This window comes from Pontibacter ruber (assembly GCF_023630205.1).
Classification (GTDB): domain Bacteria; phylum Bacteroidota; class Bacteroidia; order Cytophagales; family Hymenobacteraceae; genus Pontibacter; species Pontibacter ruber.
Window position 1 is genome coordinate 519,044 of sequence record NZ_JALPRR010000003.1, and the last position, 57,671, is coordinate 576,714.

Sequence of the window (57,671 nt, forward strand, 5' to 3'; positions counted from 1 at the left end):
GGGAGATTGGAAAAAAGTACAGCCTGTTTATGCAGGCTCCGGTGGCGGTTTGCATTGTAACCGGCCCTGAGCATATTGTTGAGCTCGCTAATGAGGAAATACTCAGCATATTAGGCAGAACATCAGAGATTATCGGTAAACCTTTGTTTGAGTCACTGCCCGAAATCAAAACGCAGGGTTTTCCGGAACTACTGGACCAGGTGCGCACAACTGGCCATCCTTTTTACGCGACCGAATACCCCATCATGCTGGTGAAGGATGGGAAAGAAACGCATTGCTACTACAACTTTGTATTCCAGCCTTATTATGCAAACGCAGGCGACACGGTAGCTGCCGGTGTGTTCAGCGTGGCGCATGACGTAACGGAGCAGGTGCTGGCACGCCGAAAGGTCGAGGAAAGCGAGCAGCAGTTGCGGTCTTTTATAGAGAGTTCGCACCACCCCATTGGCGTATACTTTGGCAGTGAGATGCGGATACAGTTTGGCAACCAGGCGCTTAAAGATGGCCTGGGCAAAGGCAACGACATTGTGGGCAAGCTGTACAAAGACGTACTGCCTGAGTTAGAGAACCAGCAGGTGTTCGAGCAGCTCGAAACAGTTTATAACACAGGTGTACCTTTCCAGGCCAAAAATCACAAGCTAGACCTCCTGGTCGGTGGAGAGCTGCGGGCGCATTATTTCGATTTTAGCTTTACGCCCCTTTTTAATACAGCAGGAGAGGTGTACGGTGTCATCAACACAGGAGCCGATGTTACAGAGCTGAACCTGGCGCAAAAGCGCCTAGAGGAAAGCGAGGCGCACTTCCGGAACATGATCAAACAGGCACCCGTCGCGATAGCCTTTACGTGGGGCAGCGAGATGGTGGTTGAGAACGTGAATGCGCCCATGCTGCACATCATGGGCAGAGAATCCGCAGACGAAGTGAACGGCAAGAAACTGGTAGATGCGCTGCCAGAGGTGGAGGGCCAGGCCGTACTGGAGGTAGTACGCCAGGTGCTGCATACCGGAAAAGCGATCTCGGCAAACGAACAGCTGGTGCATTTGCTGAAAAACGGCAAAGTGGAGCCGCATTATTTAAACCTGTCTTATACCCCGCTCATGGAGGAAGGTGAAGTAAGTGGGGTGATCCATGTGGCCCAGGATGTAACAGAGCAGGTGCAGGCAAGGAAGAAAATCGAACAAAGTGCCCGCGACCTGATGAACCTGGCTGACGCCATGCCACAGATCGTGTGGATGGCCAAACCGGATGGGACTGTTACCTACTATAACAAACGTGTAGCTGAGTTTTCGGGGGCCAGACAGCAGCCTGACGGCGGTTGGCATTGGGAAAGCATGATAATTGAAGAAGACGAGCAACGGACAATAGATGCCTGGAATGAGGCGGTGCAGGCGGTTACACCCTACGAAATTGTGCATAGGCTGCGGATGTCTGATGGCAGCTACCGCTGGCACCTGAGTCGCGCACTACCGCAGTTCGACAGCAACGGCAGGGTGACCGGCTGGTTCGGAACGGCTACTGATGTGCACGAACGGAAAGAGCAGCAGGAGGCATTGGAAGATAAGAACAGGCACCTGGTGAGCATCAACAACGATCTGGACAATTTCATCTATACCGCCTCCCACGACCTGAAAGCACCTATCCTCAACATCGATGGCCTGCTGGCCCTCTTGTTTGACGAACACACTGCTGTAGATCTCAGTAGCACGGAAACACAGGCCATCCTGCAAAGGATGAAGAGCTCCGTTGAACGCTTCAAGAAAACCATCGACAGTCTGACTGAAGTGGCCAAGCTGCAGCAGGAAAATGTGTTCAATGCCGAGCAGGTGCATGTAGCGGAGGTAATTGAAGAGGTGATGCTGGACCTGGCGCACTTGTTAAAATCTTCTGAGGCTGTGGTGGACGTACATGTGGCGCCTGAGACGGCTATTCGCTTCTCGAGCAAGAATTTGCGGAGTGTGGTTTACAACCTGCTCTCTAACGCAATTAAATACCGCGCTACCAACCGGACTCCGCACGTTCATATCAGTTGCCAGCTGGTAGGCAAATACCATGTCCTGACCTTCGCCGATAACGGGCTTGGCATGACACCAAGCCAGAGGGAAGGCCTTTTTACCATGTTTAAGCGTTTCCACGACCATGTGGAAGGCACTGGCATCGGGCTTTATATGGTGAAGAAGGTGGTGGAGAACGCAGACGGGAAGATTGAAGTGGAAAGTAAGGTAAATGTGGGCACGACCTTCCGGATTTACTTACCAGTATAGGCTGATGTGGTCCTGAACGGCACCATTACTTATTACCACTATTTCGACGCCTTCTCCCCGCTGGCGCGGGCTTGTGAGGTAACATCCAGTTGGTTGGCTTTTGCTATGGTGATAATGTCGCCATTGGGATAGGCAAAATGGAAAGTACCCAGCAACATGACCTGCGCCTGGCCCTCCCAGCCACCTTCCTTTTTAAACTGTGTCAGCGCAGGCATAAGGCAACTGCCAGCCAGCAGCGCTACAGCGAGTAATAGTTTTTTCATAGTTCGGTAGAGTTTGTTTCTGCAACAGATGGAATGGAGGTTGCCTGGGAGGTATGATTTTATGGAGGCTGGATAGTTACTCCTTCAGCGTGAAGACGTTTATCAGATATACTACCTCAATGCTGATAATACATAACCTCGTCTTGTTATGAAATTTATTCTTCCGCTTCATGAGAAAAATAGCTGAGCGAAAAAGAAAATATACGAGCAACAAACTCGCGCCAGTGGGGGAGGTCTGAAAACATATTGATTGATAGCTGCGAAAAATGAAGCTACAGCATGAGCGGCATAAATCCTATACCTGAAAATTGCAGATCATAGCAAAGCCCGCCAGGTACGAAATCTGACGGGCTTTGTGCTATAGCTCCAAGGAGCTGTCTTCTATTTATTCAGCCCTTTTTTAAGCTCGGATGCGGCTAGCTGCTGTGCTTGCTTAGCCTCCGGCAACACAGTGGCCATGCCAAAGAACTCGTGGGTAACGCCGTCATAGTTCTGGTACGTGACCGGCACACCGTCTGCTTCCAGTTTGTCTGCCAACGCTCTGCCTTCACTCATGAGCGGGTCAATTTCGGCCGTGATGATGGTGGTCGGCGGCATTCCTTTCAGGTTCGCCTGCACCAGCGAAATCATCGGGTCTTTGCCATCCGCCGGTCTGCGGAGGTACTTGTCGAAGAACCAGGCCATGAGCGGTTTGCTGAGTGGCTTAGCATTGGCATTCTTCTGGTACGATTCAGTGTTCATGTCATAGCCGGCAATCGGATACACCAGCAGCTGGTGCATTGGCAATTGTGCCTTCTTATCGCGCGCCATCATGCTCACAGAAGCGGCCAGGTTGCCACCGGCACTTTCACCTGCTACCGCAACACGTTTCGGATCCCCTTTGATGGAACCTGCATTTTTCAACACCCACTCATAAGCCGCATAGGCATCGTTGTGCGCAGTAGGGAATTTATTTTCAGGCGCCTGGCGGTAGGCCACAGACACTACGACTGCACCCGTCTGCTCGGCAAGCGCCTGGGCAGAGGCGTTGTATGTATCCAGGTCGGCGATCACCCAGCCGCCGCCATGGTAGTACACAATTACCGGGAAGGGGGCGTTGCCATTTTTAGGAGTGTACACACGCCCGTGAATGTTGCGACCGCCACTGACTGGTATCTGAACGCCAGAAGTGTCTACCTGTGCAGGAGGCATCGGAATGTTGTTTTCCTTCATCAGGGCCATCACGGCATCAGTTGGGGTAGGAGCCTGGCGGGCAGCCTTCGCATCCATATCCACCAGTTTTTTACCGCCGCTCAGGCTATCCAGCTTTTCCAATACGGCCTGCATAGGCGGTGTGATAGAGGCTGGTGCCCAGTCAGGTTTGGGGCCCTTTGGTTGAATTTCGTTCTGAGCAGTGCCGGCAGTCGTATCGGCAGCGGCAGTGTCGGTGTCTGTGGCCGTTGTGGTTTCGCTGTCTGTGTTCTGGCCGCAAGCCGCCATGCTTAGCAAGCCGGCAATGGCGCAAGTGTAGCCTAGTTTTTTGAACAGCCAGGCCGGTTGCATTCTGTTGTTTTTCATAGTTGATAGTATAAGATGTATAATGTTAAACGAGTGGGAAGTATTTACGTACTAGCCCATTAAATTAGATTTGTGCTAAGCTAATTTAATATAAACCGAAGTGGGTGGGTTTTGTTTGTTGGAGCCGGTTTAATATCAGAAAGCAATTTCTGAACGGGCTTTGTAGCGATCCGGATGGTTAAGCTCTTATCTGTATAAATCTGTAAAGTATCATTTTATAGTCCTGGTTGCGTCCAGGCAGCTTTAAATTTTCAGTACAACAAAATACCCCCTCGGCTTCTGCAAAGAGTTTAAGTGGGGATGTAAACCATATATGTCAGGAATAGATTTTCAGGGTGAAACAGAACAGAGCCTGGTTGCCGCTCTCAGGCAGGGCAGGCAGGAAATGCTTGGAAAGTTGTATGACGCCTACGCTCCCTTGCTGCTGGGGGTGATCTCCCGGATTGTGCCTGATACGGAAGTGGCTGAACAAGTACTACAGGAAACTTTTGTTGCCATCTGGACGCGAATAGGGGTATACGACGCCTCCAAAGAGCGCCTGCTCACCTGGGGACTTGCCATTGCCAGGGGAATTGCCCTGGAAGCTGTGAAGACAGGCCGCTACAGCTCCTCTGTAAATCCTGCAAATGAAACTAACCTGCAGCAAAATAAAATTTTACCTTTGCAGCAGGGACATGTAAGCAAAGAGAATCTTTGTTCGCTTGCCCCACTGGAGAAAAGAGCGCTGGAATTGTTATACCTGAAAGGACGCACCTATGCCGAAGCCGCAGGCGAACTGAGCATGACCGAAGCAGCCTTGAAAGAGGTGTTGAAAAGCGCATTCACTCATTTAAAGGCAGATAAGTCAGCATGAACACGGTTGCAGAATTTATTGAATCCGGTATACTGGAGCTGTATGTGATGGGAGCTGCCAGTGAGGAAGACGTGCTTGCCGTAGAAAAAATGGCGGCTGCTCATCCCGAAGTAAAACAGGAGATTGAGCAGATCAGCCTGGCCATGGAGCATTACGCGCAGACCTGTGCCACAAAGCCCCGTTCCACCGTGAAAACAATGGTGATGGCTACCGTCGATTACCTGGAGCGAATGAAACAGGGGGAACTCCCGGAATCTCCGCCAGTACTCACGCCCGGCTCCTGCATCAGCGACTACGGGAAATGGCTCGATAACCCCAAGGCCACACTGCCCGCTGATGCCGAGCAGGTTTATGCCCGCATCATCGGCTATACTCCCACTGCCACCACCGCTATTGTGTGGGTGCGTGAGCAAAGCGAGGAGGAAGTGCATCACGATGAATACGAGCGCTTCCTGGTCGTGGAAGGCACCTGCCTGATGCGTGCAGGGGAGGAGACCTACAACCTGGCCGCCGGCGATTATTTTGCTGTTCCGCTCAACACGCCCCACCAGCTCACCGTAACCTCCACGTCACCCTGCAAAGCCATTTTGCAGCGTTTGAGTGTGGAGTAAGATACTAAAATGGCAGCTGTGTGTGCAGGTACCTTTCCTTTCCCCCATGTATTTTTTAACTGATAAGCTTCCAGCTCCAGCGCTTGCCGGAGCAGCTGTTACGCATGCTGAAGGTATAGCTGCGTGGAAAAGAAAAGGCACTAGCTGCAAGCTCGCGACAGCGGGGGAGGTTTATTTCAGAATAATGCCTGTTGTATCTGCATTTTTTAAGCTGGAATCGTTTAAGAAGCGGACGTTTCTCAGGTCAGCGCCCCGTAGCCTGGCATTTTTAAGCCTTGCACCTCGTAAGTTTGCACCTCTTAGATCGGCACTATCCAAAATAGCGTCTTCTAAAAAAGTTTCCTTTAAAAATGCGTTTTGCAGATCGGCACCCCTCAGATCGGCTCTGGTAAGATCGGCGCCTTCTAAAATGGCATGCGTTAATTTTGCGCCCCTTAAGTCAGCATTGTATAGTTTAACGCCGCGCATATCAGTCAGAGACAGATCAGCACCCCTGAGTCTGGCCGCATTCAAATCAGCACTATCCAGTTTCGCGAACTGCAGGAAAGCAGCAGTCAAATCAGCCGAATGGAAATAAGCCTGACTTAACCTGGCCTCGCTCAGGTCGGCTTTCACCAGGCTGGCACCAATAAAGAAAGCGCCTTTTGCATTTGTGAAAGACAGATCAGCGTTGTCGAGCCTGGCACCTTGTAGCCTGGCGCTTCTTATAAACGAACCGCTTAAATTGGCGCCTCTCAGATCGGCGCTATCTAATACCGCATTGTTCAGTTCAGAGTTTGTAAAGACGGTATTACTCAGATTAGCTTTGGCCAGTTTTGCATTCGAGAGGTCGGCCCCATACAGGTTAGCGCCATGCAGGTCAATCCCTTCAAAAAAACCATACTCTCCGTTCAAACCCCGAAGATCAACTCCTTCCTGGTGCAGAAATTTTAAAGCGTCCATGCGTCCGCCTCCTTTCTCTAAAAGTATAGACCAGTTCTCGCGGATGACCTCACGCCTGCGCCTTGGTCCTTCTAAAAACCAGGAAATAACGGCTATAAGTATGATCAGTTTGCCAAGATACTTTATAAGTACAAAAATAGCCAGGTGGCTTAACCAGTAAGCGATCCATTCAAATGTCCAGTTAAGCCAGCGAAACGGGGCTACCCATGCAGAGCCGTTTTCAGGTTTAACAGGCCTTTTTTTCTCTTTCTTACTCATTTCATAATGCTGGCTTATACTTAAGCTATACTTGCTAGCATAGGCACAGTTGCATGCAGATTCTGTGCGTGCCATCCAACGTATAACTGGTGCTGCGCCAAATTAAAATTCAGAAATCAGAAATTATGAATACAGGGTAATCCTGCGCTTCCCTGATTTTATAAGTCTAACATGTTTCTAAAAACCAAACTGGAGAAGCACTAGTCCTGACACGTTTATCATTTTACCTTTTGGCAAGGTACTCAGGCTTAGTGTTCATCGCAGATCCGCGCCAGAAAGAAGAGAATGAAACAGCCCTATCCTCAAGGGGATAATCGGTAGCTGCGCCTGGCAAACTGCGATGTAAATGAGGCAAAACCAGAAAAGATATGGATCAGGATAAGGCTATAAGTTTACACCTGTAGCTTCTATTTTAGAGCGTTAGATATAAATAAATAAAAAATAATTAACGCAACCGATTAATTGCGCGTATATTAGCAAACAAACGGTTGCATATTTTAATCCAGAAATGAGAAGAGACGTTTTCCAGGCGATAGCAGACCCTACCCGAAGAGCCATTATTGGTTTGATTGCCCTGCAGGCCATGACGCCGAATGCTATAGCCGAACATTTTGACACCAGCCGGCAAGCTATTTCGAAGCACCTGCAGATCCTGACCGAGTGCCAGCTTGTAAAACAGGAGCAGCAGGGGCGGGAAATATACTATCAGCTGGAAATAGCTAAAATGAAAGAAATAGACAAATGGCTGGACCAGTTCCGAAAGATCTGGGAAGACCGTTTCAGCGAACTTGACAATGTATTATCAAACCTAAAACATAATAAGCCATGAAACACGACCTGGAATTCGAGTTCACAGTGAACAAGGAAAACAAAACGATCACTGTTAAAAGAGCGTTTGCAGCAGAGCTCCCGCTAGTGTGGGATGCTTACACCAAAAGCGAGATACTGGACCAATGGTGGGCGCCTAAACCCTGGAAAGCCCGCACCAAAACCATGGATTTCAGAGAAGGTGGCTACTGGCACTATGCCATGGTTGGCCCCGAAGGTGAGGAGCACTGGGCATTGGCCAATTACAAGACCATCGACCCTAAAAAGCGCTTTACCGCGCTGGATGGTTTTGCCGATGCCGAAGGAGTGGTAAATAAAGAAATGCCGCAATCGAAGTGGGAGGTAAGCTTTACACCCAAAGAGGAAGTTACCTTAGTAGAGAACCTGATCACATTTGATGACCTGGCACAACTCGAAACTACCATCCAGATGGGCTTTAAAGAAGGCCTGACCATGGCAATGGAAAACCTTGATACCTTACTGGCTGCCCAGAAACAGGAGGCGTAAGGAATGTAAGCTGCAGAACAGCTATCAATTTTAATTGCATACATAAAAGCGGGGCTGCTACATAACGTTAGCGCCCCGCTTTTATAGTTTATAGAGCTAGTTCATTGTCTTTTGTGCGAGCTTGTACTTACCGCTGTATCACCGCTGGCGCGAGCTTGCAGTTCGTGCCTCCACTAGTCAGGCAACGTCAATCTCCAGCACCCCTTTGCCGCCACTAAAGTCAATCGCGCTGCTATACTTCCAATGCTCCGGCTCCGACACAAAGCCTGCCTCCACGGGGTTGTTATGGATGTAGTCGATTTTCTGATCTATTACAGCTGCGCTCCACAGCTCGATGGGTTGGTTGTGTTGCTGCCAGAAAGCCGGTGGGCACATTCTTGTTCTTCAGGCCGGCCCGATCCATCAGCCAGAGCATCCATTCTTTCCGGCTCTCATGGTTGTGCTCGGCTATACTTAGTCCCCCTTTGAAGGGGGTAGGGGGATGTTCTGTTTGGAAGTATACGTTTTCAGCTCCTTCAGCAGCACGCTTGGGTTGTTGACCGGAAGATCAGGTGCACGTGACTGGGCATGATGCACCAAGCATAGATCTCCATGCCTTTGTTCTTGCGGCTTAGTCCAAGCTTTATGTAAGTATGGCAAAGTACTCTTCCCGCGTAAACACGTCTATCCAGTACACCACCGAAAACTTACAAAGTATAGCCCCTCCTTGTTATGAAATTTATACTTCCGGCTTATGTTCCTGCTTATACTTATAACAGCTGCGTCCGGATTTTGGGTTAGGAAAGTATTACGCTAGTGAGAACTAATGCTAGTGCGAGCTTGTAGCTCGTACTGTTACTTGTGCTGAAGGTATAGCTTTGTGGAAAAAAAAAGGCACGAGCTGCAAGCTCGCGCCAGCGGAGAGATAACCTAAGTAATTGAATATTAGAAAGAACTAAATTATTTGGTTTTTTACTAATATTATTGGGTTACCAATTTAACAATGCAGTATAAATACTAATAATTATGAACAGCGTATGGGCTGTCAGAATGGCTGTCATAGTTATACTGTCTCTTCTGTCTTGACTGCTACTATGTCAGTTTTAAAGGAAGAATTGCTGTCAAATCGATATATTTTAATATCTTATTGGTTTGGCACGAAAGATGTACAGCCTGAAAGAATAAAACTAGCTTATCTATGGTAACACAGATTGCTGGTTTGAATAGGGTCAGAATCTTGCAGGATTCTGTTGTGTGTTTGATACTACTAGTTGAATTGTAACGCAAAGGTAACATATTTGTTACAAATTGCAATACCTATCGAAATCTTCACAAGGTCTAGCCAACCCGCCCTCCCGGCTACTTTAATTCTAATAGGTCATGGTGTAACCTTGGACACCATAGGTAATTTGTCTGCACCTGTACAAAGTCAGACAAGAGTTCTCATTTAATGAATATGTAGCAGAAGGAACAGGTTAAATTTTCGGAAAACAAGTTCTATGGCAGATCTTATCTGCTATAGTGGATGGATAGGTTGATATATTAACCGAGGCTATTTCCTTTCCTAAAATGTAGGATTCGGAATTCAGCGTTGGAGGACATATTATTCTTATCATTGGATTTTCATGAGCGGTGTATGCTGTACAGCACTTACTAGGCTACTCTATAGCTATGGTAAGAGTATGCACTAGTGGCTGGCTGTATGAAGTGAAGTATAATAATATAACGATTAACCATATAAAACATGGCAACATTATTACAGTGTATAAAAAAATTTATAGATAAAATATCTGTTACTGACAGACAAGAAGAGAGCATTAATGGCTCGATTTCCAACATAAAAGATCATTTGCTAGATGATGATAATGATTTAAGTGTCGAAAGAATTTTTACAAATGGGTCCTATGAGCGAGATACTATTTTGAGACCACTTGATGATATAGACATATTTGCTGTACTGAAAAGAGAAGATTATACTAATGAATATGGTCAATTGTGCAGTCCGCAGAGTGTCTTAACTAAGCTAAAGAACTATCTGAACTCTTCGGCTGATTATGCCGGTAAAGTAAAACAAGATAGGCCTTGTGTTACGATATCTCTAAGCGATAAAAACTTTGATATTCTACCCAGTTTTGAAGAGGAAACCGGAGGTTATTTAATACCAAACTATGACCTTAAGTCATGGACGTACTCTTACCCAGTAAAACTAACTAAAGACCTTGCTGATGTGCATAGGATCCGAAATTATAGTGTAAAGCAAGTTGTCAAGGTAGCAAAGTATAGAAATAGAGATTTGGATAAACTAATGCCATCCTACCATATTGAAGAAGTTGCTATACGAATTTTTACGGTAAATGCCTTTGCCAATTACGAGGAAGGTATAAGGCTGTGGTTTAATCAAGCGGAGTATTACGCCGAACAGGGTAAATTTACCTCTTATAAAGCCTATGAACAGGCTATAATATTAATTAAAGAGGCTAAAATTAAGCTCAATGAAGCTCATGAGTATAAAAAGAGTGGTAATGAGGCTGAAGCCATCAAAATCTGGAAAGGGCTTTTTGGCAGAGATTTTCCTACTGTAGATACTGAGGAAGCAAAGAATTACTCTAGGGCTTTGTCCGAAGGTACATTAAAGGTTGCATCTACAGGTGCCATCTCTACTTCTTCAGGAAAATCAGTATTAGCATCAAAAGGGTATTTTGGCGATGTTTCACAATAGGAGATATTATAACACAAATATTCAAATCTATGCTATGAAGAGTGCTTATCCTCAATTTAAGCACAAAAAGAAAGATAATGGGAGCATAGAGTTTGTCGGTAATCTAACTGTTAGGCCAGAATTACCCACTTATACTGTTTCACTTGAATATAGAGGCAGCAAGAGTCCTATCGTTAGAGTATTAAACCCGACGTTAGTGGAGAACCCACCACACTTTTACTCAGACAGCCAGTCATTGTGTTTATACCACCCTGACAACTATAAGTGGAAAAGGGAGAATCTTGTTGCCAAAGAGATAGTAGCATGGACTTCAGGCTGGATTTATTTCTATGAAGTATGGCTACAAACAGGCATCTGGTATGGGCCAGATGCCCATTCAAATAAACTTATAAAAAAGAAAGATAACATATGATAAGATTAGTACCTCTAGATGTTGATTATAAATATTTAAATCGCATTGACTCCTATTTAAACAAACTGCTATGGTTTTCTGCAGGTTTGTCTTTGTTAGTGTTCGCAATTGATTTTTTTCATCTTTTGCCAACCTATAATGAATTTTTGCAAACTACGCTTAACTCAATAATATCTATACTTGCTCTTGGGTATTTCGTACTTGACTTAGTTTTTAACTACTCCTTCCAAGAGTCTGAAAGAAAACGGAGAAAGGATTTTATTGATAACAGTCTTGGTACAACGTTAGCAGAGGAGAATTCTGTAGGCTATTTTTCGAATGACAGAACATCAGTTGGTGTCATAAAAATGGGAGTAAACTGTTTTGAAAACTCACTCTTTACAAAAACTGTATCTTCTAAAATGCTTACACCGATGTTTATAAAAATGTGTGCTGTTATATTGGTTTTTTTATGTTTAGCTCTATTTACAAATAATAAGACGTTAACTACGGTACTACAGTTAGCTTTGCCACTTACTATTATTCAACAGGCATTTAAATTGTACTTTTTCAAAAAGAAGATTGATAAAATATTTGAAGACTTCAATCTAATATTCTCTGCTACCTCTGGAAACAATCGTGATAATTTAATCATTGATAATGTGATAAACTATGAGTCTACTCTAGCTTGGGGTACTGTGTTACTTGATAGTAAATATTTTAATGAAGTAAATCCTGCATTAAGTCAAAAGTGGGAATCGATGAAACTTCGCTTAAATTTATAATAGTGTAAGATCTTATTAACTTTACAGGCAGGTGTTATTACCTGCCTGTAAAGTATAAATACTTCCCCTTGCCCTTCAACCCATTTACCATAGACTTACCCGTTCGGGAAATCATACCTGCTGTTAGGGAGCACCTGGCGGCGCAGAACACGCTGATCGTAAACGCGCCTCCCGGAGCCGGTAAAAGCACCTTGCTGCCGCTGGCTTTGCTGGACGAGGCCTGGCTCGAGGGCCAGAAGATCGTGATGCTGGAGCCCCGGCGCCTGGCGGCCAAAACCATTGCCGAGCGCCTGGCGCAGCTGCTGGGCGAGGAGGTAGGCCAGACCGTCGGCTACCGCATTCGTTTCGAGAACCGCACCTCCGCCGCTACCCGCATCGAGGTCGTAACCGAAGGCATCCTCACCCGCATGATCCACAGCAGTTGGTTGTAATCTTTTTCTGTCATCACTTACTATTAAGTTTTTAATATATTTAGACTTTTAAATAGTGAGCATGTGGCTATCTTTCCTACTCCAGAAGTACATCTTTTTATTCCTGTTTATTACAATCCCGGTACTGCATGGTGTTGCCCAGAGCAACAAGGCTAACCATTGGTATTTTGATAATTTCGCGGGAGTTAATTTCAACACACAGCCTCCTGTGCCAGATTTAAATGGAAAGGTAGAGGCTTATGCCAGCGGGTCGTCTGTATTGAGCGATGAAGAAGGGAACCTGTTGTTTTATACGGATGGCAATCTTGTATGGAACAGGAAGCATGAGCTAATGCCCAATGGTACGGACTTAACTATTGGCGCTGTAGGGTCGCTGGATAAGACTACTGTTATTGTGCCGAAGCCGGGCTCCTCTGGTGTACACTACATATTCACTGCAAATCCTTACAATGGCCCTGTTGATTATGGTTTGTTTTATGCGACCGTAGATTTATCCCGCGATAATGGTTATGGAGATGTCACGCAGAAACACCGCGCTTTACACAACCCGGTTACGAGGACGCTAACTGCAGTGCAACATGCCAATGGCGTTGACTTTTGGGTAATTGCACATGAGTTTAACACCGCCAATTACCTGGCCTATAAAGTCACGAGTGCTGGCGTAAGTAGTAGCCCTGTTGTCAGCACAACAGCTCTTAGCCACGAATGGTCAGCCGAACAGATGAAAGTAGCACCGGATGGAAGCAGAATTGCAGCTACAGTTGGGCGATATGTTGAACTCTCTGACTTTAATACAGCAACTGGAAAACTTAGTAATACACAGTTACTGCAGGGTACCCTCAGCTATGATGTTTTAAGAGGTGTTGAGTTTTCACCTAATTCTTCAGTAGTCTATGCTGCCAGTATATATGAAGGCATTTACCAGTTCGATTTGAGTAAAAATTCTCCTGCCGAAATTGCTACCTCCTTATATAAGATCAGGGCAGGGCAAACAAACATCATTGAGGATTTGCAGTTAGCTCCTGATGGGAAAATTTATACAGCAAAAGGTGGTGGGCAAGGTAGTGGTGCAGCCTATTTGGGTGTTATAAACAACCCTAACACGTTGGGCGGAGGAGCTGGTTTTAATGAAGCAGGCTTCTTCCTGGGTGGTGCTTATGTAGGCCTCAGGCTACCTACTTTTATAACTTCTTATTTTGCTGATCCAGCCACCCTTAGCTATACCAACCATTGCTTCGGGGAGGTGACAGTTTTTAAAGCAACTGGCATCGGCAGCAGAGATGCGGTTGAATGGAATTTTGGAGATCCGGCTTCAGGGGCTAACAATATCTCTTCAAACCTGACATCCCAGCATACTTATAGTGCACCAGGCACCTACACAGTATCTTTAAAAGTAACTTTGGGGACTCAGGTGAAGACTTTTGAGCAGCAGGTAGTAATCCATGACAAACCAAATGTCAGCCTTGGAGCAGATATACGCTCTTGTTCAGGCGAAATAATAATACTGGATGCTGGACTCGAAGGAAAATATCTTTGGTCGACAGGAGAAAACACCCGAAGTATAAAAGTAAGCACCACTGGAAATTATTGGGTTGAAGTAAGTAACGGTTACTGTACTTCCAGGGATGACATCCATGTGGAAGTTGTAACGCAGCCTGCTGTGAACCTGGGCCCTGACCAATTGCTTTGCGGCAGTGCTCCTGTAACACTATCGGTTGGTGAGGCTAATAGAGCTTATAAAGTGTTATGGTCTACGGGCGAGACAACCCCAACGATTAGCGTGAATAAAACCGGAGCATACTGGGTAGAGGTTACAAATAATATATGTACGGTTCGGGATGAGGTGGCAATCCAGTATAATGGTCTTAAAGATCTTTCGATCGTGGCCTCAAACGACACACTTTCTTATAGTGAAGTGTTGACTCTGAAAGCCACTGGAGAGAACTTAGTGTCATGGAGTTGGGATTTTGGTGACAGTTTTGCTTCTGACGGCAGGAACCCCTCACACACCTACGAAACTGCTGGAACATATACTATCACGCTTAATGCTACAAATCAGTACGGCTGTCAGGCTACTACATCAATGCCTGTGGTGGTAGCACCCTATCTGTTTATACCGAATATTTTCACACCGAACAATGATGGCAGAAATGATAATTTTCAGATCATCTACAATGGGAGAGGCCTGTTTGAATTGCGCATATACAACAGGTGGGGCAAAGAAGTATACCAGGCAAACCACAAAGATTCCAAATGGTCAGGAGCAGCTGACGGTGTATACTTTTACCTACTCCGAACAGAAACCGGCACCTATCGGGGTGCCGTAACATTGGTGAAGTAAAAATTAATTAATTCTCTTAAAGATTTCCCTTGCCCTTCTACCCATTTACCATAGACCTGCCCGTTCGGGAAATCATACCTGCCGTCAGAGAACACCTTTCGGCGCAGAACACGCTGATCTACTCCCGGAGCCGGTAGTCTACAAAAAGAAACCCTTCCATATTACTGGAAGGGTTTTGTAAGGATGAGGCTAATGCCAGATAGCCTATGTTAAGATTCTCATGTTTAGAAAAGCTTTCTAATAATTCTTGACTGCTTTACCTCTTTGTAAAGAGATAAAGCAGGATTAGCCATAATATCAAGAATTGCCTGATAGGAGTGGTCTTTCATTTTCTGCGATCTGACATAAGAAAGTTTAAAAGCAGATACATTCTTGCCCTCCAGCGTCTTACTTTTTAGACCTTCTAAAAAGGCTTTTGGTTTAAAACTGGATTTTTCCGGTGAGCTGTATACGTTCCATCTCGCATCAAAGCTGGCATCGGTTGCGGCCCAATACATGTTATAGATGCTGGGCTTATCATCAGTAAATGTTACCGTAAAATCTTCAAAACCGGATGTAGAAACAGAGAAATCCGATGTTGGTGCGAAATCAATTTCTGTAGGGATTTGGTTGCCATAATATTTGTAAGAGTGCAAATAGCTGCCGGCATCGGTGTAAGTTACTTCAAGGTCATATACTTCGATGCCTGTTGGTGGGAAATGCAGGTCATATTCATTACTAAGGCTTATAAGTGACGAATATAGATTTTGTTTAGTCTTTTCATCTTCCTTGGTATAACCATAAAGATATGTTCTAAAGTTAGTAATACCGGCAGGCTTGGTATATTTACGTTTGCCAGTGTTACCCGCTTCTGTAAAATCAACAGTGGTTTTATTTGATGTTAGTTCGGTGAACATATACTTACCGTAGTTTGGCAGTATAATGTAAGCCAGATCTGTCGGAAGGGATCGGGTATAATTAGCAAACTTCAGGGTTCCTGCGTTCCATGTAGCCATATATCCGGTAGACCCTTTACTCCAGAAGTACATATCCTTGTCGTTAGGAATGTTGGTATAGGTTACTTCTGCCTTCTCCCTTTCGATTGGTGACGTATTAGACGTCATTGAGTAGCGAAGGTGCCATTTATCGGGGTTAACCTGCACATAAGTTTCCACCCAGTAACTGTTGTTAGGAGCATTGAAAAGTACGGTAGTAAGGTCATACTTAGTGTCTCCGGATTTTATGCGCAGCTTATGATCTGTGTTAAACGCAATCAGCGTATCCAATACGACTTTCCCATCTTCCTGCGATAAAATAAGCTCAAAGTCTTTTGCACCTTCCATATGGGTGTCGTACCTGAAGCTAAAATCGAAGGTTTTGATTGGTGCTGGCTCAGGTGCCGGTGCCGGTGCCGGTGCTGTATCCTTTTCTGAATCACAACTTAGTAGGGTGCCGATAAAAAGAAGACCTGTGAGTAATTTTGTTCTCATAAATGAAGAGTAAAATTCTAGATGCTAAATATAGTGTAAATTATATTCTATAGCATATCATATGTTAAAACATAAAGCCAATTATCCGTTGATACTATCTTGTTCAGTCCAAAGCTTTGTCTGCTGTAGAAAATTAAAAGTTGATCGTAAAAGCATTTGACTTTCTGTTTTTTGCACACTGAAAAATATTTTTATTTATCATCAATATCTTCCCTTGCCCTTTAACCCAGTTACCATAGACTTACCCGTTCGGGAAATTATACCTGCAGTTAGAGAGCATTTGGCGGCGCAGAACACGCTGATGGGTTACAGGAGACGGTAAAAGCACTTTGCTGCCACTGGCTCTGCAGATAACCGGTTTACCTAATGTTATAGGCTGGTTCTCATGAAATTCTAGAAAGTTTTCTCGATCAAGCGGGTTTGTTTCATTTCCTTCTTTCGAAGTGCTTCAGGATTAGCCAAGTAATCCCTTAAAGTTTGATGAGTATAGCCTCTAGCTTTCTCTGTCTGAACAGAATATAATTTAAAGGTGGATAAGTTTTTGCCAGCCAGAGATTTTGCTTTAAGATTTTCTAAGAAGTCTTTTGGTATAATGTTTTTCTCGTCCGGTGATGAATACGTGTACCATTGCGCTTGAGTAGTCACATCTTTAGCTACCCAGAATACTAAATAAGAGCTGGGTTTATCTTCCCCGAACTTTATTTCAAAGTCGTTGAATCCTTGCTTAGCAACTATAAAATCTGATTCAGCAGCAAAGTTCATAACAGAAGGTAATAGTGTGCTGATATTTCTATAAGAATGGCGATAGCCTTTGGCATCCGTGTAAATCAGGTTAAACTCAAACTCTTCTATTGTAGTGGAGGGATATAGAAAATCGTATTCGTCAGACGGTTGCCTGTCAGAATTATAGAGAAGCATTCGATTAGCATAGTCGCCAGCTTTAGTATACCCAAATAAAAAGGATCTAAAGTCGGTAGCACCGGCAGGTCTGTCATATTTTTTTCTTAAAGCTGTATTGGCACCAGAAAAGTCTATATCCATCTTCGTTGATGATACTTCTGTAAACAAGTATTTCTCATAATTTACCAAGAGTATATACGCTAAGTCAGTTGGCAGTAATCTGGCAAAATTTAAGAACAAGATATTATCAGTAGTATTTGGCCATGATGAGGCTGTTCCTTCAGCTTGTTTTGATGAAAAGATGTGTGTTCGGTCATAAGGAATGTTGTAGTAGCGTAGCTCGCTCCTTTCTGTTGTCCGTGATCCGAAAGTGCTGAAACCTTCGTCAATATGCCACTTGTCCGGATTGACATTCACATAAGTTTTCAAAATATGGTTGGTTGTTTCAGGTATTTTAATAATGGTTGTAACATCGAATTTAGTCTCATTGGATTTTACCTTCAGTGCATGATGAGAGCCTGCTGTTACCAAAGTATCTAGCAAGATAGAACCATCCTTTTGGGAAACAATCAACTCATAATCCTTTATGGTTCTAGGCACCGGATCATACCTGAAGCTAAAACCAAAGGTTTTTATTGGTTCAGGAGCAGGTGCCGGTGCTGTATCCTTTTCTGAATCACAACTTAGTAGTGTACTTATAAAAAGGAGGCTTGCAAGTAGTTTTGTTCTCATAAATGAAGAGTAAAATTCTGAATGTTGAATATAGTATATATTTATATTCTATAGCACAGAACTAAAACAATTATCCATTGATATTATTTTGGTTTGCCAGATCAGCGGCCTTGCCACACTGTATATGTTTCTGGCAATGTATAACCAGATAAAAAAGCCCGGGCAGTTAGCTGCCCGGGCTTTTTAAGTATAATCTAAGACTACAAAGAGTTGCTACAGCTTCACCACTTTACGGGTGTAGACGTTGCCCTTGTGGTAAACCCTCACGTGGTATACGCCCTTAGCGTGGGCCGAAAGGTCCAGCACATACTGCTGTGCCCCGGGTTCAGCACGCAGCAGCAGCCTGCCTAATGGGTCGTATACTTCAATGCGCTCCATTACATCGGGGTGCGAGAAGTATACTTTGTCCTGTGTCGGGTTCGGGTGTACTTTTAGTTTTCGGTCTTCCTCATCGGTTATGCCGGTTGGTGCGGCAGTTGCGAAGGTGGCCTTTTCGCTGTAAAGCTCCGTGCCACTTACCGTGCCTTTAATCCGGAAATAGTATACCGAGCCGGCTGCCAGGTCTTTTACCTCTGCCTGCACAATGCCTGTGCCGGCAGACAGAAAGCCCGGTGTTGCAGCTATCGTTTTACCTAAGGCTTCGGTCTCGCCATACTCGATCTGAATGTTGCTGACCATACTACCCTGTGGGGCAACATAGCCGGTAAGAATGGCGCTGGTGCCGGTTACCTGCTCCGCCTTGTCGGCCTCTATCAGCACGCCTCCGCCGGCCCGGAACATGTGCATGGTGCTGTAGATCTCTTTGTCGCCCTGCAGGGCCTTTACCCTGTAATAGTATACTGCCTGTGGCTCTAAACCTGTAAGGCTAGCCTGCACATTACGCCAGGTATTGTTTGGTACCACATCAGGAGTAGCAACTGCTTCAGAGCCGAATTCACGGGTCTTGCCGTACTGGAACACAATTTTAGTGATATCGCCGTTGTACGTTTCAACCCTCGCTCCCCACTTTACTTCTGTATTGGAGACAATGGGTGGCTGCATCTGAATCAAATAATCCGGCCTGGTGGCAAAGCTGAAAGTGGCGCCGTAATATTGTTTTGCTTTATAAGTAAGTTTTATACGGCCGTAATACTGGGTGCCGGGCTTCAGATTCTGCGCCGATGCTACAACGCTGGCCGTAGCCTTTCCTGCTACGGTACCCGGAGAGGCAGCTATGCTCGATGGATTAGTGAAATTAACATTGGTGGCGTATTCAAACTGTATGTTGGTAATTTCCTGGTCGTTAGATGTTACATACCCGGACAGATCAGCGCTGTTGGTTTTAACATTGTAAGCCATTCCGTAACTTATCGAGAAGGCAGGGAGCGTTACAAATTCTATGAACTGGCTCGTCCGCTGTATACCCTTGTAGGTGGCCCTGATCCTGAAAAAATAAGTTGTACCAGGCTCCAGGTCCTCTAATGTAACCTTATACTTCTCGGCAGAATTAGCCTGCAATTGGGCAGGTGTAAGCTCTATGCTTTTGTCGAAGAACATGCCTTTGCCATACTCCAGCCGTATGTTGGACAAGGCCTCGCCGTTGGTAGCCACTACAGCCGTAAGTACAGCTCCCCCGGCAGTAACATCGCTTGCCGGCAGGGCCTTCAGGGAGTACTCATCATAGTTTAGGGTACTTTTTACTATTTTTCCGAAAGTTCCGGAACCAAAGATGTCTTTATCTTTTGTAATGACCATTTTGGTGATCAGGTAGGGCATGCTGATCGATTCCCAGGTGTACCCGCCATCTGATGTACGGAAGTTTTTTCCATACTCACCTGTTACATATCCTACGTTCTCGCTGGAGAAGGCAATTGCCTTTAAATGATCATATTCTGTTCTAAGCTCTTCCCAGGTAGCACCACCATCTTTGGTTTTCAGCACCGTGCCGTATTCTGCCGAGATATAGCCAACATTATCATTCACAAAACTGATGCCGGTGAAGTATCCGTACACCTCACGTAATTTTATCCAGTTAACGCCGCCATCCGTTGTCCTGTAAAGGTCTCCGTAGCGGGTAGCAATTCCATGGTTTTCATCGACAAAATGCATCCTGGTTGCGCCAGTGAAGTTGGAAATCTTCTGCCAGGTCTTGCCTCCGTCAACAGTTTTTAAGAAACCATTCCCGGCGTATGAGTCAGTACAGACATAGCCGAACCTGTTATTAAAAAAATACATAGAACTGATTCTGATCCCATAAGAATCCAGGGTTAGCTTCGTCCAGGTGTTTCCTCCATCGTTTGTCTTTAACAATTGGTCGATACTGTTGCTGTATAAACCTTCATGCGTAACTACGTATCCTGTGTCTGCTGAAAAGAATTTTGCGAACCTGTAGTAATGGGTACTCTCATCTAAGCCTGTGTTAACAGTAGCCCAGTTTTTACCCTTGTCCGTTGTTTTGTACAGCTCGCTCCCAAGGGCATATCCTGTCGTAGTGGTTGGGAACTGCAAATCATTAATGTTATTATAGGTAAAAGCGTAGTCGCTCCAGGTCTTGCCTCCATCTGTTGTTTTTACTATTCTTCCCCGCATGCCTGCAGCATATCCGGTATTCTCATCAGTAAAGTGAATGCCGAACATACTTGTTCCATCATATAAAGCCTTCTGGAATCCTATCGACTCCCACGTGCCTCCACTATTTGTGGTTTTATAAATCACGCCATACTCACCCGTTCCAAAACCGATATTTTCGCTGAGGAAAAAGAAAGAATAGATAGCGTGATTAGGGTCAGATATCACGTACCAGGTTTCGCCACCATCTGTTGTCTTCAGGATACTATTATGTTCTTTGGAAGCAAAGCCAATCTGGCTGTTTACAAAGTGGATGGTGAAGAAATTAGAAGGAATCGTGTTGGTGCTTTCTGTAACTTTCCAGGTTACCCCTCCATCTGTTGTTTTCAGAATATAGCCGTTGTTGCAGGCAACATGCCCCACTTTGGAATTGATAAAGGCTGATTTATTAATAGTGAGGTTGTATTGATCGTAGCTATTCTGGCTAGAAGGCTTGATAGGCACTTTGCTCCAGCTGTTGCCCCCATCAGTTGACTTAAAAAGGCTTTTGTTACTGGTTGTATAAATAGTATCGGTGTGCAGGACGTGAACCGAGTTCAGGCTTTCAGTGATGCCTGTCGTCAACTTTTGCCAGGATTCGCCAGCGTTGGTTGATTTGTACACCGTTCCGAAGTCACCGACAATAAAGCCAAGATTATCCTTAAATCTGATCTCATTACCCGAACTGATGCTTTGCTGTATTTGCCAGGTAGCTCCTGCATCATTTGTTTGTATCAGGTTGGAGCCATCCACAATAAAACCAGACTGCGCAGTTACAAACGTGATGCTCTTGCCTGTATTACCAGACGGCTGTGGGTTAAGCCAGGTCCATTGCGCAAATGCGTTCGTTAAAGTAAGCGTAAAGAGGAAAAGTAAAGGGAGTAGTTTTGTTCTCATGCAATTGAATTAAGTATGGACTGCTAAAATATAACAAATATTATATATTAGTAAACTTATTTCTGTTGCGGCTAACAAATTGGTTCTGAAGCAAAATTTAAATCTGCTGCCAGGAGTACACACTGCCAGCCAGGTTAAAACTTTCTATTCCCTGAGTTTCTGATTTTCTAACTGATCCACCTCTTTCACAAACTTCACCAGCCCTTAGTTTGCCCCAGGTATCGATGGCATACACACGCGGGTGCCCCAGCTGTTTGGCTATGGCTCAAAAGACCTCTTGGCGTCTGAAGGTCCCGCGAGCGTCTGATTTACAGGGGAGGTAAATTTTGGAGGAGTGGGTGAGTGAATACTTAATTAAAACAAATATAGGCTATAAAAAAATATTGCTTGAATATAGCCGGTATCAAATAATATTGTATGCTTTACGTAGATCAAAGCAGAACTTTACCCATTACATAAAACTATATGTTATAATTGGCTGAAAGTAGTTAGGCTTGCCTCATTTAGTAATTTAAACTACCAAATGTAGCGGGCAATATATTTTCATATATAATATCTTATCCCCCTTGCCCTTCAACCCATTTACCATAGACTTACCCGTTCGGGAAATCATACCTGCCGTTAGGGAGCACCTGGCGGCACAGCACACGCTGATCGACTCCCGGAACCGGTAAAAGCAAATTGCTGCCGCTTGGGCACCACTCAGAATAACCAGGGGATGAAAAAAACCACTGCCTTGCTAGTCCAGCAAAGCAGTGGGTTCATGTTTTGTTAACATTGACTCTCTCGACCCTTAAAAGGCCTTGTTGATCCATCTGGATTTCTTTACCGCATTGTATATATACAAACCAGGGTTAGCTTTCAGATCAAGGTACTCTTGATAGGTGTAGCCTTCGAATTTACTAGAGGTTACGGTTTTGAGTTCTAAAGCAGAAAAATCTACGCCAGTTAACTTCTTGCTTTTTAAGCCTTCTAAAAAAGATTTTGGCTGATAACTGCTCTTATCAGGTGAACTGTATATGTTCCATGATAAGTCAAGGCCGGTTTCATACACTGACCAATACGTTTTATACATACTCGGTTTATCATCCGTAAATGTTATGGCAAAATCCTCGAACCCTTGTTTGGTAACAGAGAAATCTGAAGTAGGGGCAAAATCAATTTCTGTAGGTACGCTTTTACCTACTTGTTGATATTGATGATAATAACCGCCGGCATCGGTATACGATGCTGTAACGTTAAAATCTTCAAAACCATTAGGACTAGGAGGATACTGCAGGTCATATTCTTGATAAGGGATACGTGATGAAGAATATAGGCTTATCCTGCTTGTATAATCACCAGCTTTGGTAAAGCCATCAAGAACTGTACTGAAATTAGTGATGTTAGCAGGCTTGCTGTATTTGAGTTTCTCGGTATTGCCCGCCTTTGTAAAATCAACAGTGGTTTGACTTGATGTTATTTCGGTGAATAAATACTTGCCGTGGCTTGGCAGCATAATGTAAGCCTGATCTCTCAGAAGTAGCCTGTTAAAGCTAAGTTCAAGAGTGTTTGAAGACAAGGAGCCAGCATAACCACCGTTCAGTCTTGAACTGAAGTGAAAATCCCTGTCAAAGGGAATGTTGGTATAAGTTATTTCCGCCTTCTCAAATTCAACCGGGTTCCTCGAACCATCATACCTGTATTGGAGGTGCCATTTATGAGGGTTAACCTGAACAAAGGTTTCCATCCAATACCTGTTATTAGTTGGGTCTATGAGTATGGTAGTGAGGTTGTGCTTAGTGTCCGCTGATTTAATGCGCAGGTTATGGTTGGCGTTGAAGGCAATCAGCGTATCCAACAAAACTTTTCCTTCTTTATCTGATAAAATAAGCTCATAGTCTTTTGCCCCTTCCAGAGAGGTATCGTACCTGAAACTAAAGTCAAATGTCTTTACAGGTTCAGGTGCCGGTGCTGTATCTTTATCTGAATCACAGCTAAGAAAGGTACAGACAAAAAAGAAGCTTGCCAGTAGTTTTATTCTCATAAATGAAATGGAGTTAATGATAATATATATTTCGGATAAGTTATGTTATAAACTACAATATTAAACTCTTTTAATATTTTTTTGATTTAAATTTTCAGATCGAAGCCTTTACTGCAACAGAGAGAAATGCCTTAGAACTTCCGTAACTTGCACTCAGAAATTTTGTCATTGTATATCATCAATACTTACCTCCTTGCCCTTCAACCCCTTCACCATAGACTTACCCGTTCGGGAAATTATACCTGCTGTTAGGGAGCACCTGGCGGCGCAAAACACGCTGATCGTAAACGCACCTCCCGGAGCCGGTAAAAGCACCTTGCTGCCGCTGGCTTTGCTGGACGAGGCCTGGCTCGAGGGCCAGAAGATCGTCATGCTGGAGCCCCGGCGCCTGGCGGCCAAAACCATTGCCGAGCGCCTGGCGCAGCTGCTGGGCGAGGAGGTAGGCCAGACCGTCGGGTACCGCATCCGTTTCGAGAACCGCACCTCCGCTGCTACCCGCATCGAGGTCGTGACCGAAGGCATCCTCACCCGCATGATCCACAGCGACCGCTCGCTGACAGGCATCGGCATCGTGATCTTCGACGAATTTCATGAGCGCAGCATTCACGCCGATGTAGCCATGGCCCTGAGCCGGGAGGCGCAGCACACGCTTCGCCCGGACCTGCGCATCATGGTGATGTCGGCCACCCTGGACATGCCCCAGCTAACGAGCCTGCTCAAGGCCCCGGTGGCGCAAAGCATGGGGCGGCAATACCCCATCAACACCATTTATACCGGCGACGCCGACGACCGCATGCTGCCCGAAATGACGGCCAAAGTGGTGCAGCAGGCAGCGCAGGAGCAGGAAGGCGATATCCTTGTGTTCCTGCCCGGCGAAAACGACATCCGGAAAGTAGAAATTATACTTCGCAAGCAGCTGCGCGGCGTGCAGATACACCCGTTGTTTGGTATGCTACCCTTCGGCAAGCAGTACGCCGCCATCATGCCCGACCGCCAGGGCAGGCGCAAAGTGGTGCTGGCCACAAGTATAGCCGAGACCAGTTTGACCATAGAAGGCATTTCGGTAGTGGTGGATACGGGCTTCGGCAAAACCTCCCGCTTCGATCCGAAGTCGGGTTTGTCGCGCCTCGAAACAGTGCGCATCTCCAAAGACGCCGCCGACCAGCGTGCCGGTCGCGCCGGTCGGCTGGGCCCGGGCACCGCCTACCGCATGTGGAGCAAAACCACGCAAGAGCGCATGGCCCCGCACCGCACCCCCGAGATCATGGAAGCCGACCTGTCGAACCTGGTGCTGGATATGGCGCAGTGGGGCGTGACCGATATCCGGGGCCTTACCTGGCTGAACCCGCCGCCGCGCGCTGCCCTGGCTTCGGCCACCGATATGCTGCACCAACTGCAGGCCCTGGAGCATGGCCGCATTACGGAGCACGGCAAGCGCATGCACACGCTGCCCTGCCACCCACGCATCGCGCACATGCTGCTCAAAGCCGAGGAAACGGACCAGGTGCCGCTGGCCTCCGATATTGCCGCCGTACTGGAAGAGCGCGACCCGCTTGACCGCAACGCCGGCATCGACATTAACTTAAGAGTGGAAGCCCTGCGGAGGTATAGAAAGGAGCAGGGGCAGGGCAAGCATTTCGGCAAGATAGAGAAGATAGCCCGCTCGTACCGCCAGCTGTTTGAGGTGGAGCCCGATAACGGTACTTTTGACGAGTATGAAACCGGTGTGCTGCTGGCGCACTGCTACCCCGAGCGCATCGCCTACGCCCGTCCCGGCAACAACGCACAGTTCCAGCTGGCCAGCGGGCAGTATGCCTCCGCCGGTCATAGAGATGACCTGGCGCACGAGCCCTGGCTGGCCATCGCGCACCTGCACGCCGGCACCGGTGACAATCCGGGCCGCATTTTCCTGGCCTCGCCGCTCAACCCCCGCGACCTGGCCCCGCTGTTAAAGCAGCAGGAAGTATACCACTGGGACGTAAACGACGGCGAACTCACGGCCTCGCTGGACACGAGAATAGGAAGTATAGTTTTGCAAAGCAAGCCGCTGCCCCCGCCCGACGAGAAGCACCGTGTACCCGCCATGTCCGAAGCCATTAAAGCAGAAGGCGAGCACCTGCTGGATTTTAACGAGGAAGTAACGCAATGGCAGAACCGCGTGATGAGCCTCCGCAAATGGCGCCCCTCAGAGTTCTGGCCCGACGTAAGCACCAGCACCCTGCTCATGACAAATGCAGAGTGGCTAAAACCCTACCTCTACGACATCGAGCACCCCGACGAGTTGATGGAACTGGAGCTCCTGCCGATACTGGAAAAGAAGTATCTGAACGATGAGCAACGGGCAAGGCTGGACGTGCTGGCTCCTGCAAGTATAATTTTGCCGGATGGATCAAGTATAGAGCTGGAGTATAAACCCGATGGCGCACAGCCGAGGCTAGAGATACGATTGCAGGATGTGCTGGCCTGGGAAGAAAGCCCGACAGTTGACGAAGGCGAGATGACGGTGGAGTTGGCTTTGCTTACTCCGGAGCTGAAAACTATCACTAGTGTTTCTGATCTGGGTAGTTTCTGGAAAGGTAACTATAGAGTTATAAAACGACAGCTGGAGGTGGTGTTTCCGGAGGTAGAGTGGGAGAGGTGACCTCCCTCTTTTACCTCCCCCCAACCCCCTCCTAAGAACAGGAGGGGGAGCTTTATGATATTGGGGAGTTAGCATAGCAGCTTTGACTGTCATCCCGAGCGCAGCCGAGGGATCTTATACAGCAGTATAATGAATTGAAGCTTTGGGTTGAGCAATCTTCTACATCCAAAGAATGTTGAAAAGAATCTTTCATTTCCGTTAGTGGACACATAAGATCCCTCGGCTGCGCTCGGGATGACTGTTTTGGCAGGTCTTGGTGTCTTTTACCTGTAGCATACCAGAAAGAGACTGCTACAATCGTTTTTAGCTTTCTCGGCTGCGCTCGGATGACGTTTGAATAGTATAGTTCTTTTGCTGATAGTGGGAAAGGAACTACAGCAGTTTCCTTGAGGTTCTTGTTGCTCAAAGTAAATTCTTATGTTCAACAGCAATTACTTCGTATACATAACATCGAATACAACCCGCTCTACTTACTATGTTGGTGTGACAAACGATCTGGCTCGCCGCCTGCATGAGCATTTTCAGAACAGTGGAGATAAGAAGACATTTGCTGGCCGCTACTACTGCTATACTTTGATTTATTATGAGCCCTTCACGTCTCCGGATGATGCTATCGCCCGTGAGAAACAGCTGAAAGGCTGGAGCAGGAGTAAAAAGGAGATTCTTATCAGAAAGCAAAACCCATTGCTTAAATCATTGAACTCCCTTGTATCAGGAGAAGAATAGTAAGTAAAATAAGCTCCCCTCCTTAGACAAGCGAGAACGCGAGTTCGAAGCTTGCGACCATAGGTCTCGAGAACGCGAGTTCGAAGCTTGCGACCATAGGTCTCGAGAACGCGAGTTAGAAGCTAGCGAGCGTAGCTCTGAGGGGTTAGGGGTGGTTGGATCATGTAGGTCGCGATAAGCAGTTGGTTTGGCAGGATCAAACCGACGAAGAGATTGAATAGCCCCTTTAAAAATAATTTCTAAAACAACAGTTACACTGGTTTCAGAAACCAGAATATTTAGTTAAACTTATATAGTCTAACTAAAACCAATTCTTCTACTATGAAAAAATTTACTGTACTAGCCAGTGCGCTGGCCTTAACGGCTATGCTGACCACTTCATTTATTTCTGTTGATAAGAATGCAACGGAGAAGGTGATCACGAAAACCCTGGCGGCCGCCACACTGAAGGTGAATACCGAAGCCAGCACCATGAAGTGGAATGCAAAGAAAGTAGGCGGGGAACATTATGGCACCATCAACCTGGCTGATGGCACTTTGCAGGTAAATGGCAGCAAACTGACAGGTGGCACGTTCACCATCGACATGCGCAGCATTACAGTAAAAGACATCACGCGTGAAGACTCCAACAAGCGCTTGACCGACCACCTCAAGTCAGATGATTTCTTTTCGGTGGAAAAGCATCCGCAGGCAACCTTTACACTCACCAAAGCAGCTAAAATTGCCAAAGCCAAAGCAGGCGAGCCGAACTATACCATCACCGGTAACCTGACCATCAAAGGCATCACCAACCCGATCTCCTTCCCGGCAACCGTAAAACTCTCCGACGATGCTGCGGAGGCTACTGCCCTGATCGAAGTGGATCGTACAAAGTATGATATCAAGTACCGCTCGGGCCTGGTAGGTACTGCCGCCGACAAGATCATTTACGATACCTTTACCATTGACCTGAAACTGGTTGCGGAAGCCGCGGGCAAAACAACTCAGAGCAAATAGGAATAGCTTCTAGCCCACAGTATACATAGCAAGGCTGTTAGATTTTACTTGAGGATATTAGTATGGCGCGAGCGCCCTCGCTCGCGTCAAGCTATCGTTGTGCCTCTGGCCCGGTCGAATCAGAGACGCAAAGTATAGCCAGACCCGGGAAGAACTCCCACCCCAGAAAAACAGAAGAATTCAGCTAAAAATAAAGCAGGTTGTACGAGTTCGTCACAAACCAGCCAGCTCAGGACTGGTGCAGGGTCAGCGAAGTGAGGGCCGACAGGATAAGCGGGTATTTCAACTCCATTAACTTCAGCAGGCTGGCCATCACCAGGTAATCGCATATATAGGAGTCCACATCGTCCTGTAAGAGGGCATACTTGAGGCGAAGCATTTTCGTGTAGCTTTCCTGGTCCTTGCTAACCAGGAAACGGCAGATGCTCCGGTACAGGCTAAGCGCCTGCTTTTCGCTTAGCCTGTACTTCAGTGTATTTAATACAGCTTTTTCAGCTCCTTTTCCCTTCATTGTATCCTCCCTGGCTTGCTGAACTTACGTCTAACACTCTATTACACGTTATTGTAACAACATAGGTCGTTGTAATGCTGTTTTTCTGTGGGCTGCCCATGGTTTGCAGTGCTCCGGATGGGTTGATGGAGGTAGGAATGAAAACAGCATAAAAGGCGTAAAGCATTCTTGCTATTTCCTTCAGGTATGGCTTGTAAGGGATGATGGTACATTTTAACGGCGAAAGGTTGACCCACCCCTAATCCCTCCGGGGAGGGGAATTGTTCCGTATAGCAGTAGCGTCTGTTTAAGATCTTAGGATACTTTCTCAACTCAATTTCAGCATGATTTCTTCTCTTGCACCTGCTTCGTCCGAAACCGAAGTTGTCTGCACTTAACTGGAACCTGCAGGTATATGGCAGGGAATCTAGCGGGTTACCAGGCAAACCGCCCTCTTGTTTTAATTTTTTGAGCATTGAAGCGCGCTACCTGCACCTACAGGAGGGCGGTTTACTTTGATTACAGAGCTATTCAGGCCATAAGTCTCTGTCGCACCCGCTTTTTAAAGTAACAGATCGTATAAAAGATATTATATGAATTGTGTGGATGGAAGGTGGTATAGGGGTAACCTGTAGCTGAACAAACATACCGCCTTGTGATGAAATAATAAATAATGGTCAGGAAAATAGCCGATTTGCTTCATGTAAAGTACGGGGAGGTTCAACTGGTCAGTACGCTTTTTCTGACGCAGTTTTTAATGGGGACGGCTGTCGCTTATTTTACTATTGCCAGTCTTACGCTTTTCCTTTATGCATACGGTGTCAACAACCTGCCGCTGATATACCTGCTTGGGGCAGTTTTTCTTACCTTTTTTAATCTGGCCTTTGTGCGCCTGGAAGCCAGGATTGGTTCCTACAGGCTGTTGCAGGTAATCCTGCTGGTGTCGGCCGTATCGGTTTTAATTTGCTGGGTATTTCTCAAGTTCTTTGAGTTTAAATTGTTCTCTGTTTTCTGATGATCTGGGGGCTGGGTTTGTACCTGTTAACAAACGAGGCCTTCTGGGGAGTGGTAGCAATCAGATTCAATGTAAGAGAGGGGAAGCGCCTGTTCTCAATTGTAGGTGCAGGCGACATTCCTGCAAAGATTCTGTCCTATTTTTCTGCTTCTATACTAGTGCTTGAAGTTGGCACCATCAACCTGCTCTGGGTATCGATTATCTTTTTTATGGGGGTTTACCTTCTTCTCAGGTCCAGGAGGCACCAGGCAGTAGAGGCAACAGATGACATGATGTCCGGTTCAGCAGCTTCCAGTCATGCGGCACCTGTGCATACACATCCCGTAAAGAAAGTGATCGGCCACTACTTTCACAACAGCCTTATATTCAGTATTGCGCTCTGGTTTCTGATTTCCTACTGTGTTATGCTGATTATTGACTATACCTTTCTGGCAGAGATAAAGGTATTTGAGGCCAGCAGACGTCAACTGGCTTCTTTTATAGCCTTGTTTTTTGGTTTCGGACGTATACTGGCTGTCCTGTTTGAACTGCTCTTCAGCAGCCGGCTTGTTGCACGACTCGGGCTTACCAATGCTCTGCTGATTCCACCTGTCCTGTTATTTCTCCTGAACATCTATGTCCTGACCTCGGGAGAGGCTTTCCTGAAGTACCTGTACGTGTTTGGGGGAATGGTGCTGGTTGCGGAGGCCTTACGCTATACCTTACAGGAACCTGTCGTGCTCGTGCTCTTTCAGCCCCTGGACCCACATGCCCGGTTGAGAGGGCATGCGATTGCAAAAGGGTATACGCTACCTGTTGCTCTCTTTCTTGTCGGTCTGTTTCTTGAGATCTACCTCCGGCTGCAAGGCGAACTGTTTGTCGATACTGCTTCCTGGCTGATTCTCGTTCTGATGGTGGCCTGGGCAGGCAGCGTTTTCCTGATCAGGAAAGTTTACCACACCACACTTGTCAGTGTACTGCAGAAAGGTTTTTTCACTGGAACAAGGCTGTTTTTGCAAAACCCGGCTGTTAACGAAATGCTGGTGGAAAAAGCGGGTAGCTCAAAACCACAGGAGGTTATCCATTCTCTGAACCTGCTCGAAAGGTCCGGTTATAATGACATCTACCGGCTATTACTTAAAAATCTGAAGTGCCCCCGACCTGAAGTAAAGGAATATGTGCTTACCAGGATCATTGAAAACAACATGGTGGGAGCCCTGCCTTTAGTAAAAGAACAGCTCGAGAACCTTACGGAACCCACCCTGAAACCGCTGCTGATCAAAACGCAGTATTTCCTGGAGAAGAATAACGGGGGTATAAAGGACTTGCAGCATCTGGAACCGGAATATAGAAAAGAAGCGATGATTGGTTTAATGCTGCACAAAGAACAAGTAGAACCCTGGGTTATACAGGAACTGACAAGAATGGCGCAAGGGGATACAAGTGAAAAACTGATAGCGCTGAACATAATTGCAGAATTAGGGGACAAGGCATATGAGCACCTGGTAGCAGCGTTGCTACAGGATACCCAGCCTAAAATTTACAGCAGGGCTATAGAAGTGGCCGGCAGGAGCAAGTATTTCAGCTTGTTCAAACAGGTAACAGAGGTGGCTGAGAAAACAGGTGCTTACCGTTCTTTACACAGGACCATGCTTTTTTATGGAGATCCGATTTATAAAGAAGAATACATTATGAAGGGTGACCTTCCGGAGCCTCTGGTGAATTTACTCTGCAAAACTGCCGGCATGGCTAAAGGACTAAATTCCACTTTGTTCCTGGAGTCGGCTCTGAAGCGGTATCCTGCTAAAACACAACAGATAGTAGAGGCTCTCTGGGAGAAAAAAGCCATCATTAGTATTGGAAGCAAAGATATCCTGAATACCTGGGTTAACAGAAAGCTGGATCAGAGCGAGCTTAAAATGGAGTACTACCTTAACCTGGCCCAGGACGGTGCCGCTATTCTCCTGCAGGAGGCGCTCTATTCAGAAATTCATCAGGATATACAAACCATACTGAAGGCACTTGCGCTTTACTATGATCAGCCTCGTATAGAAAGAGTTATAGAACTATATAAGCAGGGCTACAAGTATAAATTATCAAACGCTGTTGAAATGCTGGAGCTGCTTATTCCGGATAAACACTTTAAGGACCTGGACAAACTGATCGAGTTTACGCAGGATGTAAAGCACAAACAGTTGAGCAGAGGGCCTTCTGAAGATATTTCTGAAAGTGAAATTGTCAAAGACATTTTGCAGCGCAACAACGCAGGCTGTAGTGCCTGGACAAAAGCGGTCGCCTGCTACCTGATCCCCCGGCTGCAGGATATTGATTTCCCGCTGGAGGTTCTCAGAGAAACGGACGGGAAAGAAGATCATCTTTTTAGCGAGACCAAGAATTATGTTTTATCCATGCTAAGCTAAAGTTTATGCTGCTGATCGAAAAGCTACTGATGCTGAAGTCTTCTGAGATCTTCAATAACATACCTGAGCAGGAGCTGATAGGCCTTGCCGAGATACTGGAGGAGGTATACGTAGACGCAGGTGTTACTATCTTTCATAAAGGAGATATCGGGAAGTGCATGTACATCATCTTCAAGGGAAAGCTACGTATCCATGACGGAGACATAACAATTGGAATGCTGGAAGAAAACGAAGTAGTAGGCTGGCTGTCTCTCCTGGATGGCAAGGAGCACCCGGCAAGCGCCACGACTACGGAGGAAGCTATACTTCTGAAACTGGACCAGGAACCTTTTTATGAGATCATGATGACCAACCCGGAAGTTCTGAAGGGCATTCTGAACGCGCTTTGCCAGCGAATTCGCTTCATGGTCGGCCAAAACATCAGCCTGCAGCAACCTACCCCGGAAAGCCAGTTGACCCTCCTGTGAAGTGGCGAATGGAGGCCGTCAGAATCTAATTGCCAATTCCCGAAATATACACCGCGATTTCTTCTTCTTTTTCCTGCAGGTGTTCATAGGTAAACTTCTGGATAACATCGCAGGCAACATTGTTGAGCACACCAAATATGCGGGCCTGGCTGATCACTTCTTTGTTCCATTCCGAAGCGATCATCATGATGGAGTTGCCGTTATAGGGGGTTAGGTCCATCAGGTCTGCGGTGCTGTTGGGCGATGGCCATTTACCTGCTGCAATGCTGTAACTGCCCGGTTCCCATCTGGGGGGAGTCTCCTTCTTATCCGGCACAGGCAAAAAATAGCCATTCACGACTGGCCCCATAAACAGCACATTCGCTTTGATCAAAGTAGTTGGTACGAGCGCTTTTGGGTTAGGCAATACAGTGCCGGCTTCTTCCAGCTTTTCTTCTGATTTATCCATAGCTTTACATACTGATGATACTAAAGATTGTTTAACAGTCAGGGCAGCGAAGCAAGGGAGTTAATGTAAAACTACACCCCATACTTTCCTGATCGCTTTATTTTCCGGGAAAGTATTTGTTATTTAAGAACCGGTAGCGGACGCCCGTACCTGGGGTTAAGGTGCTGATGTAAGTTTTGAACTTGCGCCGGGAGCCCGCCAGGTATAGTTCAGCCTGGTGAAGGTCCGCTGCTTCTGCCATAAACCCGTTACCATGAAAAAACTTTTACTTTCTGCTTTCCTGTTTTTACCGCTGCTGGGCTACTCCCAGGCCAAACCGGCCCCTAACCTGGTAAAGTATGTAAACCCGATGATCGGCACGGCCAAAATGGGCCATACCTACCCGGGGGCTACGGTGCCTTTTGGCATGGTGCAGCTCAGCCCTGACACCGACACCATCCCTTACGAGGTGAACGGCAAGTATAACAAGGACGTGTACAAGTACTGCGCCGGCTACCAGCACGACGACAACACCATTGTTGGTTTCAGTCATACCCATTTCAGCGGAACCGGCCACTCCGACCTGGGCGACTTCCTGATCGCGCCTACCACGGGTAAACTGCAGCTGAACCCCGGCACCGAAGACAAACCCGAAAGCGGTTACCGCTCGGCTTTCTCACACGCCAACGAAGTTGCTGAGCCCGCCTACTATAAAGTAAAGCTCGACGACCACAACATCCTGGCGGAGCTGACGGCCAGCAACCGCGTGGGCATGCACCAGTATACGTTCCCGAAGTCGGATGAGGCGCACATTATACTTGACCTGATGTCGGGCATTTACAACTACGATGGCAAAACCACCTGGACCTTTGTGCGCGTGGAGAACGATACCCTGATTACAGGCTATCGGCAGACCAACGGCTGGGCCCGCACCCGCACGGTATACTTTGCCATGGCCTTCAGCAAGCCTTTCCACCAGTATGGCAACAAAGATTACTCCGAGGCGCAGGCCTACAAAGGCTTCTGGCGCAAGTTCGACCAGACCAGAAACTTCCCGGAGTTTGCCGGCAAAAAGCTGCGTGCCTACTTTGATTTTAAGACAACAGAAGGAGAGAAGATCAAGATAAAGTTTGCACTGTCTCCGGTGAGTACGGAAGGAGCTTTAGCCAACATGCATGCCGAAATTCCGCACTGGGATTTTGAGCGGGTGAAGCGCGAGGGGCAGGCGGCCTGGAACAAAGAGCTAAACAAAGTGGTGGTGGATGCCGGCAAAGACGACCTGGTGAATTTTTATACTGCCATGTACCATGCCTTCCTGGGCCCGACCACTTACATGGACGTAGACGGAAAGTATAGAGGGCTGGACATGAACGTGCACCAGGCCAAGGACTTCACCAACTACACCAGCTTCTCGCTCTGGGATACGTACCGCGCGCTGCACCCACTGTTCAATATCCTGCAGCCGGCCCGCAACAACGACATGGTAAAATCCATGCTGGCGCACTACGACCAGAGCGTGCACAAAATGCTGCCGGTGTGGTCGCACTACGCCAACGAGAACTGGTGCATGATAGGATACCACGCCGTGCCGGTGATTGCCGATGCCGTGCTGAAAGGAAATGCCAATTTCGACGCCAACCGTGCCCTGGATGCCTGCGTGCAGACAGCCCGCACCCGCTACTATGACGGCCTGGAATACTACATGCAGCTGGGCTACGTGCCGGAAGACAAGAACGGCTCTTCGGTTTCAAAAACATTGGAATATGCTTACGACGATTGGTGCATTGCGCAGATGGCTAAAAAACTAAATAGGCAGGACATTTACGAGGAGTTCAGCAAGCGTGCCCAGAACTACAAGAATGTGTACGATGCGAAATCAGGCTTTATGCGTCCGAAGTTGAGCGACGGCACCTGGAAAAAAGAGTTTGATCCGTTGGACACGCACGGGCAGGGCTTTATCGAAGGCAACTCCTGGAACTACAGTTTGTACGTACCCCACGACCCGGCGCAAATGATCGCCATGATGGGCGGCAAGACACGCTTTGCCCAGCACCTGGACTCGCTCTTTACCATGGAGCTGCCGGACAAGTATTTCGAGAACACCGAAGATATTTCACGCGAAGGGATCATCGGCAACTACGTACACGGCAACGAGCCATCGCACCACGTGGCCTACCTCTACAACTGGACCGACCAGCCCTGGAAAACGCAGGAGCGCACGCGGATGGTACTGAAAGCGATGTATAAACCAACCGTAGATGGCCTGGGCGGCAACGACGATTTCGGGCAGATGAGCGCCTGGTATATTTTTAGTACGCTGGGCTTTTACCCCGTAGCTCCCGGCTCGGATCAGTATGCTATCACCAGCCCGGCTGTGCGGTCGGCAAGTATAAACCTGGAGAACGGCAAGACCTTTACCATTGACGTGAAGAATCAGAAAGACAGGAACGTGTACGTGCAGAAAATGGAGCTCAACGGCCAGCCCATCAACCGCACGTACCTGACACACGCCGAGATCATGAACGGCGGCAGGATCACGTTTTACATGGGAAATAAACCGAACAAGAAGCTGATGGTGGTTGCACCATAACCGGTCTGAAGTGATGATCAGAAAGACAAAAAGCCCCTGCAACAGCAGGGGCTTTTTGTTTTAATGTTAGTAATGGAAACAGTGCCAATACTCTTCATGTCGTAATCATCCTCGTTCGTGATTTTCTATAATGTCTCCGGCCATAAATACCGCCAGTTTGAGCGCAGCGGTAACTGGTGGTTGCGCACGACCGCCAGTTTGTAACTGGCGGATGTATAGTTAGCGAATTATACGCCAGTTACAAACTGGCCTCATAGTAAGCCACAAGTTGCGCTGCCGCTAAACTTGCGGCATTGGTGGAGTATATTTTGGTAGAAGACCAAGATGGCGCGAGCGTCCTCGCTCGTGACTTGCTATCGTGTGGGCCTCTGGCCCAGTCGAGTCAGAGACTCTACATTATAATAAGGCACGGGAATGATTCCCGCGCCAGAAGAAAGTATAAAAACTTCAATGGTAGATTCTGGATTTATACCTGCACCGGTCATTTACTGGCGATCAATTTTCTATCAACTTCATCGATATCAACAAGTGCATACTTCTTCGTGCCGGTGATCTTCATCTCATCGAATACATCGACCAGGTTGCTGTAGCGCGACGTTTCCATTGCCTTGATCAGCACCACCAGCTTCGGGTTGGCTTTTACCTTATCTGACACCAGCACTTTCCGAATGCCGTTTGCTGACAGATCTGTCTCTTCCATCTCGGGCTTATCATCGGCGAGACCGTAGTAATAGTATAATTTATCGTTCTCCCCAAGTATAACCGTGAGGGCATCCGAAGCTCCAACCGGAGAGGCTGCTCCCGGTACAGGCATGCTGATCTGCATGGTCTGCAGTTTGTGGAAGGAAGTAGTCAGCATGAAAAAAGTTACCAGCAGGCAGGCAAGGTCCACCATCGGGGTCATGTCGGGGCTGGAAGAGAATCTGTTCGAGCGTTTTCTGCCGCCTTTGCCAGTGTCGGGTTTTTGTTGTAGCTGTGCCATGATTTGTTTCTCCTTTCTTTTGTTTAGCTTATGGTTGTTGACGTTTTCTGAAGCGATCAAGTACTGCTGTTTTACTGATGATGCAGAAGGCAGGAGATTTCCATAAGCTCACAGCAAATATTTTTTAGAATAGATAGAGTTGCAGGAAAGGGACCCCGACCAAAACAAGCAAAGCCTCTCATACTGCATGAGAGGCTTGCTTGTTTGTACTTTGAATTGGTAGAGCTTTTTATACTTACGCGTAGATCGAATTGACCAGGTCTTTATACTTTTCAAGTATAACTTTTCGCTTCAGTTTAAGGGTTGGGGTGAGTTCACCGCCTTCAATGGTCCACTCCTGCGGGAGCAGTTCAAAGCGTTTTACCTGCTCTACAGGGTTAAAGAACTGGTTGTACTGGTTGATCGCTTCTCTGATAAGGGTCTGCACCTGTTTGGTTTTCGTTACGGCCTGATTTCCCGGGTAAGCTTCGCCGCGCTTGTCGTACCAATCTTTAAGGGCATTGAAGGCAGGCACGATAAGAGCGCCTACATACTTCTGCGATTCGCCTACTACCATGATCTGCTCGATCCAGTCGCTTTCCACCATGCGATTTTCAATTGGCTGCGGTGCCACATACTTTCCGCCGCTGGTCTTGAACAGCTCCTTTTTACGGTCGGTTATCTTCAGGAACTTACCGTCTACCAGGTTGCCGATGTCGCCGGTGTGCAGCCATTCGCCCGTCATTACTTCCGCTGTCAGGTCGGGACGCTTGTAGTAGCCCATCATCACGTTCGGGCCTTTGCAGAGGATCTCTCCGTCTTCGGCAATCTTTACTTCCACGTTGTGCAGCGGCGGGCCCACGGTGCCGAACATGCGGTTTTTCACGTTGTATCGGTTGCCGCTTACAATAGGCGACGCTTCCGTTAATCCGTAACCTTCCTGTATAACAATGTTGGCAGCTGTAAAAACCCGCAGCAACCTGACCTGGCAGGCCGCAGCCCCTGTAATAATAGCTTTCACTTCGCCGCCCAATGCCTCGCGCCATTTGCTGAAGATGAGCCTGTCGGCAAGGGCTAACTGCAGCCGGTAAGCCGCAGGCAAGGGTTTGTTGATCTCGTAATGTTCGGCCAGCTTCAGAGCCCAGAAGAAGAGCTGCTTTTTGGCGCCTTTCAGCTGATTTCCTTTCGATACGATGCCTTCGTATACTTTTTCGAGGAGGCGCGGCACGGTGGTGAAAATTGTTGGCTTTACTTCACGCAGGTTCTCGGCCAGCTTTTCCATCCCCTCGGCATAGTAAACAGACACCCCGCAGTAAAAGTAACAGTAGGTGGCCATGCGCTCGAACGCGTGGTTCAGGGGCAGAAAACTGATGGCTCTTTTCCTGAAGACGCCTACTTCCTGTATGACCGGGGCGCTACCGAAAACATTGCTGATGATGTTGTGGTGAGACAGCATAACGCCTTTGGGCGTACCGGTTGTGCCGGAAGTATAAAGAATGGTCGCCAGGTCTGTTTCCCGGATCGCATTGCGGCTTTGTTCTATCCTCTGGGCACTATCCGGTGTCATGTCTGCCAGCAGTTCGTGCCATTCGCGTGCGCCTGTGCCTGGCTCGAAAGCGAAGATGTACTGCAGCGTGGGCAGGGAACCCTGAATGCCAACCAGTTTCTTGTACAGTTTTTTATCTCCGACGAACACCATTTTAACAGCGGCATCCTGAAGTATAAACTGTAGCTCGAGTTCGTTTATGGTCGGGTAAACGGGCACCGAAATTGCCCCGATCTGCTGGATGGCGATGTCGGTCATAACCCACTCCGGGCTGTTATGGCCTATTATGGCAATTTTGTCTCTGCTTTCCGCGGTTCCGTCGCCCTGCGATATTCCCAGCTTTAGTAAAGCTGCACTGATGCGGTTTACCTTATCGCTTACTTCCTGTGTGCTATACTTTCGCCATTGGCCGTTTTCTTTGGCAGCCATCATATCCTCCAGCGGGAATCTCTCCAACTGGTAAGCAAGGCAATCAAACAACCGCTTCGGTTCGTCTGCTGCAACCTCGTCTTTGCTCTTTTTCACTTCTTTGTTATATCCCATCCTGATCAGCGAAGCACAGAACAGAAAGCGACCTGCAGTGGTACATGCCGGCAGCATTGTGTAGTAGCTTTGCCCATACAAAATTACTCCTTTTTGGCTGCTCCGGTTTAAGAATGTAGTAATAATCCTGCGATCCGGAGCCCGTGCAGCGAAACTACCGGAGGGGCAGGGCTCATAGCTGGCTGATCTTTAAACTTTATAGGTTGAGGAGGAAAATGCTAGGATATTCTTGTGAATAGGTTCTAAATTTGAAGCTTAATCAAAACCTTATGAATCTCCCGGATAAACAAACTACCCGACCCGACACGGCACTGCAGCCTGAGCGCAACTTACAAGCTGCCAGATGGCTGTTTTCGTTGTTGCTGCTTGGCCTCTTACTGGTGCAGCCTTTCCAGAAAGTATATGCGCAGGTATCGTATGACGGTGGCTCCAATGTACAGCTCCTGTACGGCAGGCACCTGAACCAGTCCGAAGACCTGGCCACGATAACACTGGAACATTTCGGCTCAGTTGGTGCCTTTGAGCAATTTGGCTTTGGCGACCTTTACAACGATGTGAGCCTGAAAAGCCCTAACCTGTACGCGGAGTGGTACCCGAAAGTAAGCATTACACGCGCCCTGGGTACTGAGATCGCATCCGGCCCGATCAGCGATGTGCTGCTGGGCGGTGGCGTAAATGTGTTGTTCGGGGGGAATGAAGACTTTTTTGCTTACCTGGCAGGCCCTGCGGTAAAATTCAGGATCCCGGGATCGGGATTGCTGCAGCTCGAAACGTACTACTATAAAGAGACGGCAGGCGATTTTAAAGGCACTTACCAGATCACACCCAGCTGGGATATTCCACTGCCGATCTCGGAAAGAGTAAGACTGCGTGCACGCGGCTTTGCCGACTTTATCGGAGACCGCGGAGAGGGCGAGAAGCAGTTCCTGACGCAGCCGCAGTTGCTGCTGGACCTGGGCAACCTTTGGGCAAAGCCAAATGCGGTGTTCTTTGGCTCCGAGTGGCGTTACTGGCACAATGTGGTAGGCATAGACGGGGTGAACGAATCGGTGCTGCAGGCCAACCTTCTGATAAACATCTGATCCGGAGAGGCGCTTTCCTGAAGTATAAACTCGATTAGAAAGTATAACTATATAACCGCAAAAGCACCCTCCCAATACTTTGGAAGGGTGCTTTTTTTAGTACGCGTTAATTTTTCTGAAGCAACCAGGTGTTTAGAAATGCTCTGAACCGGATTAGCTTTTGCATGCAGCTAAGAGGCTTGCAGAACGAAGTTTAAGCATTTTCAGTACATAGCAGGTATAGCTTAAACAACCACCTGTGCCTAATGGACGAAAGTACAAATTATGAGGTGTTCAAAAACCTCATCCGGAGAACAAGTAAAGTACTGTTCTCTTACGATCTAGAATCTGCTTCCATAACCTTCCTGAGCCCTGCCTTTAGCTACATCTGGAACAGAACCCGGGAGAGTGTTCTTGCCAACCCTGCCATACTTGTAGACACCATCCACCCCGACGACAGAGCTTTCCTGGCGAAGGAGTACGACGAAATGCTGAAGGGCATCATCAAACACGAAATAGAATTCCGCATCATACTCCCGGACAGGTCAGTTAAGTGGGTGCTCCTAACGCCTCAGCTCGTTACCGATAAGCAGGGGAGATGGTTTATTGCAGGCCTTGTCGATGATATCACCTCGCAGAAAGATAATATCCGTAACCTGCAGAAATTCGCAGCTAAGAAAAACTCGATCCTGGAGATCCTTTCCCATGACCTGGCCGGGCCTATTGCCAACGTCGGGGCACTGGCTACCGAACTGGCGGAGTCCACGAAAGGTTACGCAAACGAAGAGGTTAACAACATCATCCGGTTAATAAAGGAAAGCAGCGAGCGCAGCGTGCGCCTGATCAGGGATTTTGTGCAGCAGGAGTTCATCGAATCGGTAAACTCCGGGATGATGAAGAAAAGAATGAACCTGGTAGACAAAGTGCTGGAGGTAGTGGAGCAGTATAAGGAAGGAGAACGGTTTATTAAGAAGGACATCGATTTTAGTTTCTCCAACGAGAAGATCTACGTCCACATTGACCAGGACAAGTTCATGCAGGTACTCAATAACCTCATCTCCAATGCCATAAAATTTACCCCTGATCACGGAAAGATCTCCATTGATCTGAAAGACAAGGGAGAAACAGTGCTGATAACGGTGCAGGATAACGGCATCGGCATACCCAAACGTTACCACGACAGGTTGTTTGAGAAGTTTACACCGGCAAGGCGCGAAGGGCTGCGGGGCGAACCATCTACTGGCCTGGGCATGTCGATCATCAAAACCATAGTGGAGTGGCACGATGGCCGCATCTGGTTCGAAAGCGAAGAGAACAAAGGATCAACTTTCTTTATAGAGATCCCGAAGGAGTAGGAGGGACAAGGTTATACTTTTATAGCTGTGTAGCTTGACTTTATACTTTATACTTTATAGCCAGCAAGCCTTATACTTCGTAGCTGCTTGTATTCCTCAGTCTTACTTGCCTATAGTTTCATTTTATACTTTGGTGCGCTCACGGCCGCGGGGCCTCGTCCTCGGGCATCGCGCTGTCTAGCTTTCCTGCCTAACGGCTGCCACTGTCGTGGCACCGGAAACCCAGAAGGCGCTCAACCCAAGGACTGGTACTGACACTTCTTCGTGAGCTGCTATGCAATTGGAAACCATTGTAGGGACAGGTCGCGACCTGTCCGTGCTATAGCTGCAGCAATGAAACTTATACTTGCACCATGGCAGTAGCAGAAACTCCCCTCTTGAGAGGGGCAGGGGTGTGTTTATACTTGTGCGATGAAACTTATACTTCCAAGTACAGCAAGAACAGAGCTCCCCTCCTTAGACAAGGAGGGGTTAGGGGTGGTTGGAAAACGATGAAAGTATAACCTGAGAAATACCTATGGCAGAAATTCCCCTCTTGAGAGAGGGGTAGGGGTGTGTAAACTCTATTTCAGACAATAACCCACAGCCACCAAGACGCTCGCAGGAGCTGCGCACGCTACGAGGGCTGGCCATTAGCCCTGCAGCATTCATAATTCTTAATCCTTCCAGCTGAAATCAACTTGTTGCTTCAAAAACTGTTACACATTTTCTACTATTAAACAGACCGTATTGGGAGGTACTCTTATTTAATTGTTCTATTCTAATAAGCTTGCCGGAAATACATGAGTAAAGCAGAAATAGTTTTGTTTCAGTGGTTTACATTCAGCGGGTTATGCTAAATTGCAGCAGCAGGAACTGGGGAATTGCTGTACTGAAGCCTCCTCATACAATATGTTCGTATGCTACATCCGGCTCGCTGAACAAGATGCACAATTGCTGGTTTATCACCTTTAAAGATGAGTTTTAATCTGCGCTTATAATGATTTCCTTTGCTGCACTGCAGTACATTGGCCTGATCTTTCCGTATCGGGCTGGCAGCACTGCGGCGGCACAGGGTAGCGCTACAAAACCATTGCCAGGTTAGATCATACTCTTCTTGAAAGGCTGTCTAAACTTACCAGCCAACACGCTTTGCTCTTAACTCCCCACTGCCAGTACCTGGAGTTTTGTGAAGTTTTAAACAAAATGATTTGTAGGGAACAGATGAAGGTATTAGACGATTATCTAATGTATTTTACCTCTGCGGAAAAGAGGTTATTTTATAACAAATGGCTGCGGCCGGTTACCAGTGCTGAATTCCGGCAAGGAGCAGAACTGGTACATAACCACATCAAAAAGGGTAGGGTTGAACTATGGCTGCTGGATGCTTCTAATTGTAATACGCAGGACCGCGACGATCAGGAATGGACAGTTTCGGAGATAGGTAAGCTTATTAGTGGTGAGGAAGCGTTGCTCCGGAAGGTAGCCCTCGTCAGGTCAAAAGATGTGTTTTTTAATGTCATAGCCGAGTGGATTCAGGAGAAACTGACACAACAATTTGCCCCGGCTACGGTGATGAAGCACTTTCAGACCTTACCGGAAGCTTACGAATGGCTGCTGCCGGAGCATAGAATATGCTCTACCTCCACCGAGCCACCGTTCATAAACGAACCCCGGAACTAATAAACAGGTGCCCTTCCTGTGAGTGCGGTTCTTACTGTTCAGGCAGCTCAAGGGAGTTTTGTGCCTGCGCCAGCACCTGCTCAGGCATTATACAATTTTTCATAATACTCCTGCGCCAGGCGCTCCGAATCGAAGTAAGGGACAATACCCTGCATGCTGTTCTTGATAATGTTTAACCAGGCGCTTTTCTGTGTATAATACAGCGGAAGAATTTCCTGCTCCAGCACATCGTACATATGTTTTGCGTCGAGGTCGTTCTGCTCGTGTACGGGCAGGGTAACATCCACCTTTGGCACAACAAACCCGTTCCTGCCGTGCTGCACAAATTCCGGTATCCAACCGTCGGGGGTGGAAAGTATAACAGAAGCGTTCATGGCTGCCGTCATGCCGCTGGTGCCGGAGGCTTCGTGTGTAACCAGTGGCGTGTTAAGCCAGAGATCGGCTCCTTGTTTCAGGAGCTTGGAAAGCTTTAGCTCATACCCGACCAGCACAGAGCAATTGGGGTACTTGGCGCTCAGGCGCACCAGCTGGTTAAATACAGAGATCTCGCCGTACTCTACCGGATAGGGTTTGCCTGCCCAGATTAGCTGCACAGGATATTTGTCGTTGGTAAGCAGGCTGTGAAGCCGGTCCATGTCCTCAAGCAGCAGGCCTGCCCGTTTGTAAGAGGCAAAGCGTCTGGCCCACACAATGGTGAAAACATCTTCGTGCAGCATGTCGCCGGTCTGGTCTGCTACTTCCTCAAAAAGGCGTTTTTTCAGCTTCCTTTTTCTTGCCAGCAGCTTATCGTCTCTTCCGGCCTGCAGGTAGTCATACAGGTACTTATCAGCCCAGTAAGTATAACTCTGGGCATTGGTGATGTGCATGATGGGGCAGATACCGGTATACTTGCTCCAGATGTTGCGGGCAGTATCCAGGTGCATGCGCGAAACGGCATTGGACAAACGGGAGAGGCGTAAGGCTGCCAGCGAATGGTCAAATACCTCTCCTTCGATTTTAGTTATTTCCTTTACCTGGTCGGTACTTAACTGCGAAAAGAAACTCATATCGCTAAGCAGCCGGATGTCTGTTTTATCGTTGCCTGCCTCTTCGGGCGTGTGTGTCGTGAAAACAACCCGCTTCCGTACATCTTCTACGTTGCCATACTTTTCATAAAGCGGAAACACCAGTGGCAGCGCGTGGGCCTCGTTCATGTGGTATACATCCGGAGACAGCCCCAACAGCTCCAGCAGCTTAAAGCCCCCGACTCCCAGCAAAATACTGGCTGCTATTTTATTGGTCTTATCCGAGTCATACAGCTTATGGGAAATGGACTGCGCCATGTAACTGTTCTCGGGGAGGTCTGTTGAGAGCAGGAAAAAAGGCACGGTTCCAAAAATGTGCGGCGGCAGGTAATACACTCCAACCTGTACCGGGGCACGGTTCACTGTAATTTCAAAGCGTATGTCGGTCTTCTGCACAAAGCTGTATACCTTCTCCTGGAACAGCACCCCCATTGTCTGGTCGGTCTGCCGAATCTGGTCATAGTATCCATACTTCCATAAGATGCCGATGGCGATCACATTCTGCTTCAGGTCATAGGCGCTGCGCATGTGTGAACCAGCCAGAAAACCAAGTCCGCCGGCATACAGTTTCAGGGACTGGGCAATGGCATAATCCATACAGAAATAGGCCACACGTTTCTGGTAGGCGGGCGCAAACGTGTACGGGTGCAGGTACTTTTCGATGTTATCCATACGCAGGCAGATGCAAGCTATTTTAACTGAGCTATAAACGTAAATCGGATCGGTATGCTGTGCTCCCTCATACGTGCAAGTATGAATAATTAATGGATTATCTGAAATAAAATTACCCGTTGCCGCTACACAAAAGATTCTATTAGCCAATGTGGCTCTGGGGAAGTATAAAAGTATGAGGAGGAAGGCAGCTGTATTTAATGCTCCAATAACTAAACAAAGCACAAGAACAACAAGTAAAATAAAGGTAGTTAGGCTCTGATTTTTACTACCTAACCCTGCTCACAGGCTTCTTTGGTACCCTCTTATACTTATCTGGGTGTTCTGATCTGATAAAGGCATTTTCCGGAACTCTTCACGTTGTGTTATGGAACTGGTATATTACAGAAACTGGTGGTTGCTGAGCCTGAAAGGCGTTGCGCTAATCGTGCTCGGTATCCTGGCGTTTATTTTTCCCATCAATGTTATCATTGGCTTGGCCTTGTATGTAGGCATTTTGGTAGCTATTTCGGGGCTTCTGCTCATTATCATGGCTTTCTCGAACAGGGATAGGAGCCAATGGCCCTGGATTTTAGTATTGGGTATGTTTGATGTAGTTCTGGGAGCTTTCCTGGTTTTCTATCCGCTCCTAACAGCCATGGCATTTGCCATTATCACAGGTTTTTGGGCGGTATTTACGGGTGTGCTTCAGATAGCGGCCTTCTTCTCTATCAGGAAAGTACATTCTTCTACCTGGAGTCTGCTGCTGGTGACAGGTATACTAGTGATCGTGCTGGGCATGAACCTCATCTGGAGCCCGTTTATTGGTGCGGTGGCCTTAACCTACCTGCTCGGCTTTGAAGCCATATTAGTTGGTGTGATGAGCATTATCTACTCCTTGCGCCTGCGGCAGATTTCCTCGACTATTACCGGAGGAGGTCCATTCCAGTACTCACATTAAGCATAGGATATAGGTGTCTTCTTTCCGCAGGAAGACCACAACTGACCGCGGGCCAACGGTATACTGCGTAGCCTGCACCTCTTCGTCGCGTTCTTCCAGGAAGTCCTGAGGCGAGCTGAGTGCCGTATTGGCCACCCGGTACGAGGGGCCCGGCTGCATAAAGCGAAAGGTTATACTTTCCCAGTAGGAATTGATCATTACATACAGGTCATCATCTTTTTCCGATTTTCCCAAAAGAAAATAAACCAGGTAGCGCGAATCGGGTGTCAGGTCCACTTCTTCATCCGGGCCATACCAGCTTACATCGTTACGCCAGAAGCGGCTGCGTCACAGGCTGGGGTGGCTTTAATGGAAGGCAATAGCCTTTTTTACAAACCCGAAATGGTCCCGCATCAGCTCCAGCCTGCTCCAGTCGGTATAGGCGAAGATAAAGAGTATGAGTTTGAGCATGAACCCTTCAGCTGTAACGGCATGGATCTTCTTTGGAAAAAATCCAGTGATGCCGGAGAAAGTGGTTTCGGTGCGCTTTCGATAGGAGTTCTTTAAAAAAGTCATGTGCGGTTCGTCTTTGCGCTTGCTGTTGGACTTGCAGCAACAGCGGAGTTGTATCTGCTCGCATTCAGAAAGCAGGTCCTCGACCTCATAGCAAGTGTAGCCTGCGGCGGCGTTGTGCTGGCTGTCTTGGGGCAGGTCCAGCTCCATAGCCTTGAAGGCAGTGATGTCGGCAAAGGACTTAACTCGAGTCATCGACTAGCTCGCAACTTGAGTTATTTAGTAGAAGAATAGATGATGCTGCAACCGCTCATTTTCGCATTAAATCCTGAGGTAACGGTCAGCCTGGTTAAGTATAAATCTGAAAGCCATACTCAGATCAAGCATGTAGAATTTGAGGCATCAACTACAGGCGCAGTGATGATGCCATCCGAATGAATTTGAATTTCACGTTCTCTTACAGGAAAGCAACTGTGACAGGAAGGAAGGTTAAGTTATTTTATGAATTGTTGATAATGAAGCAGCATCTTCTCCAATAGACACATTTTATATGACCTCCTTCAACAGAACCCCAAGGTCTTACCTTGGAAAGGTATGGCTGATTGTGCTGGCTATACTGACCTCGTGCCCATTACAGGCGCAAACTGTATTAGTTAACCCGGATTTAACAGCGGAAAAATATTTACCTAACACAGGTCCTTACAGTCACAGTACAGCCTATCCCGATACTTTATCCAAGCCATCCAGGCTGTCACCCGTTCTGAAAGGGGGAGCAATGCTTGTAGCCGGAGCCGGTATCTGGGCGGCCACGTTTGCCTGGGCAGACGAATCTTTGCAGCAGTATACGCAACAGCATCGCACTGTTTCATTGGATAAACTGGCCTCAGTTGTACAACCGCTGGGGCGGCAGAGGTATATGATGCCTGTTGCCGGGGCAGCCATTGCCGGAGGCATGATCCTGAAAGACAGTAAACTGCAGAAAGCCGGGATTGTGTCACTGGGAAGTATCCTTATAAGTGCAGGGGTGACCAGCACCCTGAAGAATGAGTTTCACCGCTACAGGCCCAGTGTTACCGCCGAAAATCATTTTTTTGACGGGCCAATTCATACATCAGATAATACCTCCCTTCCCTCTGCTCATACAGCGACGGCGTTTGCCGTGGCTACCTCTGTGGCAAGCGTGTATGGCAACGAGTACCGTTATGTTCCTCCGATAGCTTATGGAGTGGCTACCCTGGTCGGACTTTCCCGCATCAACGATAATGTGCATTGGGCTACCGATGTGATGGCCGGCGCCGTAGTAGGTTACTTATCAGCTAAAGGTTCTCTTTACTTGTACGATATGACGAGTCAGAAACTAAAAATACGAAGGCAACGCCTGATGATTACCCCTCAGCCTGGGTTACACTCTGGTGGTGTTAGTGCTACCTTGGTATTCTAGAGCCGCTTTAAAAGCAACTTATACTTACAGCTTTGCTGATTTGGCAACGTTAGTAGTCGATCGTTACTTATCAGGCTTTATCCAGGTTTGGTAGTAGGGCTCCAGGCGGCCAAGCAAGTATAAAGACAGCATCAACCACAACAGCCCCATAAGGTAACCGGCCACTACATCAGTGGCAAAGTGTACGCGCAGGTAAATGCGGCTGAAGCCGATCAGCAGGATCAGCAACGTTAGGAAGATGCAAAGCAGCCAGCGCCTTTTTTTATCCGCCACCGTCAGCCATACGATGTAGATCAGCAAACCATAAAAAACGCCTCCGATCATGGCATGGCCACTGGGGAAGCTTAAGCCTGAAACTTCCTGTAACTCGCCAGTCGGGCGAGCCCGGGCAAAAAGGTGCTTTAGCAGCTGGTTTATCAGTGTGCAGGTAAACGAAATGACCAGTACCTGCAGCCCATGCCAGCGCAGGCCCTTCCAGAACGAAAATATAAGTGTGACCAAAGCAGGAGCCACGGCCAGGTAATCATCTGAAGCTAAAGAAGAAACCATGCGCATGGCCCTGGTCATACCCGGCGAGGTAATCCGATCGGCAAGGGCAAACATGGTAGTGTCAAAACCAGTGTCTCCTTCGGCAAACACGTCGTAGATGAGGTGCCCCAACAGGTACAGGCATACCAGGAAAAGCAGGGAGAGGAGAACAAACCTAACAGAGAGGAGCGCCAGCATGCGCAACCAAAAACCGCTTATGCTTTTCATGTAGAAGTATACGCTTATGAGTCAGTAGTTCCCATTCTGAAACTATTTATACTTGTTTCCTCTGTAAAAAATAGCTGTATCGCCAGTCACCACAAGTATGAGCAACAGCATCAGGGGGCTGCTGAACTGACGGAGCAAGAGCCTTAGCTCGCGTTCCAGCCTGGTCTTTACGTTGGCTTTCTTTTTTTGAGCTGCTATCCGCTGCCTGGCAGTTAGTACAGAGAGACCTTCTGCACCGGAGTGCAGGTGCTTGTAGAGCTGCTCGATGGTATCGGAAGTAAGCTTCACCTACTCATGGTTTTTATTCTGTTTAGAAGCTATGGCAGTATATCTTTAAAGCACACCGGCTACAGGAGTTTCTTTAGCAGGTATGTGGCGTTGGCCAAGTATGGCCTCGAGGTCTTCCTTGTACACTACTTCTTTCTGCAACAGCAGTTCTGCCAGTTTTACCAGCGCTTCCTGATGCTGCTGCAATACACTTTTGGCTCTCAGGTAGGCTTCATCAATTAGCTTGATTACTTCTTCATCAATGAGCTTTCCGGTTTCCTCGCTGTAGGGCTTGGTAAGCCGGGTGTCCTGCTGGCCGGTGGAGTCGTAAAAACTGATGTTGCCGATCTTCTTGTCGAAGCCGTAGTAGGCTACCATCATGTAAGCCTCTTTGGTGGCCTTTTCCAGGTCGTCGAGCGCACCGGAGGTTACTTCCCCGAAGGTGATTTCTTCCGCCGCACGGCCTGCGAGCATAGCACTCAGGTGCTCCGAAAAAGCAGTGGCCGATTTCAGTTGGTGTTCCTCCGGCAGGTACCAGGCTGCACCCAGCGATTTCCCCCTTGGTATGATGGAGACTTTGATCAGGGGATCTACGTTTTTGAGCATCCAGCTCACCACAGCATGCCCTGCTTCGTGGTACGCGATGATCTTTTTCTCTTCCGGTGAGATGATCTTGCTCTTTTTCTCGAGACCAGCAATAATGCGGTCGAGGGCGTCGAGAAAGTCCTGGCGGGTTATACTTTCTTTTTTCCTTCTGGCGGCGATCAGGGCCGTTTCATTGCAGACGTTGGCAATGTCGGCTCCCGAAAATCCGGGTGTCTGGGAGGCCAGGAAAGCCACGTCGATAGAGTTGTCGGTTTTCAGCGGCCGCATGTGTACTTTGAAAATTTCTTCCCGCTCTTTTATGTTCGGCAACTCCAGGTAAATGTGCCTGTCGAAGCGGCCGGGACGGAGCAGGGCCGGGTCCAGCAGGTCGGCGCGGTTGGTGGCGGCCAGCACAATAATGCCGCTGTTGGTTGCAAAACCGTCCATTTCGGTCAATAACTGGTTCAGGGTGCTTTCCCGCTCGTCGTTGGATCCGGTAAAAGCCACCTGTTTGCCTCGCGAGCGCCCGATGCTGTCTATCTCGTCGATAAAGATGATGCAGGGTGCTTTCTCTTTGGCCTGCTTAAACAAGTCCCGTACCCGCGAGGCTCCCACGCCCACAAACATCTCCACAAAATCAGATCCCGAAAGTGAGAAGAAAGGCACCTGCGCCTCCCCTGCCATCGCCTTTGCCAGCAAAGTTTTTCCGGTTCCAGGCGGACCTACCAGAATCACGCCTTTCGGGATTTTGGCACCCAGTTTTGTAAAGTCATCGGGGTTCTTGAGGAAATCCACCACCTCTTTTACTTCCATTTCTGCTTCTTCGAGGCCGGCCACATCATCAAAGGTGATCTTGCTTTTATGGTCCCTGTCGAAAAGCTGGGCTTTTGATTTGCCGAAACTGAAAATAGACGCACCACCCGGGCCTGCAGCCCCGGTACTCCGCAGCAGGTAGCGCCATAAAAGTATAAAAAGGAACAACGGAAACAGCCATACCATGAGATTGCTCAGCCAGTTCTCCCGCCGGACATACACAACATTTACCTGTTCATCGAGCGGTAGGCCCTGCTGCGCTTCTTCCAGCTTACGCTCAAAGGTCTCGACGGAGCCGATGGTGAGTGAATAATGGGGTCCGGGCAGGATGATCTTGCTATCGCCGGGCTTCATCACCTCCTTGAAGGGGGGCTTATCGGCAAACGCTTCTTTGATGTAGATGTTGGCTTGCTCGCCGTTGATCACTTCTATCTTATCGATGGCTTTCTGGGGAAGCATGGTTTTCTCCACCTCCAGCCAGGAGGTTTGTTTTTTAGGTGAGATATTGGTGCTGTAGAAAGTATAGAGTAGAATCAGACCCATGATCAACAGGTAAGTCAGCAGAGAAGGACCCGTTGCCTGCGGCTTCTTACTTGTATTGTCGCTATGGGTGGATGTTTCAGCCATTGGAAATCAGTAAGGTCTCTTCCTTTTACTTGTGCTGGTAAAAATTAGATTTGTTTTTACTTATTCCAATGATGATTATCACTTAAAGCAACTGAACATCATCAGGTGTTTGCCCGTGTTCAGCCGGTAATTCAGCTTTTATACTTTATGCGCACTACCTTTGATCAAAGGAAATTATATCGCTAAAATTAAGGTTAGGAGCTTAGGAAGTTATGCAACATTTAGAGCAATGACAGAAGAAGAGTTTGATATCAAATATACAGAAGCGCTGGATACTCTGTTAGGGGCCATGGCTGAGAATGAAGAAATTGATCACAGGAAGTTTTATAGTATGACCTGTATTCTGGAGAATCTACGGTTTTTTAGCCCTGTGATTTATGGGGTAATTCAGAATGCGAAAAAGAAATAGTTGATGAGGTAGCCAAAGAAGAAAATAGAGTACCTGTAGACAGCATTAGCAAAGCCACTTGTTTTCTGAACAAGTGGCTTTTTCATGTATTGGAATAACCGCCTGGACTGCAACACAGCTACTCCTGGGAACAACAATTAAGCGAGCGGTAATAAACTTTATACTTGTAGTGTGTGCTTTCTCAGGCTTAGTAATACAGCGAAGAAAGTCTTGGGTAACAGGTATGTACAGGTGTTATGATACCTTTCTGAAGATGCTGTTGACATACAATGACAACAATTGCCATAATCTTATGAAAAACTTGAGTTTTCCTTTATCCTAATGAATTAGTTTTCGTACTAATGTATTAGGATATGTCCGAATATATTAGTAGAATTGTGAAAACATAAATACCATGCAAAAATTAGGAAAACGAGAAGAGCAGATCATGCAGGTTGTGTGGCAACTTAGAGAAGCTTTTGTCAAAGACATCATCGACGAGTTGCCCGAACCCAAGCCGCACTACAATACCATTGCTACCATGGTGAAGATCCTGACCGAGAAAGGGTTTCTGAGCTCTGAGAAAATCGGAAACACATACCGGTACTCGCCGCTAGTGACCCTGGCTGAGTACAGAGAACAGGATGTAGCCGACATCAAACAGAAGTATTTCGGTAATTCCTTCACCAAAATGATCACGCATTTTGCCAAGGAAGAAAACCTGTCCGACACAGAGCTGGATGAGCTCATCAACATCATTAAATCACAAAAGAACAGCTAAATCTCTGGAACTATGATGGTGTATCTGCTGAAAGTATCGTTCGTAATCGGCATAGCTTATTTGTTCTATAAAGCTGTGCTGCAGCAGGAAAGTTTTTTTTCTGCTAACAGGCTCTACCTGCTCGGATGTGTGGCGCTGGCTTTTGCCCTGCCCTTTGTTACGCTGCCTCAGCTTATCAATCAGCAGGGATATCTGTCGCAGTTGCTGCAGCCCGAAAGTATAACCGAACCAGGTATAACCACTCCTGTTTTCACAGAAACACCACCTGTAGCAGAAGTAAAAGTGCAACCGAACGTACCGGTACCGCCTCAGTTCAGTCAGGAGGAGATGGGCGAGCAGGCTCCAGCTCAACTAAATGAAAGCGGTATAGGGCAGCACAGCTGGCTGTTCTGGCTCACGTTGCTATACTTGTTTGGCGCAGGTATTTTTTCCCTGAGTCTGCTTTTTCAGGTTGGCAGCATTATTTACAAGATCATTACTACCACCGATAAGATAGAAGATGGCGACGTAGTCATCGTTAACACCACCACTACCCAGGCACCCTGCTCATTTTTCCGCTACATCTTCATTCATCCGGACGACTATGATTTTGAGACTTATGAGCAGATCATAGCCCACGAGAAAATCCATGCCCGCATGGGCCATACTTTCGACTTGCTCCTTGCTGAAATAGCCGTGATCATACTTTGGTTTAACCCACTGGTCTGGCTTTTCAAAAAAGAAATGGAGAAAAACAACGAGTATCAAACCGATGCTACTATGCTGGGCGAAGAGCAGGTAAGCAAGCGCCAGTACCAGTTAAACCTACTGCAGATAGCGGTGCCACACAAGCCGCTTGCCATCACCACCAACTATAACCAGTCGCTTCTAAAACAAAGAATTATGATGATGAATGCTAAAAGATCAACTCCGCACGCATACTGGAAATACACGTTTTTGGCTCCCCTGTTTTTCGGTGCAATACTGGTGATGAATGAACCTGCCACCAGCATGGGTCTGCCGGAAACCAACACGCTGACTCCTGCCTTGCGCGATGCTTTTGCAAGTATCAACACAAGTACAAATGAAGAAACAGCCAACCTGCAGGAGGAAAGTGCGGCAACTGACCAGGAAGGTAAAAAGTCCAGAAAAGAGCAGGTAAAAACTGATGCCAAAGAGGCTGCAAAACCGGAGAAAGACAAAGTTAAGTCTGATTTGAAAGCTGACAGAAAAGCGGATCAGAAGGCAGGTAAACAGAAAGATAAATCCGGCAAGAAGCGCGGCTTTTCGATGAACGTCAACGGGCCTCAGACCGATATGTCGGAAGGGTACTGGTACAGCCATGAAGAAGACGGAAAGTACTGTATTGACTTCAAAGGCAGCAGAACTACATCGAGCTGGAACATGTCCAGGTGCTTCGACAAAGGTCAGTTCCAGAACAAAGGCAACGATGTGTTTGTGATGACCAGAGAAGCAGGCACGTTGCAGCTAACCGGTAACCTGGCGGCCGATGTAAGCCAGGGCAAGTATAAATTCACCGAAGATGCTTCTTTTAAAAAGTACCTGGCAGATAACAAGATCACCAGCGATAACAGAAACTTCCAGTTCCACCTGTTCTTCAGCGATGTGGACAAGAAGTACATCGATTACCTGAAGAAGCAATACGGTACCGTGAAAGGAGAGGAATTGCTGGCAGTAGCCGTACACGGTGTTACGTTGCAGGACTTCCAGAAATATATGGCTCTGTTTAAGCAGTATGACAACAAGAAACCTTCGATGGAAGAAGTGGTCGCTGCCCGAATACACGGCATAGATGAATCGTACGTGAAAGAAATAGAGGCCATGGGCTATAAGAACCTGAGTTTGGAGGAGATGATGGAGGCCAGAATTCATGGTGTTGATCGTTCGTATGTAGAGAGCCTGAGCAAAGCAGGTTTTGCAAACCTTCCGCTAGAGAAAGTTATGGAAGCCAAAATACACGGCGTGGATCCGGCTACGGTGAAGGAAATGCAGGCGCTTGGTTTTGGTAAGCTGAGCCTGGATAAAGTGATCGAGCTGAAGATACACGGTGTAAATGCTGCCTATCTCAAAGATTTACAAGCAGCAGGATACAAAGACGTAACGATTGATCAGGCTGTTGCCGCGAAGATACATGGCCTGAATTCTGCCTCAATCAAAGAAATCCGATCACTGGGCTTCAAAGATCTTTCCATGGATGATATGATGAGCTTAAAAATACATGGGGTGAATGCAGCCTACATAGAGGACCTGAAAAAAGCAGGATTTTCAAACCTGAGCGCAGATGATGCAGTGGCTGCTAAAATACACGGCATTAACAGCGACTTTATCGCGAAAGCGAGGAAGAATGGCTATAACCTGAACAGCATCGATAAATACATCTCCCTGAAGATACACGGTATGGCGATGGAGTCGCTGAAAGAAAAGAAATAAATCCAACTTCTGTCCGGGTGCCGTTGCTGCAAGTATAAAGTACCCGGCATCCGGACAGGTTATACTTGGGTTATGAATTGCCAGCTGCAGTACAACACCTGTAGCCCGGCTCCACTGTATCTTATATAACAACAGCTGTAGTAAAGTATAAAAAACTCTGATACAAGAGACAGGAATCCTATACCCTTTACTTACTGAAGAGGAAGCAGCCTGAATAAGGTTTGTTAAAATATTCCAAATCCGGATGCAACTATAACTACCCATCCTTGTCTTTAGGATGCACCCGCTGATCCCGAAGTAATACAAAACATTACACCTATAAAACTATGAAAAAAAGAACACGCTTTTTGCTGGGACAACTATGCCTTTTCCTCAGCCTTGCAACGGCAGGATGGGCACAAACTAATACTCCGAAACCGGCAACGGATCCTCCTAAAGGCAATGGAATAATCAGCGGCGTACTAACCGATTCGCTTACCGGTAAGCCGCTGGAATATGCTACCGTCGCGTTGCTGCAAAAAGGCAGCACCCAGGCATTTAGCGGTACCCTGACCGATGAACAAGGCCGTTTCACTTTCTCCGGTGTTGCTCCCGGAAACTATGAGGTTGTTTTCAGCTTTGTTGGTTACAAAACCAAGACCATACGCCAGATCACCCTTTCAGAGCGTACACCTGAAGCAAAAGTAGGTACCATCAGGCTTGGTATTTCTGCGGCCGCCACCACCCTGAAAGAGGTAAACGTGCAAGCCCTGCGGCCTACCATCACACAGGAAGCAGACAAAATGGTGGTAAGTATAGAGGGCACGGCACTGGCGGCAGGCAGAACCGCCTACGAAGTGTTGGCAACTTCACCGGGCGTATTCATAGACCCGGACGGCAACATCCAGCTCAACGGTAGGAGTGGCGTTACCATCATGCTCGATGGCAAGCTTACTTACCTTTCGGGCCGGGACCTGCGCACCCTGCTGGAGGGCATGTCGGCAGAGAACATCAAAAACATCGAGATCATCACCAACCCATCTGCCAAGTATGATGCCCAGGGATCTTCCGGTATCCTGAACATCAACCTGAAAAAGAACGAATTACAAGGTATGAACGGAAGCGTGTATGCCGGCTCCACTTACAACGGCAAGCAGTACGGCTATTCCACCGGCGGAAGTATAAACCACATGAGAGGCCCCTGGAATTCGTTTCTTACCCTGGATATGGCCCGCCGTGTGGGAGGGCGCGAAGCTACCTTTACCCGGGTGTTTGTAGGCGAAGATGAAACGGTATACTTTGATCAGGATGCGACCGGCAACTTTGAGGTGCAGGGGCCTCCGGCTGTTCGCCTGGGCACAGACTATAGCCTGAACGACCGCCACAGCATAGGGTTGATGGCCTATTACATTACCAATAAGCTGCACGGCGATTTCCTGACCGATACTTACATGGGCAATGCACCAAGCCAGCCCAACTTATACATCGATGCCAACAACTATAACACCAACCGCTTCACCAGCTTTAACTCCAACCTGCATTACCTGGGCAAATTCGATACCCTGGGCACAACCTTGTCAGCTGACCTGGACTTTGTAAAGATCACCAACCGGGGCTATGCCAACTTCTATAACTTCTATGATTCGCTGACAGTCGAGCAACCCATTTTACAGGACTTTCTGTACACCAGTACGCCGAATGGCTACGACATTTACTCTGCCAAAGTAGATTATACCCGTGCCCTTGCCAGAGGACGAAAGCTGGAACTGGGAGCCAAGGCCAGCCGTGTAGAATCAGACAACGACTCCCGCTTTTACTTTAACAACAGCGAAGTGTTGGAGCTTGACCCGCGCCGCACCAACCACTTCATCTACGACGAGAACATCTATGCAGGCTACGTTAACTGGAACAGCAAATTAGGAGAGCGCTTTACGGTACAGGCCGGTTTACGGGCCGAGCAAACCGATTCCAGGGGTGAGTCCATTACAACCGGGCAGGTGACCAGGCGCGATTACCTGAACCTGTTCCCAAGCCTGTTCGTGAAGCAAAAAGTTACCGACAAGTATGAGATCAGCTACAACTACAGCCGCCGCATCATGCGCCCGAACTATGGCCAGCTGAACCCGTTCTTTGCGTACCGCGATCCCTTTACCTACTGGCAGGGCAACCCCTACCTGAGACCGCAGTATACGCACTCCTTCGGAATTACCCAGACCTTCAAAAAAGACTATAGCCTGGCGCTGAGTTACCTGCATCACCAGGATGTGATCGCTGAAATACCGCTTATTGATGCAGAAACAAGCACCACGGTGTATACTATTGGCAACGTAGACGATTCTAAAAACCTGAGCCTGACGGCCATTGTACCTGTTAAAATTTTTAAGAAGTGGGACAGCAACAACACCCTGCTGGTAGCTTACAACGAGTACAGTACCATGGTAAATAACGAGCAGGTGATAAACGACCAAGTATACTACATGCTGCAGTCCAACAACAACATTATGCTACCACTGGACCTGAGGATGGAAGTGAACGGCACGTACCAGGGACCGGGCGTGTATGCCCTGTACCGTGTAGAGCCGAGAGGGTGGGTAAACGTAGGACTGATGCGCAAATTTATGGATGAAAAACTGGAGGTAAGTTTGAACGCGAACGACGTCTTCAAGAGCCAGCGGCTTAAGATTGCGGCCGAAGTCGGAGAGGGGAATGTCAATGATTTTGACCAGTATTTCAGGCAGCGCAACATCGGGTTTACGGTTCGCTACAAGTTCAAAAACGGCGAAAAACTGGAGGAGCGTCGTCGCAATAACCTGGAGGAACTGAACCGCACGGGCAACTGATTCGGAAAACCTTAAAACCGAAGTATAAAGGCCGTTCCTTCGCCTTCTTCCGACTGTACCTGGATGGTGCCCCGGTGCAGCATCACGATCTGTTTGCACAGGCTCAGGCCAATGCCGCTGCCTTGCTTGCGGGTGCTGAAAAATGGAATAAATATCTTCTCTTGTACTTCCTTCGACATGCCAATGCCATTATCCGAGATCCGGATCACGGTTTGCTTGTCGGGGGAAGTATAGGCAGAAAGGGTAATCTGTGGTTCCGGCCGGTCTTTTACAGCCTCAATGGCATTTAGCAGCAGGTTGATGAGCACCTGGTCCAGCAGGGTGGGGTCGGCTTTGAGCGAAATATCCTGCTCGGGCAGATTAATTTCCAAGCGGATGTTTTTCTGAGACAGGGTAGGCTGCATGAGCTGCTGCAGGTTGTAGAACAGCTCCCGGATGTAAATGGTCTGCAGGTTGAGCTTGGTGATCTTGTTCAGGTTACGGTAGGTCTGGGCAAAACGCAACAGGCCTTCGCTGCGGCGCTTGATGGTGCTGATGCCTACCTCCAGGTCTTCGATATCTTCGGGTGTAGGACCCGATGCAGCTGTTTCGTGCAGGCGGTTTTTCAAGGTATCGGCCAGTGAGGAAATGGGCGCCACCGAGTTCATGATCTCGTGCGTCATCACGCTCAGCAGCTTTTGCCAGGCTTTGGATTCTGTCTCGTCCAGGGCCTCGTTCACGTTCTGAAAAGACACCAGTTTATACGTGTTGCCATCGCTCTGGAAAGCCGTTGCTGACAACAATAGTTTGATCGTGCTCCTATCGAAGAGGCCGGTGTGGGCACTCACAATCTTGCTGCGGCCTGGCTGCAGGTGCTGCACTTCGTTGTACAGGTCTTTGTCGCGCTTGTTAAGGTAATGGATGGTCTTCATGAACGGAACATGCAGGAGCTTCTTCAGCGATTCATTCATCAGTACTATTTCTCCGCTGTCAGTATCGTATGTCATGATGCCGGTTTCCACCAGCTCCATCATCTTTTGCAGGTTCTGGTATTGGGTTTCCTTTTCCTTGTTGATGGTTTTGAACGTGGTCGTAATCTGGTTAAATCCTTTGCGGAGCGTGCGCAGTTCGTTGGTGACGTGCTTTTCGTCGAAGTACCGGGAGAAGTCTCGGTAATGAACGGCCTCGATAAACTGTTTCAGCTCGTCCTGGGCACGACGCAGAAAACGGATGAGCTCGTATACCTGAAAGATAATAAGAGGCACCAGAAACACCAGCACCTCCGCCCAACCATTCACGATCACGATGGCAGGTATGCTTAAGGTAACGAGCAGCAATATTACCCGTACCGTAAGCTTCCATTCAAATTTATCAAATGCCATACTTGCCCAGTCTGCGGTAA

Annotated in this window: 44 protein-coding genes and 2 pseudogenes (2 of these 46 running past the window's edge); 26 read left to right on the forward strand and 20 right to left on the reverse strand. The window is 47.5% G+C overall.

The features are described 5' to 3' along the window. Positions 1–2,261: the 3' portion of a PAS domain-containing sensor histidine kinase gene (locus tag MJ611_RS14070; RefSeq protein WP_250430484.1), read on the forward strand. Its footprint begins 394 nt before the window's first position; the window shows 2,261 of its 2,655 coding nt (coding positions 395–2,655); its start codon lies beyond the left edge, outside the window; the stop codon is at positions 2,259–2,261. Between the two features lie 38 nt (positions 2,262–2,299). Here the strand turns inward: MJ611_RS14070 and MJ611_RS14075 are convergent, their stop codons facing one another. Together MJ611_RS14075 and MJ611_RS14080 are read right to left on the reverse strand one after the other, a co-directional pair. Beyond that, positions 2,300–2,524 carry a hypothetical protein gene (locus MJ611_RS14075; protein WP_250430485.1) on the reverse strand — a complete coding sequence of 75 codons (225 nt, stop codon included), beginning with the start codon at positions 2,522–2,524 and terminating at the stop codon, positions 2,300–2,302. Between the two features lie 381 nt (positions 2,525–2,905). Further along, entirely contained in the window at positions 2,906–4,081 is a 1,176-nt protein-coding gene (locus MJ611_RS14080; RefSeq protein WP_250430487.1) for an alpha/beta hydrolase, read from the reverse strand. A gap of 313 nt (positions 4,082–4,394) precedes the next feature. On the opposite strand from MJ611_RS14080, the gene MJ611_RS14085 reads away from it, so the two are divergent. Both MJ611_RS14085 and MJ611_RS14090 read left to right on the forward strand, forming a co-directional pair. Then, a complete protein-coding gene (locus MJ611_RS14085; protein ID WP_250430488.1) occupies positions 4,395–4,934 on the forward strand; it encodes an RNA polymerase sigma factor in 540 nt (179 codons plus the stop codon). Then, the gene (locus MJ611_RS14090; protein ID WP_250430490.1) at positions 4,931–5,545 is read left to right on the forward strand and encodes a cupin domain-containing protein; all 615 of its coding nucleotides are present in this window, start codon (positions 4,931–4,933) and stop codon (positions 5,543–5,545) included. Before MJ611_RS14085 ends, MJ611_RS14090 begins: the two co-directional genes overlap by 4 nt. A gap of 171 nt (positions 5,546–5,716) precedes the next feature. Here MJ611_RS14090 and MJ611_RS14095 read toward each other — a convergent pair whose 3' ends face one another. Next, on the reverse strand, positions 5,717–6,745 hold the full coding sequence (locus MJ611_RS14095; protein WP_250430492.1) for a pentapeptide repeat-containing protein: 1,029 nt from the start codon (positions 6,743–6,745) through the stop codon (positions 5,717–5,719). Between the two features lie 508 nt (positions 6,746–7,253). Here MJ611_RS14095 and MJ611_RS14100 point away from each other — a divergent pair. Then, the gene (locus MJ611_RS14100; RefSeq protein ID WP_250430494.1) at positions 7,254–7,574 is read left to right on the forward strand and encodes an ArsR/SmtB family transcription factor; all 321 of its coding nucleotides are present in this window, start codon (positions 7,254–7,256) and stop codon (positions 7,572–7,574) included. Beyond that, positions 7,571–8,080: an SRPBCC family protein gene (locus MJ611_RS14105; RefSeq protein WP_250430496.1), complete on the forward strand. Its 510-nt coding sequence runs from the start codon at positions 7,571–7,573 to the stop codon at positions 8,078–8,080. Before MJ611_RS14100 ends, MJ611_RS14105 begins: the two co-directional genes overlap by 4 nt. Positions 8,081–8,257: 177 nt before the next feature. On the opposite strand, the gene MJ611_RS14110 is transcribed toward MJ611_RS14105, so the two are convergent. Continuing rightward, the gene (locus MJ611_RS14110; RefSeq protein ID WP_250430497.1) at positions 8,258–8,455 is read right to left on the reverse strand and encodes a hypothetical protein; all 198 of its coding nucleotides are present in this window, start codon (positions 8,453–8,455) and stop codon (positions 8,258–8,260) included. 1,348 nt (positions 8,456–9,803) lie between these two features. On the opposite strand from MJ611_RS14110, the gene MJ611_RS14115 reads away from it, so the two are divergent. The 5 genes and pseudogenes from MJ611_RS14115 to MJ611_RS14135 all read left to right on the forward strand — a co-directional run bounded on the left by MJ611_RS14115 (position 9,804) and on the right by MJ611_RS14135 (position 14,726). Next, entirely contained in the window at positions 9,804–10,778 is a 975-nt protein-coding gene (locus tag MJ611_RS14115; protein ID WP_250430499.1) for a nucleotidyltransferase domain-containing protein, read from the forward strand. 34 nt (positions 10,779–10,812) lie between these two features. Beyond that, complete coding sequence (locus MJ611_RS14120) at positions 10,813–11,190, forward strand: hypothetical protein (protein WP_250430500.1); 378 nt, start codon at positions 10,813–10,815, stop codon at positions 11,188–11,190. Continuing rightward, positions 11,187–11,954: a hypothetical protein gene (locus MJ611_RS14125; RefSeq protein ID WP_250430503.1), complete on the forward strand. Its 768-nt coding sequence runs from the start codon at positions 11,187–11,189 to the stop codon at positions 11,952–11,954. The genes MJ611_RS14120 and MJ611_RS14125 overlap by 4 nt, the downstream gene beginning before the upstream one ends. A gap of 68 nt (positions 11,955–12,022) precedes the next feature. Next, a pseudogene (locus tag MJ611_RS14130) lies at positions 12,023–12,373 on the forward strand (DEAD/DEAH box helicase); the annotation flags it as partial. Between the two features lie 73 nt (positions 12,374–12,446). Beyond that, positions 12,447–14,726, forward strand: coding sequence for a PKD domain-containing protein (locus MJ611_RS14135; RefSeq protein WP_250430504.1), 2,280 nt, complete (start codon positions 12,447–12,449; stop codon positions 14,724–14,726). 224 nt (positions 14,727–14,950) lie between these two features. Here MJ611_RS14135 and MJ611_RS14140 read toward each other — a convergent pair whose 3' ends face one another. The 4 genes from MJ611_RS14140 to MJ611_RS14155 form a co-directional block, all read right to left on the reverse strand. Next, on the reverse strand, positions 14,951–16,195 hold the full coding sequence (locus tag MJ611_RS14140; RefSeq protein ID WP_250430506.1) for a hypothetical protein: 1,245 nt from the start codon (positions 16,193–16,195) through the stop codon (positions 14,951–14,953). A gap of 393 nt (positions 16,196–16,588) precedes the next feature. Continuing rightward, positions 16,589–17,827, reverse strand: coding sequence for a hypothetical protein (locus MJ611_RS14145; protein WP_250430508.1), 1,239 nt, complete (start codon positions 17,825–17,827; stop codon positions 16,589–16,591). Positions 17,828–18,040: 213 nt separating this feature from the next. Continuing rightward, positions 18,041–21,310: a YCF48-related protein gene (locus MJ611_RS14150; protein WP_250430509.1), complete on the reverse strand. Its 3,270-nt coding sequence runs from the start codon at positions 21,308–21,310 to the stop codon at positions 18,041–18,043. 793 nt (positions 21,311–22,103) lie between these two features. After that, positions 22,104–23,336, reverse strand: a complete 1,233-nt coding sequence (locus tag MJ611_RS14155; RefSeq protein WP_250430511.1) for a hypothetical protein — start codon at positions 23,334–23,336, stop codon at positions 22,104–22,106. A gap of 193 nt (positions 23,337–23,529) precedes the next feature. Between MJ611_RS14155 and hrpB the strand changes: the two genes are divergently transcribed. The 3 genes from hrpB (at position 23,530) to MJ611_RS14170 (ending at position 27,699) form a co-directional block, all read left to right on the forward strand. Then, positions 23,530–25,977 carry an ATP-dependent helicase HrpB gene (gene hrpB, locus MJ611_RS14160; protein ID WP_250430513.1) on the forward strand — a complete coding sequence of 816 codons (2,448 nt, stop codon included), beginning with the start codon at positions 23,530–23,532 and terminating at the stop codon, positions 25,975–25,977. A gap of 417 nt (positions 25,978–26,394) precedes the next feature. Continuing rightward, a complete protein-coding gene (locus MJ611_RS14165) occupies positions 26,395–26,703 on the forward strand; it encodes a GIY-YIG nuclease family protein (RefSeq protein WP_250430514.1) in 309 nt (102 codons plus the stop codon). 321 nt (positions 26,704–27,024) lie between these two features. Next, positions 27,025–27,699: a YceI family protein gene (locus MJ611_RS14170; protein WP_250430516.1), complete on the forward strand. Its 675-nt coding sequence runs from the start codon at positions 27,025–27,027 to the stop codon at positions 27,697–27,699. Between the two features lie 229 nt (positions 27,700–27,928). Here MJ611_RS14170 and MJ611_RS14175 read toward each other — a convergent pair whose 3' ends face one another. After that, complete coding sequence (locus MJ611_RS14175) at positions 27,929–28,210, reverse strand: hypothetical protein (RefSeq protein WP_250430517.1); 282 nt, start codon at positions 28,208–28,210, stop codon at positions 27,929–27,931. Between the two features lie 1,044 nt (positions 28,211–29,254). On the opposite strand from MJ611_RS14175, the gene MJ611_RS14180 reads away from it, so the two are divergent. Continuing rightward, positions 29,255–31,603 carry a hypothetical protein gene (locus MJ611_RS14180; protein WP_250430518.1) on the forward strand — a complete coding sequence of 783 codons (2,349 nt, stop codon included), beginning with the start codon at positions 29,255–29,257 and terminating at the stop codon, positions 31,601–31,603. A gap of 5 nt (positions 31,604–31,608) precedes the next feature. Beyond that, on the forward strand, positions 31,609–32,070 hold the full coding sequence (locus tag MJ611_RS14185; RefSeq protein ID WP_250430520.1) for a Crp/Fnr family transcriptional regulator: 462 nt from the start codon (positions 31,609–31,611) through the stop codon (positions 32,068–32,070). 25 nt (positions 32,071–32,095) lie between these two features. Here the strand turns inward: MJ611_RS14185 and MJ611_RS14190 are convergent, their stop codons facing one another. Continuing rightward, positions 32,096–32,518, reverse strand: a complete 423-nt coding sequence (locus MJ611_RS14190) for a hypothetical protein (RefSeq protein ID WP_250430522.1) — start codon at positions 32,516–32,518, stop codon at positions 32,096–32,098. 253 nt (positions 32,519–32,771) lie between these two features. Between MJ611_RS14190 and MJ611_RS14195 the strand changes: the two genes are divergently transcribed. After that, positions 32,772–35,087, forward strand: coding sequence for a GH92 family glycosyl hydrolase (locus MJ611_RS14195; protein WP_250430524.1), 2,316 nt, complete (start codon positions 32,772–32,774; stop codon positions 35,085–35,087). A 481-nt stretch (positions 35,088–35,568) separates the two neighbouring features. Here MJ611_RS14195 and MJ611_RS14200 read toward each other — a convergent pair whose 3' ends face one another. Next, positions 35,569–36,069, reverse strand: a complete 501-nt coding sequence (locus MJ611_RS14200; RefSeq protein ID WP_250430526.1) for an ExbD/TolR family protein — start codon at positions 36,067–36,069, stop codon at positions 35,569–35,571. A 235-nt stretch (positions 36,070–36,304) separates the two neighbouring features. Then, positions 36,305–38,137 (reverse strand): AMP-dependent synthetase/ligase, encoded by a 1,833-nt coding sequence (locus MJ611_RS14205; RefSeq protein ID WP_250431393.1) that lies wholly within the window; start codon positions 38,135–38,137, stop codon positions 36,305–36,307. A gap of 269 nt (positions 38,138–38,406) precedes the next feature. On the opposite strand from MJ611_RS14205, the gene MJ611_RS14210 reads away from it, so the two are divergent. The 3 genes from MJ611_RS14210 (at position 38,407) to MJ611_RS14220 (ending at position 42,215) form a co-directional block, all read left to right on the forward strand. Beyond that, positions 38,407–39,219: a hypothetical protein gene (locus MJ611_RS14210; protein WP_250430527.1), complete on the forward strand. Its 813-nt coding sequence runs from the start codon at positions 38,407–38,409 to the stop codon at positions 39,217–39,219. A 245-nt stretch (positions 39,220–39,464) separates the two neighbouring features. Next, positions 39,465–40,553 carry a PAS domain-containing sensor histidine kinase gene (locus MJ611_RS14215; RefSeq protein ID WP_250430529.1) on the forward strand — a complete coding sequence of 363 codons (1,089 nt, stop codon included), beginning with the start codon at positions 39,465–39,467 and terminating at the stop codon, positions 40,551–40,553. 1,203 nt (positions 40,554–41,756) lie between these two features. Next, positions 41,757–42,215: an STAS/SEC14 domain-containing protein gene (locus MJ611_RS14220; protein WP_250430531.1), complete on the forward strand. Its 459-nt coding sequence runs from the start codon at positions 41,757–41,759 to the stop codon at positions 42,213–42,215. Between the two features lie 80 nt (positions 42,216–42,295). On the opposite strand, the gene glgP is transcribed toward MJ611_RS14220, so the two are convergent. Further along, positions 42,296–43,951 carry an alpha-glucan family phosphorylase gene (gene glgP / locus MJ611_RS14225; RefSeq protein WP_250430532.1) on the reverse strand — a complete coding sequence of 552 codons (1,656 nt, stop codon included), beginning with the start codon at positions 43,949–43,951 and terminating at the stop codon, positions 42,296–42,298. A 367-nt stretch (positions 43,952–44,318) separates the two neighbouring features. Here glgP and MJ611_RS14230 point away from each other — a divergent pair, with 367 nt between their 5' ends. Continuing rightward, entirely contained in the window at positions 44,319–44,891 is a 573-nt protein-coding gene (locus MJ611_RS14230; protein ID WP_250430534.1) for an HdeD family acid-resistance protein, read from the forward strand. On the opposite strand, the gene MJ611_RS14235 is transcribed toward MJ611_RS14230, so the two are convergent. Together MJ611_RS14235 and MJ611_RS14240 are read right to left on the reverse strand one after the other, a co-directional pair. Next, positions 44,883–45,167, reverse strand: coding sequence for a hypothetical protein (locus MJ611_RS14235; protein ID WP_250430536.1), 285 nt, complete (start codon positions 45,165–45,167; stop codon positions 44,883–44,885). The two genes, MJ611_RS14230 and MJ611_RS14235, sit on opposite strands and share 9 nt — an antisense overlap. A 69-nt stretch (positions 45,168–45,236) precedes the next feature. After that, a pseudogene (locus MJ611_RS14240) lies at positions 45,237–45,623 on the reverse strand (hypothetical protein); the annotation flags it as partial. Positions 45,624–45,677: 54 nt separating this feature from the next. Here MJ611_RS14240 and MJ611_RS14245 point away from each other — a divergent pair. Continuing rightward, a complete protein-coding gene (locus tag MJ611_RS14245; protein ID WP_250430539.1) occupies positions 45,678–45,821 on the forward strand; it encodes a hypothetical protein in 144 nt (47 codons plus the stop codon). Between the two features lie 112 nt (positions 45,822–45,933). Further along, complete coding sequence (locus MJ611_RS14250; protein ID WP_250430541.1) at positions 45,934–46,824, forward strand: phosphatase PAP2 family protein; 891 nt, start codon at positions 45,934–45,936, stop codon at positions 46,822–46,824. A gap of 63 nt (positions 46,825–46,887) precedes the next feature. On the opposite strand, the gene MJ611_RS14255 is transcribed toward MJ611_RS14250, so the two are convergent. The 3 genes from MJ611_RS14255 to ftsH are packed head-to-tail and all read right to left on the reverse strand — an operon-like array spanning position 46,888 to position 49,872. Beyond that, positions 46,888–47,580: a phosphatase PAP2 family protein gene (locus tag MJ611_RS14255; RefSeq protein WP_250430542.1), complete on the reverse strand. Its 693-nt coding sequence runs from the start codon at positions 47,578–47,580 to the stop codon at positions 46,888–46,890. Between the two features lie 42 nt (positions 47,581–47,622). Then, on the reverse strand, positions 47,623–47,868 hold the full coding sequence (locus MJ611_RS14260; protein WP_250430543.1) for a cation-transporting P-type ATPase: 246 nt from the start codon (positions 47,866–47,868) through the stop codon (positions 47,623–47,625). A 45-nt stretch (positions 47,869–47,913) separates the two neighbouring features. After that, a complete protein-coding gene (gene ftsH, locus MJ611_RS14265; protein ID WP_250430545.1) occupies positions 47,914–49,872 on the reverse strand; it encodes an ATP-dependent zinc metalloprotease FtsH in 1,959 nt (652 codons plus the stop codon). A gap of 160 nt (positions 49,873–50,032) precedes the next feature. On the opposite strand from ftsH, the gene MJ611_RS14270 reads away from it, so the two are divergent. The 4 genes from MJ611_RS14270 (at position 50,033) to MJ611_RS14285 (ending at position 56,290) form a co-directional block, all read left to right on the forward strand. Further along, entirely contained in the window at positions 50,033–50,281 is a 249-nt protein-coding gene (locus MJ611_RS14270; protein ID WP_250430547.1) for a hypothetical protein, read from the forward strand. 394 nt (positions 50,282–50,675) lie between these two features. Then, positions 50,676–51,041 (forward strand): BlaI/MecI/CopY family transcriptional regulator, encoded by a 366-nt coding sequence (locus tag MJ611_RS14275; protein WP_250430548.1) that lies wholly within the window; start codon positions 50,676–50,678, stop codon positions 51,039–51,041. A 12-nt stretch (positions 51,042–51,053) separates the two neighbouring features. Next, positions 51,054–53,471, forward strand: coding sequence for a M56 family metallopeptidase (locus MJ611_RS14280; RefSeq protein WP_250430550.1), 2,418 nt, complete (start codon positions 51,054–51,056; stop codon positions 53,469–53,471). 326 nt (positions 53,472–53,797) lie between these two features. After that, positions 53,798–56,290 carry an outer membrane beta-barrel family protein gene (locus MJ611_RS14285; RefSeq protein ID WP_250430552.1) on the forward strand — a complete coding sequence of 831 codons (2,493 nt, stop codon included), beginning with the start codon at positions 53,798–53,800 and terminating at the stop codon, positions 56,288–56,290. 11 nt (positions 56,291–56,301) lie between these two features. Here MJ611_RS14285 and MJ611_RS14290 read toward each other — a convergent pair whose 3' ends face one another. Beyond that, a complete protein-coding gene (locus MJ611_RS14290; RefSeq protein ID WP_250430554.1) occupies positions 56,302–57,651 on the reverse strand; it encodes a sensor histidine kinase in 1,350 nt (449 codons plus the stop codon). After that, positions 57,641–57,671, reverse strand: the 3' end of a protein-coding gene (locus MJ611_RS14295; RefSeq protein WP_250430555.1) for a sigma-54-dependent transcriptional regulator. 1,325 nt of this gene lie beyond the right edge of the window; only the last 31 of its 1,356 coding nucleotides appear in the window; its start codon lies off the right edge, out of view; its stop codon occupies positions 57,641–57,643. The genes MJ611_RS14290 and MJ611_RS14295 overlap by 11 nt, the downstream gene beginning before the upstream one ends.

Coding starts and splice junctions, on each gene's coding strand:
- MJ611_RS14155 (WP_250430511.1), bottom strand. CDS start 23,336: ATGAGAATAAAACTACTGGCAAGCTTCTTTTTTGTCTGTACCTTTCTT.
- MJ611_RS14280 (WP_250430550.1), top strand. CDS start 51,054: ATGATGGTGTATCTGCTGAAAGTATCGTTCGTAATCGGCATAGCTTAT.
- MJ611_RS14165 (WP_250430514.1), top strand. CDS start 26,395: ATGTTCAACAGCAATTACTTCGTATACATAACATCGAATACAACCCGC.
- MJ611_RS14085 (WP_250430488.1), top strand. CDS start 4,395: ATGTCAGGAATAGATTTTCAGGGTGAAACAGAACAGAGCCTGGTTGCC.
- MJ611_RS14145 (WP_250430508.1), bottom strand. CDS start 17,827: ATGAGAACAAAACTACTTGCAAGCCTCCTTTTTATAAGTACACTACTA.
- ftsH (WP_250430545.1), bottom strand. CDS start 49,872: ATGGCTGAAACATCCACCCATAGCGACAATACAAGTAAGAAGCCGCAG.
- glgP (WP_250430532.1), bottom strand. CDS start 43,951: ATGGATAACATCGAAAAGTACCTGCACCCGTACACGTTTGCGCCCGCC.
- MJ611_RS14200 (WP_250430526.1), bottom strand. CDS start 36,069: ATGGCACAGCTACAACAAAAACCCGACACTGGCAAAGGCGGCAGAAAA.
- MJ611_RS14255 (WP_250430542.1), bottom strand. CDS start 47,580: ATGAAAAGCATAAGCGGTTTTTGGTTGCGCATGCTGGCGCTCCTCTCT.
- MJ611_RS14120 (WP_250430500.1), top strand. CDS start 10,813: ATGAAGAGTGCTTATCCTCAATTTAAGCACAAAAAGAAAGATAATGGG.
- MJ611_RS14195 (WP_250430524.1), top strand. CDS start 32,772: ATGAAAAAACTTTTACTTTCTGCTTTCCTGTTTTTACCGCTGCTGGGC.
- MJ611_RS14230 (WP_250430534.1), top strand. CDS start 44,319: ATGGAACTGGTATATTACAGAAACTGGTGGTTGCTGAGCCTGAAAGGC.
- MJ611_RS14245 (WP_250430539.1), top strand. CDS start 45,678: ATGATGCTGCAACCGCTCATTTTCGCATTAAATCCTGAGGTAACGGTC.
- MJ611_RS14140 (WP_250430506.1), bottom strand. CDS start 16,195: ATGAGAACAAAATTACTCACAGGTCTTCTTTTTATCGGCACCCTACTA.
- MJ611_RS14095 (WP_250430492.1), bottom strand. CDS start 6,745: ATGAGTAAGAAAGAGAAAAAAAGGCCTGTTAAACCTGAAAACGGCTCT.
- MJ611_RS14250 (WP_250430541.1), top strand. CDS start 45,934: ATGACCTCCTTCAACAGAACCCCAAGGTCTTACCTTGGAAAGGTATGG.
- MJ611_RS14205 (WP_250431393.1), bottom strand. CDS start 38,137: ATGGGATATAACAAAGAAGTGAAAAAGAGCAAAGACGAGGTTGCAGCA.
- MJ611_RS14150 (WP_250430509.1), bottom strand. CDS start 21,310: ATGAGAACAAAACTACTCCCTTTACTTTTCCTCTTTACGCTTACTTTA.
- MJ611_RS14215 (WP_250430529.1), top strand. CDS start 39,465: ATGGACGAAAGTACAAATTATGAGGTGTTCAAAAACCTCATCCGGAGA.
- MJ611_RS14285 (WP_250430552.1), top strand. CDS start 53,798: ATGAAAAAAAGAACACGCTTTTTGCTGGGACAACTATGCCTTTTCCTC.
- MJ611_RS14115 (WP_250430499.1), top strand. CDS start 9,804: ATGGCAACATTATTACAGTGTATAAAAAAATTTATAGATAAAATATCT.
- MJ611_RS14075 (WP_250430485.1), bottom strand. CDS start 2,524: ATGAAAAAACTATTACTCGCTGTAGCGCTGCTGGCTGGCAGTTGCCTT.
- MJ611_RS14190 (WP_250430522.1), bottom strand. CDS start 32,518: ATGGATAAATCAGAAGAAAAGCTGGAAGAAGCCGGCACTGTATTGCCT.
- MJ611_RS14125 (WP_250430503.1), top strand. CDS start 11,187: ATGATAAGATTAGTACCTCTAGATGTTGATTATAAATATTTAAATCGC.
- MJ611_RS14175 (WP_250430517.1), bottom strand. CDS start 28,210: ATGAAGGGAAAAGGAGCTGAAAAAGCTGTATTAAATACACTGAAGTAC.
- MJ611_RS14170 (WP_250430516.1), top strand. CDS start 27,025: ATGAAAAAATTTACTGTACTAGCCAGTGCGCTGGCCTTAACGGCTATG.
- MJ611_RS14110 (WP_250430497.1), bottom strand. CDS start 8,455: ATGTGCCCACCGGCTTTCTGGCAGCAACACAACCAACCCATCGAGCTG.
- MJ611_RS14135 (WP_250430504.1), top strand. CDS start 12,447: ATGTGGCTATCTTTCCTACTCCAGAAGTACATCTTTTTATTCCTGTTT.
- MJ611_RS14105 (WP_250430496.1), top strand. CDS start 7,571: ATGAAACACGACCTGGAATTCGAGTTCACAGTGAACAAGGAAAACAAA.
- MJ611_RS14275 (WP_250430548.1), top strand. CDS start 50,676: ATGCAAAAATTAGGAAAACGAGAAGAGCAGATCATGCAGGTTGTGTGG.
- MJ611_RS14090 (WP_250430490.1), top strand. CDS start 4,931: ATGAACACGGTTGCAGAATTTATTGAATCCGGTATACTGGAGCTGTAT.
- MJ611_RS14290 (WP_250430554.1), bottom strand. CDS start 57,651: ATGGCATTTGATAAATTTGAATGGAAGCTTACGGTACGGGTAATATTG.
- MJ611_RS14220 (WP_250430531.1), top strand. CDS start 41,757: ATGAAGGTATTAGACGATTATCTAATGTATTTTACCTCTGCGGAAAAG.
- MJ611_RS14100 (WP_250430494.1), top strand. CDS start 7,254: ATGAGAAGAGACGTTTTCCAGGCGATAGCAGACCCTACCCGAAGAGCC.
- MJ611_RS14185 (WP_250430520.1), top strand. CDS start 31,609: ATGCTGCTGATCGAAAAGCTACTGATGCTGAAGTCTTCTGAGATCTTC.
- MJ611_RS14080 (WP_250430487.1), bottom strand. CDS start 4,081: ATGAAAAACAACAGAATGCAACCGGCCTGGCTGTTCAAAAAACTAGGC.
- MJ611_RS14210 (WP_250430527.1), top strand. CDS start 38,407: ATGAATCTCCCGGATAAACAAACTACCCGACCCGACACGGCACTGCAG.